The 55929-nt window shown below is 71.6% G+C and carries 57 protein-coding genes, 4 tRNA genes and 1 pseudogene (2 of these 62 cut by a window edge); 15 read left to right on the plus strand and 47 right to left on the minus strand.

Translation table 11 applies throughout. From position 1 onward, the window contains the following. The 5 genes from ASG05_RS04555 to ASG05_RS04575 all read right to left on the minus strand — a co-directional run. On the minus strand, positions 1 to 310 hold the start of the coding sequence (locus ASG05_RS04555; protein WP_056257769.1) for a carbohydrate ABC transporter permease. Its footprint begins 530 nt before the window's first position; only the first 310 of its 840 coding nucleotides appear in the window; the start codon lies at positions 308 to 310; its stop codon lies beyond the left edge, outside the window. After that, positions 303 to 1298, minus strand: a complete 996-nt coding sequence (locus ASG05_RS04560; protein ID WP_082486361.1) for a carbohydrate ABC transporter permease — start codon at positions 1296 to 1298, stop codon at positions 303 to 305. The genes ASG05_RS04555 and ASG05_RS04560 overlap by 8 nt, the downstream gene beginning before the upstream one ends. 76 nt (positions 1299 to 1374) lie before the next feature. Further along, positions 1375 to 2700, minus strand: coding sequence for an ABC transporter substrate-binding protein (locus tag ASG05_RS04565; protein WP_056257771.1), 1326 nt, complete (start codon positions 2698 to 2700; stop codon positions 1375 to 1377). A gap of 172 nt (positions 2701 to 2872) precedes the next feature. Continuing rightward, positions 2873 to 4021: a Gfo/Idh/MocA family protein gene (locus tag ASG05_RS04570; RefSeq protein ID WP_082486362.1), complete on the minus strand. Its 1149-nt coding sequence runs from the start codon at positions 4019 to 4021 to the stop codon at positions 2873 to 2875. Then, complete coding sequence (locus ASG05_RS04575; RefSeq protein ID WP_200936702.1) at positions 4018 to 4761, minus strand: sugar phosphate isomerase/epimerase; 744 nt, start codon at positions 4759 to 4761, stop codon at positions 4018 to 4020. The genes ASG05_RS04570 and ASG05_RS04575 overlap by 4 nt, the downstream gene beginning before the upstream one ends. Positions 4762 to 4978: 217 nt before the next feature. Between ASG05_RS04575 and ASG05_RS04580 the strand changes: the two genes are divergently transcribed. Both ASG05_RS04580 and ASG05_RS04585 read left to right on the plus strand, forming a co-directional pair. Then, positions 4979 to 6169 (plus strand): ROK family transcriptional regulator, encoded by a 1191-nt coding sequence (locus tag ASG05_RS04580; RefSeq protein ID WP_056257776.1) that lies wholly within the window; start codon positions 4979 to 4981, stop codon positions 6167 to 6169. Between the two features lie 86 nt (positions 6170 to 6255). Then, the gene (locus tag ASG05_RS04585; RefSeq protein ID WP_369814031.1) at positions 6256 to 6996 is read left to right on the plus strand and encodes a YqaJ viral recombinase family protein; all 741 of its coding nucleotides are present in this window, start codon (positions 6256 to 6258) and stop codon (positions 6994 to 6996) included. 14 nt (positions 6997 to 7010) lie between these two features. Here the strand turns inward: ASG05_RS04585 and ASG05_RS04590 are convergent, their stop codons facing one another. Then, positions 7011 to 7649, minus strand: coding sequence for a Pr6Pr family membrane protein (locus ASG05_RS04590; RefSeq protein ID WP_056257779.1), 639 nt, complete (start codon positions 7647 to 7649; stop codon positions 7011 to 7013). Between the two features lie 158 nt (positions 7650 to 7807). On the opposite strand from ASG05_RS04590, the gene ASG05_RS04595 reads away from it, so the two are divergent. After that, entirely contained in the window at positions 7808 to 8761 is a 954-nt protein-coding gene (locus tag ASG05_RS04595; protein ID WP_235491386.1) for an NADP-dependent oxidoreductase, read from the plus strand. A gap of 40 nt (positions 8762 to 8801) precedes the next feature. Here the strand turns inward: ASG05_RS04595 and ASG05_RS04600 are convergent, their stop codons facing one another. From ASG05_RS04600 to ASG05_RS04625, 6 genes are all read right to left on the minus strand, one after another. Then, positions 8802 to 9341 (minus strand): GNAT family N-acetyltransferase, encoded by a 540-nt coding sequence (locus ASG05_RS04600; protein WP_056257784.1) that lies wholly within the window; start codon positions 9339 to 9341, stop codon positions 8802 to 8804. A 135-nt stretch (positions 9342 to 9476) separates the two neighbouring features. Then, positions 9477 to 10166 carry a 50S ribosomal protein L1 gene (gene rplA, locus ASG05_RS04605; protein ID WP_043592944.1) on the minus strand — a complete coding sequence of 230 codons (690 nt, stop codon included), beginning with the start codon at positions 10164 to 10166 and terminating at the stop codon, positions 9477 to 9479. A gap of 100 nt (positions 10167 to 10266) precedes the next feature. Beyond that, positions 10267 to 10698, minus strand: a complete 432-nt coding sequence (gene rplK / locus ASG05_RS04610; RefSeq protein WP_043592945.1) for a 50S ribosomal protein L11 — start codon at positions 10696 to 10698, stop codon at positions 10267 to 10269. A 111-nt stretch (positions 10699 to 10809) separates the two neighbouring features. Continuing rightward, a complete protein-coding gene (nusG, locus tag ASG05_RS04615) occupies positions 10810 to 12012 on the minus strand; it encodes a transcription termination/antitermination protein NusG (protein ID WP_056257788.1) in 1203 nt (400 codons plus the stop codon). 97 nt (positions 12013 to 12109) lie between these two features. Beyond that, positions 12110 to 12391 carry a preprotein translocase subunit SecE gene (gene secE / locus ASG05_RS04620; RefSeq protein WP_056257792.1) on the minus strand — a complete coding sequence of 94 codons (282 nt, stop codon included), beginning with the start codon at positions 12389 to 12391 and terminating at the stop codon, positions 12110 to 12112. Positions 12392 to 12475: 84 nt separating this feature from the next. Continuing rightward, positions 12476 to 12548 (minus strand) — tRNA-Trp (locus ASG05_RS04625). A gap of 232 nt (positions 12549 to 12780) precedes the next feature. On the opposite strand from ASG05_RS04625, the gene ASG05_RS04630 reads away from it, so the two are divergent. The 3 genes from ASG05_RS04630 to ASG05_RS04640 all read left to right on the plus strand — a co-directional run bounded on the left by ASG05_RS04630 (position 12781) and on the right by ASG05_RS04640 (position 15829). Continuing rightward, positions 12781 to 13983, plus strand: coding sequence for a pyridoxal phosphate-dependent aminotransferase (locus tag ASG05_RS04630; RefSeq protein WP_235491387.1), 1203 nt, complete (start codon positions 12781 to 12783; stop codon positions 13981 to 13983). A gap of 119 nt (positions 13984 to 14102) precedes the next feature. Continuing rightward, complete coding sequence (locus ASG05_RS04635; protein WP_056257795.1) at positions 14103 to 15023, plus strand: ABC transporter ATP-binding protein; 921 nt, start codon at positions 14103 to 14105, stop codon at positions 15021 to 15023. Then, the gene (locus tag ASG05_RS04640; protein ID WP_056257797.1) at positions 15020 to 15829 is read left to right on the plus strand and encodes an ABC transporter permease; all 810 of its coding nucleotides are present in this window, start codon (positions 15020 to 15022) and stop codon (positions 15827 to 15829) included. Before ASG05_RS04635 ends, ASG05_RS04640 begins: the two co-directional genes overlap by 4 nt. A 31-nt stretch (positions 15830 to 15860) precedes the next feature. Here the strand turns inward: ASG05_RS04640 and ASG05_RS04645 are convergent, their stop codons facing one another. The 3 genes from ASG05_RS04645 to ASG05_RS04655 are packed head-to-tail and all read right to left on the minus strand — an operon-like array spanning position 15861 to position 17835. Further along, the gene (locus ASG05_RS04645) at positions 15861 to 16952 is read right to left on the minus strand and encodes a UDP-N-acetylmuramate dehydrogenase (RefSeq protein WP_255354540.1); all 1092 of its coding nucleotides are present in this window, start codon (positions 16950 to 16952) and stop codon (positions 15861 to 15863) included. Continuing rightward, positions 16949 to 17380, minus strand: a complete 432-nt coding sequence (locus ASG05_RS04650) for a MaoC/PaaZ C-terminal domain-containing protein (protein ID WP_056257800.1) — start codon at positions 17378 to 17380, stop codon at positions 16949 to 16951. Before ASG05_RS04650 ends, ASG05_RS04645 begins: the two co-directional genes overlap by 4 nt. Then, the gene (locus ASG05_RS04655) at positions 17377 to 17835 is read right to left on the minus strand and encodes a MaoC family dehydratase N-terminal domain-containing protein (protein ID WP_056257803.1); all 459 of its coding nucleotides are present in this window, start codon (positions 17833 to 17835) and stop codon (positions 17377 to 17379) included. The genes ASG05_RS04650 and ASG05_RS04655 overlap by 4 nt, the downstream gene beginning before the upstream one ends. 245 nt (positions 17836 to 18080) lie before the next feature. Here ASG05_RS04655 and ASG05_RS16815 point away from each other — a divergent pair. After that, positions 18081 to 18266, plus strand: a pseudogene (locus ASG05_RS16815) (DUF3072 domain-containing protein); the annotation flags it as partial. Between the two features lie 307 nt (positions 18267 to 18573). Further along, a complete protein-coding gene (locus ASG05_RS04665; RefSeq protein ID WP_082486364.1) occupies positions 18574 to 19476 on the plus strand; it encodes a UbiA family prenyltransferase in 903 nt (300 codons plus the stop codon). A 90-nt stretch (positions 19477 to 19566) separates the two neighbouring features. Here the strand turns inward: ASG05_RS04665 and ASG05_RS04670 are convergent, their stop codons facing one another. The 5 genes from ASG05_RS04670 to ASG05_RS04690 all read right to left on the minus strand — a co-directional run bounded on the left by ASG05_RS04670 (position 19567) and on the right by ASG05_RS04690 (position 23090). Beyond that, positions 19567 to 20766, minus strand: coding sequence for an NAD(P)/FAD-dependent oxidoreductase (locus tag ASG05_RS04670; protein ID WP_157490050.1), 1200 nt, complete (start codon positions 20764 to 20766; stop codon positions 19567 to 19569). Further along, positions 20753 to 21580, minus strand: a complete 828-nt coding sequence (locus ASG05_RS04675) for a methyltransferase domain-containing protein (protein WP_255354541.1) — start codon at positions 21578 to 21580, stop codon at positions 20753 to 20755. The genes ASG05_RS04670 and ASG05_RS04675 overlap by 14 nt, the downstream gene beginning before the upstream one ends. Beyond that, positions 21577 to 22752, minus strand: coding sequence for a type III polyketide synthase (locus ASG05_RS04680; protein WP_056257805.1), 1176 nt, complete (start codon positions 22750 to 22752; stop codon positions 21577 to 21579). The genes ASG05_RS04675 and ASG05_RS04680 overlap by 4 nt, the downstream gene beginning before the upstream one ends. Before the next feature lie 140 nt (positions 22753 to 22892). Then, positions 22893 to 22966, minus strand: a tRNA-Met gene (locus ASG05_RS04685). A gap of 52 nt (positions 22967 to 23018) precedes the next feature. Beyond that, a tRNA-Thr gene (locus tag ASG05_RS04690) sits at positions 23019 to 23090 on the minus strand. Between the two features lie 126 nt (positions 23091 to 23216). Here ASG05_RS04690 and ASG05_RS04695 point away from each other — a divergent pair. Further along, positions 23217 to 23753, plus strand: a complete 537-nt coding sequence (locus tag ASG05_RS04695) for a 2'-5' RNA ligase family protein (protein WP_056257808.1) — start codon at positions 23217 to 23219, stop codon at positions 23751 to 23753. Positions 23754 to 23790: 37 nt separating this feature from the next. Here ASG05_RS04695 and ASG05_RS04700 read toward each other — a convergent pair whose 3' ends face one another. After that, complete coding sequence (locus ASG05_RS04700; protein ID WP_056257812.1) at positions 23791 to 24735, minus strand: aldo/keto reductase; 945 nt, start codon at positions 24733 to 24735, stop codon at positions 23791 to 23793. Positions 24736 to 24896: 161 nt separating this feature from the next. On the opposite strand from ASG05_RS04700, the gene ASG05_RS04705 reads away from it, so the two are divergent. After that, positions 24897 to 26621, plus strand: coding sequence for a glycoside hydrolase family 13 protein (locus ASG05_RS04705; protein WP_082486365.1), 1725 nt, complete (start codon positions 24897 to 24899; stop codon positions 26619 to 26621). A gap of 101 nt (positions 26622 to 26722) precedes the next feature. Here ASG05_RS04705 and ASG05_RS04710 read toward each other — a convergent pair whose 3' ends face one another. From ASG05_RS04710 to ubiE, 8 genes are all read right to left on the minus strand, one after another. After that, a complete protein-coding gene (locus tag ASG05_RS04710; RefSeq protein WP_056257814.1) occupies positions 26723 to 27829 on the minus strand; it encodes a M23 family metallopeptidase in 1107 nt (368 codons plus the stop codon). 279 nt (positions 27830 to 28108) lie between these two features. Further along, on the minus strand, positions 28109 to 28921 hold the full coding sequence (locus ASG05_RS04715) for an inositol monophosphatase family protein (RefSeq protein ID WP_056257818.1): 813 nt from the start codon (positions 28919 to 28921) through the stop codon (positions 28109 to 28111). A 77-nt stretch (positions 28922 to 28998) separates the two neighbouring features. Then, positions 28999 to 29080: transfer RNA gene (locus ASG05_RS04720), tRNA-Tyr, on the minus strand. A 137-nt stretch (positions 29081 to 29217) separates the two neighbouring features. Further along, the gene (gene cls / locus ASG05_RS04725) at positions 29218 to 30684 is read right to left on the minus strand and encodes a cardiolipin synthase (protein WP_056257820.1); all 1467 of its coding nucleotides are present in this window, start codon (positions 30682 to 30684) and stop codon (positions 29218 to 29220) included. A 33-nt stretch (positions 30685 to 30717) separates the two neighbouring features. Then, the gene (locus ASG05_RS04730) at positions 30718 to 31206 is read right to left on the minus strand and encodes a YajQ family cyclic di-GMP-binding protein (protein WP_056258500.1); all 489 of its coding nucleotides are present in this window, start codon (positions 31204 to 31206) and stop codon (positions 30718 to 30720) included. Positions 31207 to 31320: 114 nt separating this feature from the next. Next, entirely contained in the window at positions 31321 to 32703 is a 1383-nt protein-coding gene (locus ASG05_RS04735) for an FAD-dependent oxidoreductase (RefSeq protein WP_056257824.1), read from the minus strand. A gap of 91 nt (positions 32704 to 32794) precedes the next feature. Continuing rightward, positions 32795 to 33934, minus strand: a complete 1140-nt coding sequence (locus tag ASG05_RS04740) for a polyprenyl synthetase family protein (protein WP_056257825.1) — start codon at positions 33932 to 33934, stop codon at positions 32795 to 32797. Next, positions 33931 to 34671 carry a bifunctional demethylmenaquinone methyltransferase/2-methoxy-6-polyprenyl-1,4-benzoquinol methylase UbiE gene (ubiE, locus tag ASG05_RS04745; protein WP_056257827.1) on the minus strand — a complete coding sequence of 247 codons (741 nt, stop codon included), beginning with the start codon at positions 34669 to 34671 and terminating at the stop codon, positions 33931 to 33933. Before ubiE ends, ASG05_RS04740 begins: the two co-directional genes overlap by 4 nt. A gap of 52 nt (positions 34672 to 34723) precedes the next feature. On the opposite strand from ubiE, the gene ASG05_RS04750 reads away from it, so the two are divergent. Continuing rightward, on the plus strand, positions 34724 to 35956 hold the full coding sequence (locus ASG05_RS04750; protein WP_056257829.1) for an isochorismate synthase MenF: 1233 nt from the start codon (positions 34724 to 34726) through the stop codon (positions 35954 to 35956). Continuing rightward, positions 35953 to 37356 carry an MFS transporter gene (locus tag ASG05_RS04755; RefSeq protein ID WP_056257832.1) on the plus strand — a complete coding sequence of 468 codons (1404 nt, stop codon included), beginning with the start codon at positions 35953 to 35955 and terminating at the stop codon, positions 37354 to 37356. The genes ASG05_RS04750 and ASG05_RS04755 overlap by 4 nt, the downstream gene beginning before the upstream one ends. Before the next feature lie 75 nt (positions 37357 to 37431). On the opposite strand, the gene ASG05_RS04760 is transcribed toward ASG05_RS04755, so the two are convergent. The 4 genes from ASG05_RS04760 to ASG05_RS04775 form a co-directional block, all read right to left on the minus strand. Then, entirely contained in the window at positions 37432 to 39081 is a 1650-nt protein-coding gene (locus ASG05_RS04760) for a cell wall-binding repeat-containing protein (RefSeq protein WP_056257835.1), read from the minus strand. A gap of 165 nt (positions 39082 to 39246) precedes the next feature. After that, positions 39247 to 40098 (minus strand): PPK2 family polyphosphate kinase, encoded by an 852-nt coding sequence (locus ASG05_RS04765; RefSeq protein ID WP_056257836.1) that lies wholly within the window; start codon positions 40096 to 40098, stop codon positions 39247 to 39249. A gap of 53 nt (positions 40099 to 40151) precedes the next feature. After that, the gene (gene menD / locus ASG05_RS04770; RefSeq protein WP_056257839.1) at positions 40152 to 41909 is read right to left on the minus strand and encodes a 2-succinyl-5-enolpyruvyl-6-hydroxy-3-cyclohexene-1-carboxylic-acid synthase; all 1758 of its coding nucleotides are present in this window, start codon (positions 41907 to 41909) and stop codon (positions 40152 to 40154) included. Further along, positions 41910 to 42269: a PLD nuclease N-terminal domain-containing protein gene (locus ASG05_RS04775; RefSeq protein ID WP_056257842.1), complete on the minus strand. Its 360-nt coding sequence runs from the start codon at positions 42267 to 42269 to the stop codon at positions 41910 to 41912. A gap of 177 nt (positions 42270 to 42446) precedes the next feature. Between ASG05_RS04775 and ASG05_RS04780 the strand changes: the two genes are divergently transcribed. Continuing rightward, entirely contained in the window at positions 42447 to 42740 is a 294-nt protein-coding gene (locus ASG05_RS04780; RefSeq protein ID WP_056257845.1) for a DUF4229 domain-containing protein, read from the plus strand. Between the two features lie 33 nt (positions 42741 to 42773). Here ASG05_RS04780 and ASG05_RS04785 read toward each other — a convergent pair whose 3' ends face one another. From ASG05_RS04785 to ASG05_RS04800, 4 genes are all read right to left on the minus strand, one after another. After that, a complete protein-coding gene (locus tag ASG05_RS04785) occupies positions 42774 to 43730 on the minus strand; it encodes a 1,4-dihydroxy-2-naphthoate polyprenyltransferase (RefSeq protein WP_369814032.1) in 957 nt (318 codons plus the stop codon). Positions 43731 to 43758: 28 nt separating this feature from the next. Beyond that, positions 43759 to 44931: an AMP-binding protein gene (locus ASG05_RS04790; protein ID WP_056258501.1), complete on the minus strand. Its 1173-nt coding sequence runs from the start codon at positions 44929 to 44931 to the stop codon at positions 43759 to 43761. Between the two features lie 76 nt (positions 44932 to 45007). Further along, positions 45008 to 45916: a 1,4-dihydroxy-2-naphthoyl-CoA synthase gene (locus tag ASG05_RS04795; protein WP_056257851.1), complete on the minus strand. Its 909-nt coding sequence runs from the start codon at positions 45914 to 45916 to the stop codon at positions 45008 to 45010. Positions 45917 to 45970: 54 nt separating this feature from the next. Then, positions 45971 to 46423: a hypothetical protein gene (locus ASG05_RS04800; protein ID WP_056257853.1), complete on the minus strand. Its 453-nt coding sequence runs from the start codon at positions 46421 to 46423 to the stop codon at positions 45971 to 45973. Between the two features lie 42 nt (positions 46424 to 46465). On the opposite strand from ASG05_RS04800, the gene ASG05_RS04805 reads away from it, so the two are divergent. Further along, complete coding sequence (locus tag ASG05_RS04805) at positions 46466 to 47488, plus strand: o-succinylbenzoate synthase (protein ID WP_056257856.1); 1023 nt, start codon at positions 46466 to 46468, stop codon at positions 47486 to 47488. A gap of 72 nt (positions 47489 to 47560) precedes the next feature. Here the strand turns inward: ASG05_RS04805 and ccsB are convergent, their stop codons facing one another. The 5 genes from ccsB to ASG05_RS04830 are packed head-to-tail and all read right to left on the minus strand — an operon-like array spanning position 47561 to position 52422. Further along, positions 47561 to 48571, minus strand: coding sequence for a c-type cytochrome biogenesis protein CcsB (gene ccsB / locus ASG05_RS04810; protein WP_369814033.1), 1011 nt, complete (start codon positions 48569 to 48571; stop codon positions 47561 to 47563). A 2-nt stretch (positions 48572 to 48573) separates the two neighbouring features. After that, positions 48574 to 50403, minus strand: a complete 1830-nt coding sequence (locus ASG05_RS04815; RefSeq protein WP_082486366.1) for a cytochrome c biogenesis protein ResB — start codon at positions 50401 to 50403, stop codon at positions 48574 to 48576. Continuing rightward, positions 50387 to 51151 carry a cytochrome c biogenesis CcdA family protein gene (locus ASG05_RS04820; protein ID WP_056257861.1) on the minus strand — a complete coding sequence of 255 codons (765 nt, stop codon included), beginning with the start codon at positions 51149 to 51151 and terminating at the stop codon, positions 50387 to 50389. Before ASG05_RS04820 ends, ASG05_RS04815 begins: the two co-directional genes overlap by 17 nt. Beyond that, complete coding sequence (locus ASG05_RS04825; protein WP_056257864.1) at positions 51152 to 51778, minus strand: TlpA disulfide reductase family protein; 627 nt, start codon at positions 51776 to 51778, stop codon at positions 51152 to 51154. Further along, positions 51775 to 52422 (minus strand): histidine phosphatase family protein, encoded by a 648-nt coding sequence (locus tag ASG05_RS04830; protein ID WP_056257867.1) that lies wholly within the window; start codon positions 52420 to 52422, stop codon positions 51775 to 51777. Before ASG05_RS04830 ends, ASG05_RS04825 begins: the two co-directional genes overlap by 4 nt. Before the next feature lie 118 nt (positions 52423 to 52540). On the opposite strand from ASG05_RS04830, the gene aspS reads away from it, so the two are divergent. Further along, a complete protein-coding gene (aspS, locus tag ASG05_RS04835; protein ID WP_056257870.1) occupies positions 52541 to 53875 on the plus strand; it encodes an aspartate--tRNA(Asn) ligase in 1335 nt (444 codons plus the stop codon). 65 nt (positions 53876 to 53940) lie between these two features. Here aspS and ASG05_RS04840 read toward each other — a convergent pair whose 3' ends face one another. From ASG05_RS04840 to ASG05_RS04855, 5 genes are all read right to left on the minus strand, one after another. Beyond that, the gene (locus tag ASG05_RS04840; protein ID WP_157490051.1) at positions 53941 to 54288 is read right to left on the minus strand and encodes a hypothetical protein; all 348 of its coding nucleotides are present in this window, start codon (positions 54286 to 54288) and stop codon (positions 53941 to 53943) included. 77 nt (positions 54289 to 54365) lie between these two features. Continuing rightward, positions 54366 to 55187 (minus strand): hypothetical protein, encoded by an 822-nt coding sequence (locus tag ASG05_RS04845; RefSeq protein WP_157490052.1) that lies wholly within the window; start codon positions 55185 to 55187, stop codon positions 54366 to 54368. 34 nt (positions 55188 to 55221) lie between these two features. Further along, the gene (locus ASG05_RS04850; RefSeq protein WP_056258504.1) at positions 55222 to 55488 is read right to left on the minus strand and encodes a glutaredoxin family protein; all 267 of its coding nucleotides are present in this window, start codon (positions 55486 to 55488) and stop codon (positions 55222 to 55224) included. Positions 55489 to 55578: 90 nt separating this feature from the next. Next, the gene (locus tag ASG05_RS15725; RefSeq protein WP_003792170.1) at positions 55579 to 55677 is read right to left on the minus strand and encodes a 30S ribosomal protein bS22; all 99 of its coding nucleotides are present in this window, start codon (positions 55675 to 55677) and stop codon (positions 55579 to 55581) included. 106 nt (positions 55678 to 55783) lie between these two features. Then, a protein-coding gene (locus tag ASG05_RS04855) for a helix-turn-helix domain-containing protein (RefSeq protein WP_056257878.1) crosses the window boundary here: on the minus strand, positions 55784 to 55929 show its 3' portion. The gene runs 49 nt beyond the window's last position; the window shows 146 of its 195 coding nt (coding positions 50–195); its start codon lies beyond the right edge, outside the window; the stop codon is at positions 55784 to 55786.

Here is a 55929-nt window from a genome sequence, read left to right on the forward strand (position 1 = left end):
TTCGCTGCCCCTTGAACCGCAGGCGGGCCAGCGAGTACGCGGCCAGCACGGCCATCGCGACCGACAGCACCGTCGCCGAGATCGTGACGATCAGGCTGTTCTTGAAGTACGACGCCAGCGGCACCGTCTGCCAGATCTGCACGTACGGTTCGAGCGTCACCCGGCTGGGGATCCAGGTGAAGAGCCCCTGGACGTCGGCGAGCGGCTTGATCGAGGTGGTCAGCACCACGTAGAGCGGCACCACCACCACGAGCGACAGGAAGGCCAGCCCGAAGAAGCGGAAGACCTTGAACCCGCGGGTCTCAATCATCGTGTTGTCCCTTCGGCAGAACCATGCGGATGTAGAACGCCGACGCGATCAGCAGCACGACCAGGAGCATCACGCTCATGGCACCGCCGAGGCCGAAGTTCCAGTTGTTGAACGACTGCTGGTAGATCAACGGCGAGATCAGCGTCGCCTGCTCGGGCGAGGCCGGGCCGAAGAGCACGTAGGGCACGTTGAACTGGTTGAAGATCCACAGGCTCATGATCAACAGCAGCACGGCGTTGGCCGGCTTGATCATGGGCAGGGTGATCTGCGTGAACTGCTTCCAGAGGCTCGCGCCGTCGAGGCTGGCGGCCTCGTAGACGTCGCCCGGGATGTTCTGCAGCGCGGCGAGCAGCATCAAGAAGGCGAACGGCCAGAACTGCCAGGCCGTCACGATCACGATGGCCCAGAACGAGTTGCCACCGAGCAACCAGAAGGGGCGGTCCTGCAAGATGCCGAGGTCATCCACGAGGAAGCGGTTGATCGCCCCGTCGCGCTGGTTGAACATGAAGGCCCAGGCGATCGTGCCGACGTACGAGGGCAGGGCGTAGGGCACGAGGAAGAGCGTGCGCAGGACGCCGCGGCCCTTGAACGAGCTGGTGAGCAGGACGGCCCCCAGCATGCCCATGCTCCAGGCGATGGCGACGACGATGACCGTGAAGAGCACCGTGCGACCGAGGGCGCCGTACAGCTGCGCCGCGATGGGCGAGCTGGGGTCGAGCGCGGTGACGAAGTTCCGCAGGCCGACGAAGGGCGCGTTGACCCAGTTGGCGATGCTGAGCTGGTTGAGGGTGATGAAGGCGATCCACACGCCGAGCACCATCGGGACGATGTGGACGAGCAGTTCGGCGAGCGCGGCCGGGGCCACGAGCAGGTAGGCGAGCGGCGAGCGGTGCTTCTTGCGCTTCGCGGGCTCGAGCGGGGCCAGCTGGTGCGGGTCCGGCGGCAGGTCTTTCTCGGCGGTGGCGGGGGGCAGGACGTTGACGGTCATGAGGGTCCTCTCGGGGCCTCGACGGGGGCGGCCGGTCACGTGGACCGACCGCCCCCACCGGTGGCGGTGGGACGGGCTACTGACCCGAGCTCATCTGACTGTTCGCGTCCTCGAGGGCCGACTTGACGTCGGACTCGCTGACGGAACCGCCCTGGGCTGCGGTGGCGAGGAGGTTCTTGATCGCGGTGCCGACCAAGGTCTCCATCTGTCCCTCAGAGGGGTAGAGGGGCATGGGCTGGGCGTGGTCGGCGAGCGTGACCTGCTTCAGCTTGATGGTCTCCGACTGGAACGCCGGGTCGTCGTAGGCGCTCGTGACCACGGGCAGCGAACTGAACGACTTGTTGAGGTAGACCTGCTCGGAGTCGCTCGTCAGGTGCTTGACGAAGTCGATCGCGGCGTCCTTGTTGTCGCTGTTCTCGAACACGCTGATGTTGATGCCGGCCACGTGGCTCTGGGTGCCCAGCAGCCCGGTGGCGTCGGCAGACTCCATCGGCACGGGCGCGGCGGCGTAGTCCGTGAAGTCACGGGCGGCGAGGTTCGCGTCGGGTGCCTGGTCGAAGAACATGGCGGCCTTGCCGTCGGCGAAGGTCGCGGCCATGTCGGAGCCGTTCACGCTCTCTGCGTCCGAAGGCGAGACCACCTTGTCGACGGCCATCAGGTCGACCCACTCCTTGACGCCGGTGACGACGCCGTCGTTGCCGAAGTCCGGGTTGCCGTCGGAGTCGTAGAGCGCTCCGTCGTTCTGCAGGCCACGGACGAACGCCTGGTGGGAGTTGTTCGAGATGCTCGACCCGGCCATCGTGACGCCCCACTGGTCGATGGTGCCGTCGCCGTCGGTGTCCACCGTCAGCTTCTTGGCGTCCTCGACGAACTCGTCCCACGTGGCGGGCGGGGTCGTGATGCCGGCCGCCTCGAACATCTTCGTGTTGTAGTACAGCGAGTACGAGAGCCCGTACAGCGGGATTGACGTCGGTGCCTGGCCCTCGGCGCCGCCGGTGGCGAAGCTCGACTGCACGAAACGGTCCTGACCACCGACCGCGTCGAGGGCCTCGCCCTCCCACGGCACGAACGCGCCGCTCGACTGCAGCGACACCGCCCAGGTGTTGCCGATGTTGAGGACGTCGGGGCCCTCACCGCTCGAGACGGCGGTGAGGATGCGGTTGTAGAGGTCGGACCACGGGATGACCTCGAGGTCGACCTTGACCCCGGTCTCCTCGGTGTAACGGTCGATGCTCTCTTGCAGGATCTCGGCGTCCTTCTCGACCGTCGGGGCCTGGTTGCTGGCCCAGTAGGTGATCGTGTCGGAGTCGCCGCTGCCGCCCGAGGCGCTGCAGGCGGTCATCGATCCGACCGAGAGGGCTCCGACCGCGAGGGCGGCGAGCCAACGGAACTTCGTGTTCATGACTTCTCCTGGTGTCTCTTCTTCGAGATTTCTCTTCATCGAGTGAGGGAAGGGGTGGTGCGGGGTGTGGTGCTGTGTCGTGCCGGTGGTGCTGTGTCGTGCGGGTGGTGCGCTCGGGGGTGGGTGAGGAGGCGCGGTGCCGGCGTCGAGGAGGCGCCGGCACCGCACCGGGTCAGCCGAGGGTCGGGACGGAGGGGTCCCAGCTCTCGGGCAGTTCGGGCGTCGGCTCGAGCGTCGACTCGACGCGGACGCTCTCGTCGCGCTCGGCGGACTCGGCGAGCGACACCATGACGTCGAGGACGTGGAAGGCGAGCTCGCCGGGCACGCGCTCGCGGCGGCCCTCACGGATCGCCTGGGCGAGCTCGGCGACGCCGGTGCCGCGCGTGAAGGTCGAGCCCGTCGCGGCGACGACGGCCGGTTCGTCGGTGCCGGTGTGGACGGTCGTGTCGCCCTCGAACTCGTTCGGGTCGGGGAACACCGCCGTGCCCTCGGTGCCGGCGATCTCGACGAAGCCGGCCCGGGCGAGCTTCGAGTCGAAGCTGAAGACGGCTTGGGCGCTCGCCCCGCTCTCGAACTGCAGCAGGGCGCTGACGTGCGTCGGCACCTCGACGGGGAACACCGTGCCGGCCTTCGGGCCCGAGCCGATCACGCGGCTGTCCCGCGCCTTCGAGGCCGTGGCCGTGACCTTGGCAACGGGCCCGAAGACCTGCACCAGCGTGGTCAGGTAGTACGGGCCGACGTCGAACATGGGGCCGGCGCCGTGGGCGAACAAGAACTCGGGGCTCGGGTGCCACGACTCGGGCCCGGGCACCTGGAAGAGCGCCAGTCCGGTCAGCGGGGTGCCGATGTCGCCGCGCGCGACGACGCGGAGGCCCGTCTGCAGCCCGGCGCCGAGGAAGGTGTCGGGGGCGACGGCCACCCGGACGCCGGCCTCCTTCGCCGCGGCGAGCAGGCGTGCGCCGCTCTCACGGTCGAGCGCGTAGGGCTTCTCGCCCCAGACGTGCTTGCCCGCGGCCACGGCCTTCAGGGCGACCTCGACGTGGGCCGCGGGGATCGTCAGGTTGACGACGATCTCGACGTCGTCGAGGGCGAGCAGCTCGTCGACCGTGCCGCTGCCGGGGACGCCCCACTTCTCGGCCTGGGCCGCCGCGCGGTCCTGGTCGATGTCGGCGACGAACAGCACCTTCAGGTCGGGGAACCGCGTCAGGTTGCCGAGGTACTGGTCGCTGATCACGCCGGCGCCGATGACGCCGACGCCGACCGGGCCGGTCTTGCCGTCGGAGGCGACGGCGGGCCGGGAGGCGGTGGTCACATCGCTCACGCGCGCACCCCCTGCAAGAACTCGAGGCTGTCGGCCAGCGCGGTGAACACGTCGCCCGCGTGGTCGTCGAGTTCGACGACCGGCGTGGCCTGGCGGGCGGCCTGGAGGATGTCGCGGACCGGCATCGAACCGCGCCCCACGGCGACCTGCTCGACGTCGTTCTTGTTCTTCGGGCCGTCCTTGACGTGCAGGAACTGCACCTTGTCGCCCAGGCGGGCCAGCAGTTCGGCCGCGTCGACGCCGCCGACCTCGACCCAGTAGGTGTCGATCTCGAGCACGACGTTCGCGGGCAGGGCCGCGGCGAACACCTCGAGGGCAGGGGTGCCGTCGATCAGGTTCTCGAGCTCGAAGGCGTGGTTGTGGTAGCCGATCCTCAGATCGTGGGCGGCGGCCGCGTCGGCGATCTCGCCGAGTTCCGCGGCGATCGCCTCGACGTCCTCGCGGGTGACCCAGCGGGTCTCGTCGATGTGCGGGTCGATGATCGTGCCGACGCCGAGACGGGTGGCGGCGGCGAAGATCGGTTCGAGGTCCTTGCCGATCAGGCCGACGTGCGCGCTCGGCGCGGTGAGCCCGGCGGCCGGCAGGGCCTCGGCGTACTCGTCGACGCGGTCGACGAAGGCGTAGGGCTCGACCTGGGTGTAGCCGAGGTCGGCGATGCGCTGCAGGGTGCCGGGCAGGTCGGCGGCGATGGCGTCTCTGACCGTGTAGAGCTGGACCGAGATCGGGCTTGCGGTGGTCACCAGGGGTGTCTCCTCTTCCGAGTGGATGTGCGGCGGTGACGGGCACCGTCGGGGACTCTCTGCGGTCGAGCCGTCGACCGGTCACCCCCGGAAGAGTGGCGGTCGGCGTCGACCGAGACTCACCATAGGACCGCTTCTGTCGACCCGCAAGCAAAAGTCGCCGTTTTCTCGGCGGGGTTCTCTCGGACGTCGCCGAGGCCTGTGGTTTACTGCTGCCATGTCCGACACGACGCGGTCGTCTGCCCTCGGCAGCACCGGAGCCAGCGAGATCTTCCAGCTGCTCCGCGACGGCGCACCGCGCACCCGGGCCGAGCTGGCGGCGATGACCGGCCTCGCCCGGTCGACCATCGGCCTGCGCCTCGACGTCCTCGCCGAGCTCGGTCTCGTCGGCCCCTTCGCCGACGCCGTCTCGACGGGCGGCCGACCGCCCTCGCGGGTCGCCCTCATCCCCTCGGCCCGCGTCGTCCTCGCCGCCGACTTCGGCGCCGGCCACGTCAACCTCGCCCTCACCGACCTCATGGGCGTCGAGTTGACCAGCGACCGCAGCCTGATCGACATCGCCGACGGCCCCGAGACCACGCTGGGCGGCATGGTCACCGGAGCCGACGCATTGCTCGACCGGCTGGGACGCACCCGCGACGACCTCATCGGCGTCGGCATCGGCCTGCCCGGCCCCGTCCAGTTCGGCACGGGCCGACCGGTCAACCCGCCGATCATGCCCGGCTGGGACGGCTTCGACGTGCCGGGCTGGGTGCGCCGCCACCTCGACGTGCCCGTCCTCGTCGACAACGACGTCAACATCATGGCCCTCGGCGAGCGCAGCCATGCCTGGCCGAGCACCGACCACTTCCTGTTCGTCAAGGTGGCGACCGGCATCGGTTCGGGCATCATCTCGGGCGGCCGCCTGCAGCGGGGGGCCCAGGGCATCGCGGGCGACATCGGCCACGTGCAGATCCCGCGCGGGGCCGGGGTCGTCTGCCACTGCGGCAACGTCGGCTGCCTCGAGGCCGTCGCCTCGGGCCCGGCCCTCGCCGCCTCGCTGAGGGCCCTGGGCCACGACTGCGAGGGCGGACGCCAGGTCGTCGAACTCGTCCGCACGGGCAACCTCGACGCGGTGCAGGCCGTGCGGCAGGCCGGACGCGACCTCGGCGAGGTGCTCACGGCCTGCGTCAACATGATCAACCCGTCGGTCATCGCGATCGGCGGCTCGATGGCCCAGGCCGGCGAACACCTCCTGGCGGGCGTCCGCGAGGTCGTCTACCAGCGCTCGATGCCGCTTGCGACCGAGCACCTGAGCATCGTCCCGTCGCGGGCGGGCGACCGGGCCGGCCTCATGGGCGCCAGCATGCTCGCCATCCACCACGCGCTCTCCCCCGCCGCCATCGACGAGCTCGCGGCCGCGGTCTGACCATCGGTGCCCGGCGCGCCACCCGTCCGCGACACGGGGAGGCGCGGGTGTCGTCCTCGCGCCCGTCACGAGGGACAATGGTCACCATGACCGTCGTCCAGCCCATGCTCGCCCTGTGGGACGACGACGAGCCGACGACCCCCGCCGCGCCTCCTGCGCACCTGTCCCGGGTGCTCGCGGACTCCTCCGACCGCATCGCCTGGCTGCGGGCCCGCAGCCAGGGCATCACGGCCACCGACGTCGCCCGGCTCTCGAGCCCCCGCGCCGTGCAGGCCGTCGTGCTCGACAAGCTCTACGGCAACGGCTTCGGCGGCAACGCCTACACCGACCACGGCCGGGCACGCGAGCCCGAGATCGCCCGGTGGGTGCTGCAGCGCCACGGCATCGAGGCCAGCCAGAAGCTCTTCCACGCCTCCGGCCAGCCGCGGCACCTGGCCACGCCCGACGGGGTGACCGTCCGCGCCGACGGCACCGTCGAGCTCTGCGAGATCAAGACGACGAAGAAGGCCTGGTCGTCGATCCCCCGCTCGTACCTGCGCCAGGTCGCCTGGCAGCAGTACGTGCTCGGGGCCGAACGCACGCTCGTGGTGTGGGAGCAACACGCGGACTTCGTGCCCGTCCACGGCGACCCGCAGTGCCGTTGGGTCGAACGCGACGAGGACGAGATCCACCGCCTGGTGGCCCTCGCCGACCAGGTGCTCGACACGCTCGCCCGGCAGGCCCCCGTCGACCCGTTCGCCCCGGGCGGACGGGCGTCGACGTCGGCACCGCCGCCGTTCGACGCCTACGAGGCCTACGAACCGCCTCCGTACGACCCGCTGCGCTGAGACCTGCGGCCCGGTCAGGTGCCGTGCGGGGGCGCCGGACGATCGGGGTCGAGCAGCCTCAGGCGTGAGGCCGCCACGACGAGGGCACCGATCACGCCGACCGCGACGGTGATGCCGACGCACCAGAGGGCGACGGCGCCACCGCCGAGCGTCGCCACGTCCAAGAACGGGTACGGCACGAAGTCCGCGCCCCGGGCCAGGACGACGACCACCCAGACCAGCGGGAACGCCAAGAACTGCCACACCCGGCGCCACGGCTGGCGGTCGCGGTCGGCGAACACGACCCAGTCGAGCACGACGTACAGCGGGATCACGCGGTGGAACACGTCGCTCGCCCAGCCGAGCGTGTAGGGGTCGGTGGAGGGCATGCCGGCCAGGACCAGGTTGAAGACCAGCCCGGTCAGGGCGATGTAGGTGGTCGCTCCGGCGCGCAGCGCGACGGTCCACCGGGGCGGCGGCGTCCGGCGCAGGACCGTGAAGGCCCCGACCAGCAGGGCGAGCAGCACGATCAGGTTGCTCTGGATCGTGAAGTAGCCGAAGAAGTCGACGAAGCGGTACCCGGGGTCGCGCAGGCTGTTCTCCCACTGGCTGACGACCGCCACGAGGACCGCCACGGCCGCGGCGACGCGCAGGACCGCGACCGTTGCTCTCATGTGCCCACCGTACCCATCGTTTCCCGGTCGGTGACACCCGCGAAACACGGGTGACTCATGCGTCCCGTTGACTGGCGTCACCACCGCGCCGGAGCCACGGCGCACCGAGCCGACAGGGGCCGACGATGCACACGACGACGCACACCACGATGCGTGCCATGGTGATCGAGAGGACCGGGGGGCCCGAGCAGCTCGTCGCCGCCGACGTGCCCTACCCGCAGCGGGTGAACGCCGAGGTGCTCGTGCGCGTCGTCGCCGCGGGCGTCAACCGGTTCGACCTCGAGACCCGCGCCGGGCGGGGCGACAGCGACGCCATCCCGTCGTTCCCGGCCGTGCTCGGTCACGACTTCAGCGGCGTCGTCGTCGAGACGCCGTACGCGGCCCACCCGCTGCGCCGCGGTGACGCGGTCTACGGCATGGCTCCGTGCCCGCGCTCGGGCGGCAGCTACGCCGAGTACATCAGCGTCCCGTCGCTGTCGGTGGCCCGGAAGCCCGCCGCACTGTCGCACGTCGAGGCGGCCGCCGTGCCCCTGGCGGCACTCACCGCGTGGGGCATGGTCGTCGACGTCGCCAAGGCCCACGAGGGGCAGCGCCTGCTGATCAACGCCGGGGCCGGCGGCGTGGGGCACTTCGCCGTGCAGTTCGCCTCGTACTTCGGCGCGCACGTCGTCGCGACCGGCTCGCACGCGAACTCGGCCTGGTTGCGAGAGCTCGGGGCCGCCGAGGTCGTCGACTACGGCGCCGCCGACGTCGACCGCAGCATCCGCCAGGTCGACGTCGTCATCAACCTGCTCGACGACGACGCCGAGGCCGACCGTGCGCTGCGGCTGCTGCGGCCCGGCGGGCTGGCCGTCCACGCCCCGATGGCCTCCGGTGCCGCGTTCGCCGAGAAGGCGGCCCGGGCCGGCATCCGTTCGACGGGGTTCGCGGTCTCGCCGGACGGCGCGACCCTGGCGATCATCTCGAGGCTGCTCGACTCGGGCGACGTGCGCGTCTACGTCGACGAGGTCTACGACCTGGCCGACGCGTGCGAGGCCCACACGCGCCTCGAGCGGTCGCACACCCGCGGCAAGCTCGTCCTGCGCGTCGCCGACGACACCGAGGCCGCCTGACGCGTCGGCCGCCTCACCCGCCGTGCCGACCCGGCGACGCCTACAGCCGCAGTTCGAGGACGAAGTCCTGCTGCAGGTCGTCGCCGAGGGCGAAGGTCTTCGTGCCGACGCGTTCGAGACCGTGCTTGGCGTAGAAGCGCAGCGCCCGTTCGTTTTGCTGGTTGACGCCCAGCCACACCGAGGAGGCGCCGGTCGCGCGGGCTGCCTCGACGGTCGCGGCCATCAGCGTCGAGGCCGCACCCGTGCCGTGACCCTGCGGCATGACGTAGAACTTGCTCAGCTCGACGGTGGGCCGCGACGCCACGACGGCCGAGACGTCGGCGTCGTCGGGGTCGCCGGTGACCATCATGCTGTAGCCGAGGGCGGCACCGGCGGCCGTGGGGTCGACGGCCAGCAGGACGATGCGCGACTCGTCGGCGAGGTACCGCGTGAAGGCCTCTTCCGAGAGCAGGGTCGTGACGACGCGGGCGATGTCGGCGAGGTCCGAGCCGGGCGGGCAGGCGAGGGGGAAGGTCACCGCTGCCACCTCGGCGAGCAGGGCGGCGTCGGACGGGGTGGCGGGGCGCACGGTGACGGTCATCTGCCCATGGTGCCCCACCCGCGCCTCCTCACCCGACCGGGTCGCCGCACGGTGGCACGGTGGGACGACGAAGGCCGCCCCACTCGAGAGTGGGACGGCCTACGGGCGACGCGAGGTCTTCGGGGTCGGGTGGACCTAGAAGACGTTGATGTCGAGGGGGATGCCGGGACCGAAGGTCGTCGACAGCGTGCCCTTGGTGATGTAGCGGCCCTTGGACGAGGACGGCTTCAGACGGACGACCTCTTCGAGGGCGGCGTCGAGGTTGGTGTTCAGCTGCTCTTCCGAGAAGCCGGCCTTGCCGATGACGAAGTGCACGTTGCTGTGCTTGTCGACACGGAACTCGATCTTTCCGCCCTTGATGTCGTTGACGGCCTGCGCGACGTTGGGGGTCACGGTGCCGGTCTTCGGGTTGGGCATGAGGCCACGGGGACCGAGCACCTTGCCGAGACGACCGACCTTGCCCATGAGCTCGGGGGTCGAGACGGCCGAGTCGAACGACGTGTAGCCGCCGGCGACCTTCTCGATGAGCTCGTCGCCACCGACCTCGTCGGCACCGGCCGCGATCGCGGCCTCGGCGGCGGCACCCGTCGCGAAGACGATGACGCGGGCGGTCTTGCCCGTGCCGTGCGGCAGGATGACGGTGCCGCGCACCATCTGGTCCGCCTTGCGGGGGTCGACGCCGAGCTTCAACGCGACCTCGACGGTCGAGTCGAACTTCTTCGAGCCGGTCTCGCGAGCGACGGCGACGGCCTCGCTGGTGCTGTAGAACTTGCCTGCCTCGATCTTCTCGGCAGCGGCGCGGTACGCCTTGGACTTCTGAGCCATGTTGGACCTCTTCGTACTGGGGACGTGGTTGCGAGCCTGGCCGGCTCTCCCACTGATGTCAGGGTCGTGCAGGCGGGTCGCCTGCACGGAGGAGTGCTGCTTAGGCGTCGACCGTGATGCCCATGGAGCGGGCGGTGCCGGCGATGATCTTCGCCGCGGCGTCGATGTCGTTGGCGTTCAGGTCGGCCTGCTTGGTCGTCGCGATCTCGCGCACCTGGTCCATGGTCAGCTTGCCGACCTTGGTGGTGTGCGGGGTACCCGAACCCTTGGCGACGCCGGCAGCCTTCTTGATGAGCTCGGCGGCGGGCGGGGTCTTCAGGATGAACGTGAACGAGCGGTCTTCGTAGACCGTGATCTCGACGGGGACGACGTTGCCGCGCTGCGACTCGGTCGCTGCGTTGTACGCCTTGCAGAACTCCATGATGTTCACGCCGTGCTGACCCAGGGCCGGGCCGATGGGCGGGGCGGGGTTCGCGGCGCCGGCGTTGATCTGAAGCTTGATCAGACCCGTGACCTTCTTTTTCGGTGCCATTGTTCTTTTCCTTCTTGTGGGGTTCGAGCCGATCGCGGTCGCGACCTGCTCTCCCGGTGGTCCGCGGCGCGGACTCCGGTGATCTGAAAACCTGTGGGGGGTGTCTGCCTGCTAGAGCTTCGTCACCTGGTCGAAGCTGAGCTCGACCGGCGTCTCGCGCTCGAACAGCGAGACCAGCACGGTGAGCTTGCCGCTCTCGGGCTTGATCTCGTTGATCGTACCGGGAAGTCCGGCGAACGACCCCTCTTTGATCGTGATCGTCTCGCCGATCTCGAAGTCGACCTCGGCCGGGATGACGCGCTGGGCCTGCTTGCCGCCCTTGGCGCCACCCTTGGCCGGAGCCGGGGTGGTGTCGACCTGGACGAGGCTCTTCAGCATGTTGAAGGCCTCTTCGAAACGCAGCGGCGTGGGGTTGTGGGCGTTGCCCACGAAGCCCGTGACGCCCGGAGTGTGACGGACGACCGACCAGCTGTCCTCGTTGAGGTCGAGGCGGACGAGCACGTAGCCGGGGATGCGCACGCGGGTGACGAGCTTGCGCTGACCGTTCTTGATCTCGACGACGTCCTCCATCGGGACCTCGACCTGGTAGATGTAGTCCTCCATGGTCATGGAGACCATGCGGTTCTCGATGTTCTGCTTCACGCGACGCTCGAAGCCGGCGTACGAGTGGATGACGTACCACTTGCCGGGCTTGCCGCGCAGCTCGTAGCGGAAGGCCTCGTACGGGTCGACCTCGGCGGGCTCGTCGTCCTCGACCTCGGTGGCGGACACGTCGACGTCGACGTCGTCGTGCGCGATCTCGGCGTCGGCGTCCTGGACGGACTGCTCGGCCTCGGGCAGCACGGCGTCGGCGTCGGCCGCGGTGGCGTCGCCCTCGTCGGTGGCGTCGCCCTCGTCGGTGGCGTCGCCCTCGTCGGTGGCCTGGACGGACTGCTCGGCCTCGGCGATGACTGCGTTCGCCGCAGTGGCATCACCCTCGTCGGCGGCCTGCTCGGCCTCGGAGTCGGCCTCGTCGTCGGTCGCCTCGACGGCGGCCTCGGCCTCGAACTCGTCGTCGATGTCGAGGGCGTCGTCGACGATCGCGTCGGCCTCGGGGTCGCGGGCCTCGGCGAGCGTGTCGAGCAGGCCGTCGAGGTCGCTCGTGTCGGTCGACCCGGCGTCGCCCTCGTCGACGATCGAGAGGGCCTCGGTCTCGGCGGGCTCGACGGCGTCCTCGTCGGCGGCCAGCGTGCCGCCCTCTTGGGCCTCTTCGACCTCGGAGGACTGCTCGGCAGCGGTGGCGAGGTCGATGTCGTCGCGCTCGTTGTCAGGCAATGGTTCTTCTTTCGATCGGGGTTGTCGGGTGCTCGTGCACGGTGGCACGGGCCCCGGTCGCACGTGGTGCTCGGGATGTCGCGCCGGCGGCTCGACGTCAGCTGCCGGTCGGACCGTTGCCGAAGACGTACCCGACGCCGGTGCCGAACACCAGGTCGAGCAGCGAGACGAGGGCCATCATGATGACCACGAAGACCAGCACGACGCCGGTGTAGCTGAACAGCTCTTTGCGGGTCGGGGTGACGACCTTTTTGAGCTCGGCGATCACCTGGCGGATGAACAGCGCGACGCGGGCGAAGGGGCTACGGCGCGTCGCGCTGTCGCTCTTCGCCTTGTCGACGACGTCTTCACTGGGGACGTCAACGTCTTTTCTCGCCACTGTTCCGACCTTCCGAGCTCGGCCCGTGGGCCTGTGTCCGTATCTGTGTGTGATCACCGTGTCATGAGGAACACAGCCGGGCTGCAGGGCGGACAGGACTCGAACCTGCAACCTGCGGTTTTGGAGACCGCTGCTCTACCAATTGAGCCACCGCCCTAGGGGATCGACGCCGTCCAGATGACCTCTCGGTCGACCCCGTGGGGCCTGCCTCTCGCCGCCGGTCGTTGGTGAACCGGACTGCAGAGGCGCGCTGAAGCTTGGCGCATTCGATCGCCTCGTCAAGTGTAGGCGAAGCGGCGGGCCGGTGCAAAGCCACGCGGTGACCGGTGGTCGGACGCGGTCGCTCGCCACCCGCCCGACGAGGGGACTCCCCCGCTAGGCTCGTCCCCGTGACCCCGACCGTGCGCCGTCTCTCGTCCCGTATCTCGTCGATCGCCGAATCGGCCACGCTGGCCGTCGACGCGAAGGCCAAGTCGCTGCTGGCCGAGGGCCGCCCGATCATCAGCTACGGCCCCGGCGAACCGAACTTCCCCACCCCCGACCACATCGTCGAGGCGGCGGTCGTCGCCGCCCGCGACCCGCGCAACCACCGCTACTCGGCGGCGGCCGGCCTGCTCGAGCTGCGCGAGGCGATCGTCGAGAAGACCCTGCGCGACAGCGGCACGCAGGCGTCGACCTCGCAGGTCATCGTCACGAACGGTGGCAAGCAGGCCGTCTACCAGGCGTTCCAGGCCCTGCTCGACGACGGCGACGAGGCCCTGCTGCCCGCGCCGTACTGGACGACCTACCCCGAGGCCATCGCCCTCGCCGGCGGTGTGACGGTCGAGGTCTTCGCCGGCGCCGACCAGGGCTACAAGGTCACCGTCGAGCAGCTCGAGGCCGCACGCACCGAGCGCACCAAGGTGCTGCTGTTCTGCTCGCCGTCGAACCCCACCGGCGCGGTGTACTCGCCCGACGAGGTCGAGGCGATCGGACGCTGGGCGCTCGAGGCCGGCGTCTGGGTGATCACCGACGAGATCTACCAGAACCTCACCTACGACGGCGTCACGGCGACGTCGATCACCCAGGCCGTGCCCGAGCTGGCCGACCAGGCGATCCTCGTGAACGGCGTCGCCAAGACCTACGCGATGACCGGTTGGCGCGTCGGGTGGATGGTCGGTCCGACCGACGTGATCAAGGGCGCCGCGAACCTCCAGTCGCACCTCACCTCGAACGTCTCGAACGTGTCGCAGCGCGCGGCCCTCGCCGCGCTCACCGGCCCGCAGGACGAGGTCGAGGCCATGCGCGTCGCCTTCGACGCCCGCCGCAGCACGATCGTGCGCGAGCTCAACCGCATCGACGGCGTCGTCACGCCCACCCCCGAGGGGGCCTTCTACGTCTACCCCGACGTGCAGGGCCTGCTCGGGCGCGAGTGGGGCGGCGTCACGCCCACCACCTCGCTCGAGCTCGCCGACCTGATCCTCGAGCAGGCCGACGTGGCGACCGTGCCCGGCGAGGCGTTCGGCCCGAGCGGCTACCTCCGCCTGTCGTACGCGCTGAGCGACGACGAACTGCTCGAGGGCGTGCAGCGCCTCCAGCGCCTGTTCTCGTGACCGCGACCCGTCCGCGGGTCCGCGATCGCGCCTCCTGAGGGCGGGGTCCACCGATCGGTGGACCCACCCTCGACCGGTCGGGCCTGGTGCGCGCGGCCCCGACGGCGCACGCTGGTCCCATGACACCCGAGCCCGTCGTGCGAGTGCGCGACCTCACCAAGTCCTACGGCACCACCAGGGCCCTGCACGGCCTCTCGTTCGACGTCGCCGCGGGTGAGACCCTCGGCCTGCTCGGGCCGAACGGTGCCGGAAAGTCGACCACCATCGAGATCCTCGAGGGCTACCGCGACCGGTCCGGCGGCGAGGTGTCGGTGCTCGGCGTCGACCCGCAGCACGGAGGCCTCGACTGGAAGGCGCGGCTCGGCATCGTGCTGCAGACCTCGGGCGAGCAGGGCACGGCCACGGTGCGGGAGCAGGTCGCCCACTTCGCCGGCTTCTACCCGAACCCCCGCGACGTCGACGAGGTGATCGCGGCCGTCGGCCTCGAGGCGAAGGCGGGTGCGCGCATCCGCTCGTTGTCCGGCGGGCAGCGGCGTCGCGTCGACGTGGCGCTGGGCGTCGTGGGCGGCCCCGAGCTGCTCTTCCTCGACGAGCCGACCACGGGCTTCGACCCCGAGGCCCGGCGGCAGTTCTGGCAGCTCATCCGGTCGCTCTCGGCCGACGGCACGAGCATCGTCCTCACCACGCACTACCTCGACGAGGCCGCCCAGCTGAGCGACCGCGTCGCCGTCGTCGCCCGGGGCCGTCTCGTCGCCGAGGGGCGACCCGACGAACTCGGGGACGAGGAGGCGCGCACGCCCCGCGTCACCTGGGTCGACGAGCACGGACGGCACGACGTCCGCACCTCCGAGCCGGGCGCCGTCGTCGCCCGCCTGCACGCCGAGCTCGGCGAGCCCCGCTCGCTCGAGGTGATCAGGCCGTCGCTCGAGGACGTGTACCTCGGGCTCGTCGCCGCCGCCGAGCAGGAGGCGGACGGGACCCCGGACGCGACCGGCGCCGGTGACGGGCACCGCGCCTCCTCGTCCGGGGTGACCTCGTGAGGACGCTGGCGCTCGGGCTGAGCCGGACGCGCTACGAGGTGCGGGGGTACTTCCGCGCCGGCGACACCGTCTTCTTCACGTTCTTGTTCCCCGTGGTGATGCTGGCGATCTTCTCGACGGCGTTCAGCGCGTCGGGCTCGTTCGGCACCCGGCCGGACGGCACCGAGGTGGGGGCCGCCGCGTTCTACCTGCCGGGCATGATCGCCGCGGGCATCCTCTTGTCGGGCGTGCAGAACCTCGCCGTCGACATCGCCCTCGAGCGGGGAGACGGCACCCTCAAGCGGCTCTCGGGCACCCCGCTGCCGGTCGGGTCGTACTTCGTCGGCAAGTTCGGGCAGGTGCTCGTGACGAGCCTCCTGCAGGTGGGGCTGCTCGTGCTGGTGGCCCGCGTCCTGTTCGGGGTGCCGCTGCCGACCGAGGCGGGCTCGTGGCTGACGCTCGCCTGGGTCTATCTGCTCGGCATCGCGACGTCGGCCCTGGTCGGCATCGCCCTGTCGCGCGTGCCCCGCAGCGGCAAGAGCGCCACCGCCGTCATCGTGCCGATCACGCTGGTGCTGCAGTTCATCTCGGGGGTGTACCTGCCGTTCACGCAGCTGCCCGACTGGCTGCAGACCGTGGCCTCGGTGTTCCCGCTGAAGTGGCTGGCCCAGGGCATGCGCAGCGTCTTCCTGCCCGACACCTTCTCGGCGGCCGAGGCCGGTGGCTCGTGGGACCTGCCGGGCGTGGCCCTCTGGCTGGCGGTCTGGCTCGTCGCCGGGGCCGTCGCGTCGCTGCTGACCTTCCGCTGGATCAGGAAGGACTCGTGAGCCGCCCGGGGCGCCCCTGCCGTCGGGCGGCCTAGAGCGAGAGGCCGAGGAGGACGGGCTCGGGGTGCAGCAGCACGCCGAACTCGGACTGAACCCGCTGCTGCACGTAGCGCGCGAGCTCGGCGACCTCGTCACCCGTCGCACCCCCGCGGTTGGTCAGCGCCAACGTGTGCTTGCTCGAGACGGCGGCCCGTGACCCGGGCAGTCGGAAGCCCTTCGTCACGCCGGCGTGCTCGATCAGCCAGGCCGCGCTGAGCTTGACCTCGGCCGGGGCCCGCGGGGCCGGGGCGGCGGGCTCTTCGCCCAGCGGCACGACCCGACGCTCGGGCTCGGGGCCGGTCGGCCACCGGGGGGCGTCGCGCGGCAGGGTCGACGCGTCGGCCCGCGAGACGATCGGGTTGGTGAAGAACGAGCCGCTCGAGGCGGTGTCGCGGTCGTCCGGGTCGAGGACCATGCCCTTGGCGGCGCGCAGCGCGAGGACGCTCGAGCGCACGTCGGCGACCGAGACCCGGGCCCCGAGCTCGACGCCGAGGGCCTTCGCGAGCTGCGGATACGCGACCTGCTCGCTCGCGCCTCCGTCGTCGACGAGGGCGAACTCGACCGCGGTCACGACGCCGCGACGGCCCTTCTTGAACACGCTCGTCCGGTAGCCGAGGTCGAGGTTCGCGGCCGGGATGCGGACGAACTCGCCCGAGTCGTCGTCGAGGAAGTCCACAGCGACGAGGGTCGAGGCGACCTCTTGCCCGTAGGCGCCGATGTTCTGGATCGGCGACGCCCCCGTCGACCCCGGGATGCCGCTGAGGGCCTCGAGCCCCGACCAGCCCTGCTCGACCGTGAGGGCCACGAGGTCGTCCCACGGCTCGCCGGCGGCGACCCGCAGGTGCACGCGGTCGTCGTCGGAGTCGACGCGCTCCACGCCGCGGGTGGCGACGCGCACGACGGTGCCCTCGAACGGTTCGTCGGAGGCCACGGTGTTCGACCCGCCACCCAGCACGAACCAGGGGTCGTCGCCGAGCGAGGCCTCGCGGACGGCGGCCAGCAGTTCGTCGGTCGTCGTCGCCTCGACCAGGCGGGCGGGTTCGCCACCCACCTGCATCGTCGTGAGCTCGGCGAAGGTCGTCACGCCAGCGTCACCACGACCTGCGCCTTGCCGAGCACCGTCTGGCAGGCGGACGTGACGGTCAGGTCGACGCGGGCCGTGCGGGCCTCGTCGTCGAGCTTGCCGACCTTCGCGGTGACCACGATCTCGGCGCCGTCGGCCGGGTCGACCACGACGGGACGCGTGAACCGCACCTGGTAGTCGGACACCCAGCCGAGCACGCCGGCGTCGTCGCCGGCGCCCTCGAGCCACTCGACGACCGGTTGGACGGCGGTGCCCATCGTCAGCATGCCGTGGGCGAGCACGCCCGGCAGGCCGACGTCGGCGGCGACGTCGTCGCGGTAGTGGATGGGGTTGAAGTCACCCGAGGCGCCCGCGTACCGGACCAGCGAGTCGCGCGTCAGGGGGTAGGTCTTCTCGGCCACGACCTGGCCGACCTCGAGGGCGCTCACGCGGCGACCCCCTCGTCGGCGCGGACGACGAGCGTCGACACGGCCGTCACCACGTGCCGGCCCTCGGCGTCGCGCATGTCGGAGGACGCCGTCACCATCGCGTTGCCGCCGAGCGTCTTGACGCTCGTGACGGTCAGGGTGGCCGTCAGCTCGTCACCCGCGACGATCGGACGGGTCAGCGAGAAGCGCTGTTCGCCGTGCACCACGCGAGAGAAGTCGATGCCCGCGTCGGGCTCGGCGAGCAGCTGCGCGAGCGTGGCCTCTTGGACCACGACGGCGAAGGTCGGCGGCGCCACGACGTCGGCGTGGCCGGCCGCGCGGGCCGCCTCGACGTCGAACGACAGCGGGCTCGTCGAGCCGGTCGCGCGCGCGAACTCGCGCACCTTCTCTCGACCCACCAGGTAGGGCGGGACCGGCGGGAAGACCCGCCCTTGCAGCTCAGGGTTCACGGACACGCGGTCGAGTCTAACCAGCGGGGTACGACCACCGGCCCGGTGTCGGGGGCACGGCGTACGGTCACGGCATGAGCGACGCGAACATCGACCCCGACATCACGCCCGTCGACCCGGCAGCGGCCGAGTCCGACCAGACGACCACCACCGAGCAGACCGAGACCGAGACCGACCAGGCCGCCACGGCCCGCGAAGAGAACTCGCACCCGGCACACGGCGAGACCCTCGGCGGCGCCCGCCCCGACGCCGGCAGCACGGCCTCGAAGGACCCCGACGACTGGGTGACCGGCGACGAGCCGATCACCGGTCCGCAGAAGAGCTACCTCGACACCCTGGCTCGCGAGGCCGGCGAAGAACTGCCCGCCGACATGACCAAGGCCGAGGCCAGCGAGCACATCGACCGCCTGCAGCAGAAGACGGGCCGCGGCGCCTGACGCAGCACCCACCGGGGCTCCCAGGCCGATCTGCGAAGACCGGCCCGGGAGCCCTTCCCGTACGGCCCCGACGGACGTACACTCCAGGCACGTCTGGGATGGTAACTCGACGTGGGCACCCTCATCCGGCGCGTGCCGGTACTGATCCACCTGCACCTCGAGCGCCGAGGGTGCGACGGGGTGCATCCGAGTCCTCCCCCGACTCGGGTGCACCTCTTCGCGTCGGGCGGCACATCGCGCCGGCCAGGCGTGCCGCCCTGCCGTACCGCCTCGGCCTTCCCGTGCCGACGCCCTCTAGGGTGAGCGGATGACCTCCGACGGGCACCGCGGCCGTCCTCCCGCCGCAGGCCGGCGCGACGGGGCCGTCTCGACCGCCGTGGCCCTCCTCGGGTCGACCCACCCGGGGCCGACGGTCGTGGTGACCCTCCTCGCCGTCGTGCTGGGCGCCTCCTCGGGTCTGCCGGTGGGGCGGCTGGCCCTGCTGGCCCTGGCCGTCCTGCTCGGGCAGGCGTCGATCGGCTTCGCCAACGACTGGCTCGACGCCGGACGCGACCGCGCAGTCGGTCGCACCGACAAGCCGGTCGCGCAGGGTCGCGTGAGCGTGTCGGCCGTGCGAGCCGCCGCCGTCGGGTGCGGCCTGGCGATGCTGGTGCCCTCGTTCGCCCTGGGCTCCGCGGCGGGAACGGCACACCTCGTGCTCGTGGCCTCGGGGTGGGCCTACGACCTGGGGCTCAAGCGCACGCCCGCCTCGGTGCTGCCGTTCGTCGTGAGCTTCGGGCTGCTGCCCGCCGTGGCGACCCTCGCGGCCGCCCCGCCCGCGGCACCCGCCGCCTGGGCCGTCCTGGTCGGAGCGGTCTTCGGCGTGGCGATCCACTTCACCAACGTGCTGCCCGACCTCGACGACGACGCCCGGACCGGCATCGCGGGGCTCCCCCACCGGCTGGGGCGGACGGTCTCGGGTGTCGTCGCCTTCGCGGCCCTCGCCGTCGCCGCCGTCCTGCTGCTCGGAGGGCAGGTCGGCGGCGGCTCGTCGACGCCCGGCCTCGTCGCGGCGGTCGTCGGCACCGTCGTGACGCTCGGCATCGCGGTGGTCGGCGTGCGTCTCGTCCGCGCCGGGCGCGTCGACCGCACCCTGTTCCGGCTGATCATGGCGGCGGCGATCCTGCTGGTCGTGCAGCTCGCGCTGAGCGGCGGCACGATCGTCGCCTGAGGCCGCGCCGACACGGCGCCTCGCCGACGAGGCGACAGGCGGCAGGAGACCGGCGACCGTCGTTAGGCGTCGGGCGTCAGGCGTCAGGCGTCAGGCCCAGCGCATCGCGTAGACCGAGGCGAGCACGTGTCGGACGGGGGCGCGCAGCACGGCGCCGAGCGCCAGGTCACGGGCCCGCGCGGCAGCGGCTCCGACCGGACGACCGAGGGCGGTGTTCCACTCGGCCTGACGGGCGGCGCGGAGGGCGGCCCGCGCCCGACCGGCCTCGAACCGGTCGAACGAGCCCGGGTCGAGCGCCCGACCGCCCCGCCGTCGGAGCGCCGCCGCGAGCACGGTCTCGAGGGCCGCACCGTCGAGCCAGCCGAGGTTCATGCCCTGCCCGCCGATCGGGCTGATCTCGTGGGCGGCGTCGCCGATCAGCACCACCCGGCCGACGACCGTGCGCGTCGCCAGGCGCCGCCGGACTCCGAAGGCGCTGGTCATCGTCGTGGTCGTCGGGTCGACGGCCTCCCCCGTGCGACGGGACACGAGGGCGGCGAGCTGGTCGGCGGTCGGTGCGGGCGGCGCCGGGGCAGCCGGGGTCGACGCCCGCCGCCCGTCGGCCTCGGGCATGGTGCCGACGTGGACGACGAACCGACGCCGACCACCTGGCAACGGGAACGACTCGACGACCCCGGCCCGCTCGAGGTGGATCACGGCGTCGGGCCCGTGCCCGGTCGCGTCGGCGACGTCGCCCATGACGTAGCGGTCGGGCAGGTCGCGCGCCCGGCTGTCGACGCCCAGCGCCGCGCGGACCGCACTGCGCGTGCCGTCCGCACCGACGACGAAGCGGGCGGCGGCGACCACGGGGCCGTCGACGTCGGCCCCGTGCACCACCACGTCGTCGTCCCGCTGCTCGAGCCCCGTGAACCGGATGCCGCGTCGCAGGGCGTCGGCACGGCGATCGGCGAGCCCCCGCCGCAGCACGGCCTCGGTGGCGTCCTGCGGCACCGCCGCGACGAAGGGCCAGCGAGACGACGCCCGGTCGAAGGGCACCGCTCCGATCGTGCGGGCGCCGCTTGTGGCGATGCCCCGCCGGATGCGGACGGCCCCCTCGAGCAGGTCGTCCGCCAGGCCGAGCCGGTCGAACAGGTCGATCGAGGGCGGATGCACGCCGAGGGCGCGAGAGTGCGCAGGGTCGTCGACCCGCGCCTCCCAGACGACGGCGTCGAGACCGCGGTCCGTCAGGGCCGCCGCGAGCATGACCCCGACGGGGCCGCCGCCCACGATCAGGACGTCATGAGTCCGCACGGTGACCGCCTCCGGGCACGGCTGAAGCTTCGGGGGCGGCGGCGGCTCCCCCGGCGCGGCCACGACCCGTACCGGGCTCGTGCACCAGCAGCAGCCGGTAGGGCCGCTGCCGGACGACCCGCCACCCGGCGGGTGCCACGGCGGCGAGCTCGGGCGCGGTGAAGCTGCGACGGATCGAGAGCAGCCCGTCGACGTGCACGAACGACCGCGAGCGCCACGGGCGGGTCGCGGCCCGGTAGGCGAGGTAGGCCCCGCGTCCGCGTTCGATGTCGGCGTGCACCGCGAGCCGGGTGGCCAGGTGGGTGCTGTCGTCCAGGACGGCGGCCCGTGCCGCGTCGTCCAGGTGGTGCAGCACGTGGTTCGACACGACGACGTCGAAGGTCTCGCCCGCGGCGACGAGCTCGCTGCTCGACGCCCGCCGGAACTCGACGCCGGGCGGCGTCGGGCGCGAGGCCGAGAACGCGTGCGCCCGCGCGTCGGGGTCGACGGCGACGACGTCGAGCGCGAGACCGTCGCGACGGGCCCAGCCGGCCAGGGCTCGTGCGAGGTCGCCGCCCCCTGATCCGAGGTCGAGCAGGCGGGTCGTCCGGCTGGTCGACAACAGCGGACGCAGGCGGCGTCGGTAGACCCGCCGCCACCCCGCGACGAGCCCGTTGACGACCGGGAACGCCCGGTAGGTCGCGTTCAACAGCGTCAGGTCGCAGTCGGGGTCGTCCATCAGCTCGACGAGGTCGGTGCCGCGCCGAGACAGGTCGGGCCACCGGGGCGGCCGGTGGCCGGATGACCGGACCGAGGAGGCGCGGGTCGGGCTCACGAGACGACGCGTCGCGTCATCAGTGCGGTCTCGACGGTCAGCCCGGGGCCGAACGCCATGGCGCCGATCCGCTGGGCCGTGGGTGACGGCCCGGCGACGGCCTCGGCCCCCACCTCGGGCTCGCGGGTCGCGTCCGCGCCCGTCGGCCCCGCCAGGAGGTCACGCAGGATGAACAGCACGGTGGCGCTCGACATGTTGCCGTAGTCGCGCAGCACGGCCCGCGACGGCGCCAGCTGGTCGTCGCTGAGGCCGAGCTGCTGCTGCACGCGGTCGAGGATGCTGCGCCCGCCCGGGTGCACCGCCCAGAGGTCGACGTCGCCGACACCGACGCCCCCGGCGGTGAACAGCGGCGCGAGGGCGGAGTCGATGTGCAGCTCGATGATCTGCGGCACGTAGCTGCTCAGCACCATGTCGAACCCGAGGTCGCCGATCGTCCACGCCATGTCGGTCTCGCCGACGGGGGTCAGCACCGTCTCGAGCACGTCGAGGTCGAGGACGACGGCGCCCGCCGGTGCGGGACGCGCGGTGACGAGGGCCGCGGCGGCCCCGTCGGCGAACACGGACGACGCGACGATCGAGTCCGGGTCGTCCGAGCTGCGCAGGTGCAACGTGCAGAGTTCGGCGCAGACGACGAGCACGACCGCGTCGGGGTCGGCCAGGCAGAAGTCCCGGGCCGCGGCGAGGGCCGGGAAGGCTCCGTAGCAGCCCATGAAGCCCAGGTGGTGGCGACGCGTCGACGGCGAGAGCCCGAGGCCCCGCACCAGGAGGTAGTCGGGGCCGGGCGCGAAGAACCCGGTGCACGAGACGCTGACCACGTGCGTGACGTCGTCGGGGCCGAGGTCGGGGGCACCGGCCAGCGCGGCACGGGCTGCACCGAGGAAGAGGTCGGGCGACCGGTCGACGTAGACCTGGTTGCGCGTGCCCGTGCCGGGACGCAGGATCTCGTTCGTCGCCGCGTCGTAGAACGTGGCCTCGCCGTCACGGGGCTGCTGGTCGAGCTCGTCGACGACGGTGTGCCGCGTCTCGATGGCCGAGGCCCCGAAGGCCGCACCGACGATCCGCTGCCCGAGGCGGCTGAGGCCCGGCTGCGTCGCGAAGATCTCGCGGACGGCGTCTTGTCGGATGGTCGTCGGGGGCACGGCGGTACCGATGCTGCGGATGCTCACGGCCATGCCTCATCGTAGGCCCGGCGGCCTGACGGTGTGGACGCCTTCGGCCCGGACGACGAGACCCGGGCCGACGCGACCGGAGCCGACGCGACCGGGGCCACCGACGACGAAGGCCCGAACTCGTGAGAGATCCGGGCCTGCGGTAGCGAGGGCGGGACTTGAACCCGCGACACCACGATTATGAGCCGTGTGCTCTAACCAACTGAGCTACCCCGCCGCAGGCTGCGGGCCCTGCCGGCATCACACCGGGACGGGACCGAGACAGCCAGAGCCCCGAGTCAGGATTGAACTGACGACCCCTTCCTTACCATGGAAGTGCTCTACCACTGAGCTATCGGGGCGTGACCACTGAGCGAGCGACCGAGGTCGCTGCCGATTGGCACCAGACAAGGGTAGCAGAGCCGAGGGGGTGCTGACGCCACGTGACGCCCCGGTCCGCCGAGCCCGGTCCGGGCCAGGATCGACGGGTGCACAGCATCGAACTCCTGCTCGACCCGGCCTCGGACGCGGCCGTCCGCGACGAGTGGCGCCTCCTGACGGAGGCGGGTCTGCCGTCGCAGGGCGACCACGCCGGCACGTCGAATGCGCCGCACGTCACGCTGGTGGCGCGACCCGGCCTCGACCCGGCCGCCGACCCGCGCCTCCTGACCCTCTCGGCGGCCCTGCCGCTGTCGGCCGAGCTCGGCGCGCTGCTGCTGTTCGGGGCTCCCCCGCGCGGACTCGTGCTGGTGAGGCCGCTCGTGGTGACGCGCGAGCTGCTCGCGCTGCACGCCGACGTGCACGAGAGCCTGGGAGGCGCGGGTGACGTCCCGCACACGACCCCCGGTCGGTGGACCCCCCACGTCACGCTCGCCTCGCGCCTGACGCCCGACCAGGTGGCGCGGGCCGTCGTCGCCCTCGCCGCCGGGGACGCCCGGCCGACCCGTGCCGTGACCCTGTCGGCCCTGAGGCGGTGGGACCCCGGCACGAAGACCGTCGTGTTGCTCGGGCCGCCGGCCGGGTAGTCGGTCGCGACAGGCCGCGTCGGCCACCGACCCGGCGTCAGGCGACGGGACGCGAGACGGCCTCGAGCGACGCCAGGTCGCCCTCGGTCAGCTCGACCCGGGCCGCCTCGAGCAGGCCCTCGAGCTGGCGAGGGGTGCGGGCGCTGCCGAGCGCGCCGACGACGTTGTCGCGCGAGGCCAGCCAGGCCACGGCCACGGCCCCGGGCTCGACGTCGAGCCGCTCGGCGATCTCGACGACGACCTCGAGGGTGCCCTGGTTCTGCGGGGTGACGTAGCTGAGGGCCCTGCTGCCCCGAGGGGAGTCCCCGCGGCCCGCCTCGTGACGGTACTTGCCCGTCAAGAACCCGCTGGCGAGCGACGAGTGCGGCAGCACGGCGAGGTCGTAGTGGTCGACGATGGCCGCGACGTCGCCCTCGTACTCGCCACGGCGCACGAGGTTGTAGGCGACCTGGACGACGCGGAACGGGTGCAACCCGTCACGGGCCGCGATCTCGAGGGCCTGCCGGAGGCGCGCCCCGGTGTAGTTGGACGCCCCGGCACAGAGGATCTTGCCTTCGTCGACCAGCTCGCTGAGGGCGCCGACGGTCTCGTCGAGCGGGGTCCGGTCGTCGTCGAAGTGCGTGAAGTAGAAGTCGACGTGGTCGGTGCGCAGGCGCCGGAGCGAGGCCTCGACCGCGGTGCGGATGCTGGCGCGCGAGAGACCGGGGGCCTCGGGGTGCTGGCCGCACTTGGTGCTGAGCACGACCCGGTCGCGGTTGCCCGGACGGGCGAGCCAGCGACCGATGATCGCCTCGGACTCGCCCCCCGAGTTGCCCGGCAGCCAGGCCGAGTAGACGTCGGCCGTGTCGACGACCCGCCCGCCGTCGTCCGCGAACAGGTCCAACACCTCGAGGGCGGTGGGCGCCCCGACCGTCCAGCCGAAGACGTTCGTCCCGAGCGCGAGCGGGAACGGCCGCGTGCCGGCAGGCAGGTCGGCCGTCACGAGGTCGGTCGCAGGGTTCAGGGTCGTGCCAATCGTGTCGCAGGTGCTCGCGTGTCCGGTGCTCGCGTGCCTGGTGCTCGCGTGACTGGTGCTCGCTTCTCTGGTGCTCTGAGCAGAACCGTAGCGGATGCCGCGTCGAGGGCCTGCCGTATCGTGGCCGCATGTCCACACGAGAACCGGCCGAGACCGACACCCTGACCCCGACCGCCCCGCTCGAGGGCACCGCGACGACCTCCGGCGAGCGTGCCGAGTGGTGGCGCACGGCCGTCATCTACCAGGTCTACCCCCGGTCGTTCGCCGACCACGACGGCGACGGCGTCGGCGACCTCCCCGGCATCACCTCGCGTCTCGACGCCCTCTCCGACCTCGGCGTCGACGCCGTCTGGCTGTCGCCCTTCTACACGTCGCCCCAGCGCGACGCAGGCTACGACGTGGCCGACTACCGCGACGTCGACCCGCTGTTCGGCACGCTGGCCGACTTCGACGCGCTGCGGGCCCGGGCCACCGAGCTGGGGCTCCGGGTCATCGTCGACGTCGTGCCGAACCACACCTCGAGCGACCACGCCTGGTTCCGCGAGGCCCTGGCCGCCGAGCCCGGCTCGACCGCCCGCGCCCGCTACCTGTTCCGCGACGGCCGCGGCGCGGACGGCGAGCTGCCCCCGAACAACTGGCAGTCGATCTTCGGCGGGCCGGCCTGGTCACGCGTCACCGAGGCCGACGGCCGACCGGGCCAGTGGTACCTGCACCTGTTCGACTCGTCGCAGCCCGACCTCGACTGGACGAACCGCCGCGTCCGCGACGAGTTCGTCGACGTCCTCCGCTTCTGGCTCGACCGCGGCGTCGACGGGTTCCGGGTCGACGTCGCCCACGGCATGATCAAGGCCGAGGGGCTGCCCGACTACACGCCTCCCGCGGACTCGGGCAGCATGGGCGGCGGCCAGGGCGACACCGCCCCGCCGCCGTACTGGGGCCAAGAGGGGGTGCACGAGATCTACCGCGAGTGGAACACGGTGCTCGCCGAGTACCCGGGCGACCGGGTGCTCGTCGCCGAGGCCTGGGTCGAGCCCCTCTCGCGCCTCGCCGACTGGGTCCGCCCCGACGAGATGCAGCAGGCCTTCAACTTCGCCTACCTCGAGACGGGCTGGTCGGCTCCGGCGGTCCGAGAGGTCGTCGACGCGTCGATCGCCACGTTCTCGAGCGTCGGCGCGCCCAGCACGTGGGTGCTGAGCAACCACGACGTCGTGCGTCACGCCAGTCGGCTCGCGCTCACCGCCGACAACCCGCAGGGGCACGGCATCGGGCCGAAGAGCGAGGGGCTGCCCGTGCCCGAACTCGGGCTGGCCCGTGCGCGCGCCGCCTCGGCCCTCATGCTGGCCCTGCCGGGCAGCGCCTACCTGTACCAGGGCGAAGAACTCGGACTGCCCGAGGCCGTCGACCTGCCCGACGAGTCCCGGCAGGACCCGACCTGGTTCCGCACCGCGGGCGAGCGCTACGGTCGCGACGGCTGCCGCGTGCCGCTGCCCTGGTCGGCGGACGAGCCGGCCTTCGGGTTCAACGCGACCGGCGCCTCCTGGTTGCCGCAGCCCGCCGACTGGTCGACCTACGCCCGCGACGAGCAGCGCGGAGTCGCCGGGTCGACGCTCGAGCTCTACACGCGGGCACTGCGCCTGCGGGCCGACCACGACCTCGGCGCCGGGTCGGTGACCTGGCTCGACGGCTTCGGCCCCGACGTCGTGGCGTTCCGCAGCCAGGGCGTGACCGTCGTGGCGAACATGGGCGACGTCGCGGTCGAGCTGCCCGTCGCCGACGTGCTGCTGGCGACCATGGTGGTCGAGGGCCCGGCCCTGCCGCCCAACGCCACGGTCTGGCTCGCGACGTCGTCGTAGCGCCCGGTCGACGGCCCCGCACCGCGCCTGACGAGAAGAGCCCCACCGGTTGCACCGGTGGGGCTCTTCTCACGAGGCGGCGCCGGGCGCCGACGCCGTGGTCAGTTCGTGTTGGCCTGCAGCCAGGGGTAGGGGTCGACGGGCACGCCGCCGATGACGATCTCGAAGTGCAGGTGCGCCCCGGTGCTGTTGCCCGTGCTGCCGACCTTGCCGATGATGGTGCCGACCGTGACGGTCTGGCCCTCGGTCACCTCGACCGAGCCGGTCTGCATGTGGGCGTAGACGCTGGTGACCTTCTGGCCGTTGACGACGTGGTCGATCCAGACGTTGTTGCCGAGGGCACCCGAGGGGCCGTCGACCTTGCTGACGACGCCGTCGGCGATCGACTGGATCGGCGAGCCGGCACCCGGCACGAAGTCGAGCCCCTGGTGGAAGGTCGAGCAGAACCCGCAGTTCGCGACCTGTCGGGCGCCGAAGCCGCTGCTGATCGGCACGCCGGTCTCGAAGGGCCACTGGACGGTGCCGTCGACGTCGTTCGAGAAGGTGCTGGCACTCGTCGACGCGTACTCGGTGACGGCCTTCATCTCGGTGACCGAGTAGCCGTCGCGTGAGACGCCCGCGTCCGTGCCGTCGGTCGTGGCGGCGGCCGCGGTGTAGCTCTGCGAGTCGGTGGCCTTCTTGGCGGCGGTCTGGGTCGGGGTGTCGACGAAGAACGCGTTGGCGGGCACCGACGTGGCCACCAGCATCGACCCCGCGAAGAGCATGGCGCCGACGACGGTGACGCGCTTGGTCGTCCGGCGGAAGGTCGCGCCGGCGCTGCGAGGCGTGCGGGTGTTCGACTCGCGACCCGTGGCGGGTCGCGGTGCCCTGGCGGCACGAAGTCGACGGGCGGCGGTCGGACGGGCGGCGGACTCGGCGGCCTGGCGAGCGGCACGACGCGGGGAGAGGGGCTCGGAGGCGGCGGCGGGCGACGAGGCGAGGGCCTCGACGACGACCGGGACGGCAGGAGCCGCGGTGGTCTCGGTGCGGGCTGCAGCGCGGCGCTCGGCCTCGCGGGCCTCACGGCGGGTCAGGTAGACGGGAGCGTCGGCCACGGTGGGCTCGGTCTGGACGACACGCGTCGAACCGGTGGCCACGAGGTCGTCGGTGGCGCGACGCGACGGGGTTCCGTCGCCGTCGGGCTCGGCGATCTGTTGGTACTTCGTCACGGGTGATGGGTCCTCGGGGTGCTCGGGATCAGACGGTGGGTGCACCGTCGTCTTCACGGCCGTTGCTGGTGATCTGTGGCAGCCGCGCCAGGCCCGTCACAGGGAGGACGGACGCCGACAGGCTCATCACGCGATGATCACGGATCAGTAACGACCTCACCAGGGTAGCCGGTCGGTGAACGGATGGCTACCCGCGTTCGGGTGCCACCATGCGTTCGCGCAGGTGGAACACAGGATTTCACCCGGGTCGTCGTCGTGATCGATCACCGCCCGCAGACGTCAGATGCCGGCCTCGACGACCAGGGCGGCGAGCTCGTCGGCGATGGCCGGGGCAGCGACGAAGGTCATCGATTCGCTCGGCGCTTGGCCGACCTCGCCCCGGACGACCGCCCCCGCCTCGGCCGCCACGAGGGCGCCGGCGGCGTGGTCCCAAGGCTTGAGGCCCCGTTCGACGTAGGCGTCGACCCGCCCCGCGGCGACGGCGCAGAGGTCGAGCGAGGCCGCACCGAGGCGCCTCAGGTCGCGGACTCGTCCGACCACCCGGACCAGCGCCTCCGCGTGCTCGACGCGTCGGGCCGCGTCGTACGAGAAACCGGTGGCGAGCATCGACTGTTCGAGCGAGGCCGGTTCGTTCACGGCGAGCCGCCTGCCGTCGAGCCACGCGCCTCCGCCGAGCGACGCCGTGTAGGTCTCGCCCGACGTCGGGTTGGCGACCACCGCGGCGAGCGCCTGCCAGGTGAGCGGGTCGGGGCCGCCGTCGACGACCGCGATGCTCACGGCCCACTGCGGGATGCCGTAGACGAAGTTGACGGTGCCGTCGATCGGGTCGACGACCCAGGTCAGCCCGGTGGTCGAGGCGTCGGGTGCGCCTTCTTCGCCGAAGAAGCCGTCTCCGGGCCGCAGGGCGGCGAGGCGGTCGCGGACGAACGACTCGACCTCGCGGTCGGTGTGGGTGACGACGTCGACCGTGCTGCTCTTGGTCTCGGCGACCTCGACGCCCTCGGCTCGGCGGCGTGCCGCGAGGTCGGCGGCGTCACGGGCGACGGAGATCGCGATCTCGAGCAGCTCGGCGGGGGTCGGGGCGACGGACACGGGGCCTCCTGATGGGTCGGGTGCCCGGAAACGCAAGAACGGACTCGACGAGCGAGTCCGTTCTTGAGGGGCAACCGTGGCAAGTGAGGGATTCGAACCCCCGAAGGCTACGCCGGCTGATTTACAGTCAGATCCCTTTGGCCGCTTGGGTAACTTGCCATGCACGCCCAGCCCGTGTGATCACCGACCGGAGGCGCCAGACAAATATACAGCCTCTCGGACCCCCTCTCGACCACACCCACCCGCGGCCCCGCAGCGCCGCGCCTCCGCGACGCGGATCAAGAGGAGACGGGCGGCTACTGCACGGCCGAGGTGAGGCGGGCGACGTTGTCGAGCACCTTGGAGCGGAACGGGCGGGCGAGCCAGTCGTCGAGGAAGAGCTCACGGCTCGACTCGCGGTAGGACTGCTCGACCTCGCGCAGCCGCTCGACGAACTCGCGCCCGCGCACCATGATCGAGATCTCGAGGTTGAGGCTGAACGAGCGCATGTCCATGTTGCTCGAGCCGATGACGGCCACCTCGTCGTCGATCGAGAAGTGCTTGGCGTGCAGCACCGTCGGCGACCGGTAGAGGAAGATGCGCACGCCCGCACGCAGCAGGGCCTCGTAGTACGAGCGCTGAGCGTGGTAGACCACGGGCTGGTCGCCGATCTCGCTGACGAAGAGCTGGACCTCGAGCCCGCGCTGGGCCGCCGTGGTGATCGCGTAGAGCATCGACTCGTCGGGGACGAAGTAGGGGCTCGTGACGATGATGCGTTCTTGGGCGCTGTAGAGCAGCGAGTTGAACAGCCGCAGGTTGTTCTCGCCGTCGAAGCCCGGCCCGCTCGGCACCACCTGGCAGTCGATCGTGTCGAGCTGGTCGGCGGTGTGGACGGGGTCGGTCTCGCGGAGCAGGAGTTCGTCGGTCTCGCTGTACCAGTCCGTCACGAAGAGGGCGTTGATGCCCGCGACGATCGGCCCCTCGAAGCGCACCATGAAGTCTTTCCACTCGAGGCCGCGTCGCTTGTTCTTGCGCTTCTGGTAGCTCTTGTCGACCATGTTCTGCGACCCCGTGAAGGCGACGCGACCGTCGATCACGAGCAGCTTGCGGTGGTTGCGCAGGTCGGGCCGCTGGTACTTGCCCTGCAACGGCAGCACGGGCAGCATCAGCTGCCACTGCACGCCCATCGCGTCCAGCCTCCGTCGGGCCTTGCGGTAGCCCGGGTACCCCCGGCTGGCGATGTGGTCCATCAGCACGCGCACCGTCACGCCCCGCCGCCGGGCGTTCTCGAGCGCCACGAAGAACGGCTCGGTCGTGCGGTCGAGGCTCGTGATGTAGAACTCGGCGTGCACGTAGCGGTGCGCCCCGTCGACCGCCTCGACCATGGCCGCCATCGACTCGTCGTAGTCGGTGTGCATCCGGCCGGTGTTGCCGCCGACGAGCGGCATGGCCCCGAGGGTGCGGTTCAGCTCGACCACCGAGTCGAGCCAGGCCGGCCACGGGTGGTCACGCTTGACGCGCTCCATGCCCTCGGTGGTCTCGATGATGTACTTGTTGATCTCGCTCTGCTTCTCGCGCCGCCTGGCGGGCAGCTTCGAACTGCCGATCAGCAGGAAGAGCACGAACCCGACGTAGGGCAGCAAGAAGATGGCGAGCAGCCACGCGGTGGCCGTCTGGGGTCGCCGGTTGATCGGCACGTAGACGATCGCGAACACGCGGATCGCGATGTCGAGGACGATGCCGAGCACGGCGATCGTCGGCGCCACCCAGGCTGGTTCGACCATCGATCTGAACTCGGTGCCGTCGCCGGTCTGCCGCTAGCGGAAGTTGACGAACTGCAGGTCGACGTCGAGGTCGGCCTTCTTCAGCAACGCCATGGTCGCCTGCAGGTCGTCGCGGCTCTTCGACTGGACGCGCAGCTCGTCGCCCTGGATCTGGCTCTTGACGCCCTTGGGTGCCTCGTCACGGATGATCTTGCCGATCTTCTTCGCGGCGTCCTGCTCGATGCCCTGCTTGAGCGAGGCCTCGATGCGGTACTCCTTGCCGCTGGCGAAGGGCTCGCCCACGTCGAGGTGCTTCAGGCTGATGCTGCGCTTGATGAACTTCGACTCGAGCACGTCGAGCACGGCCTTGACCCGCTCTTCAGAGCTCGCCTTCAGCAGCAGCTTCTCGCCGCTCCAGTCGACCGAGGCGCCCACGCCCTTGAAGTCGTAGCGCTGCTCGATCTCTTTCTGGGCCTGGTGGAGGGCGTTGTCGGCCTCCATCTTGTCGACCTTGCTCACCACGTCGAAGGAACTGTCTGCCATGCCGACCAGCTTACCGACGACCACCGAGGTCGGTGACGGCAGCGCGCCTCCTCGGCTCGGTCGCCGAGGCGATCACGGGCAGCCGAGGAGGCGCGGTGACGGTGGCCGAGGCGGTCAGGCCGGCGTCGACTCCGACTCGACGGCACGCGAGACGCGGACCATCTCGTCGCGCTCGACGACCTTGACGCGGGCACGCTCGTGCTCGTGCGAGCCGCCGAGGGCGATCTCGTGCTCGTCGAGCCGGTGCCAGCCCTCGAGGTCGGTGTACTCGACGCCCCGTGACTCGAGCAGGGCGGGGATGGCCTCGTCGGACGGGTCGGCGGGCTGCCACCAGCTGGCCTGGTCGTTGATGAGGTGCTTGACGGTCTCCATCGCGTCGCTCTTCGTGTGACCGATGAGGCCGACCGGCCCACGCTTGATCCACCCGGTGGCGTAGACGCCGGGGACGATCTGGTTGTCGTCGTCCATCACCTGGCCTTCGTGGTTCGGGATAACGCCGCGACGCTCGTCGAACGGGATGCCGTCGAGCGGCGAGCCGAAGTAGCCGACCGCCCGGTAGATCGCCTGGATCGGCACGTCGCGCAGCTCGCCCGTGCCCTCGACGCCGCCCTGGCCGTCGGGGCGGGTGCGCTCGTACCGGAAGGCCGCCACACGGCCCTCGGCGTCGCCGACGACCTCGACGGGCTTGGCGTAGAAGTGCAGGTGCAGGCGGCGCGAGGCCGTGCCGACCTCGCGCTGACGCCACTGGTTCAGCACCTTGTCGATGACGAAGACCTGCTTGTTGGTCGCGATGGCCGTCTTCGAGGCCTCGTCGTGGTCGAAGTCCTCGTCGTAGACGATCATGTCGACGTCGCGCACCTCGCCGAGCTCGCGCAGTTCGAGCGGGGTGAACTTCACCTGGGCCGGACCGCGGCGACCGAAGACGTGGACGTCGGTGATCGAGGACTGCTTGAGCCCCTCGTAGACGTTGTCGGGGATCTCGGTGGGCAGCAGGTCGTCCGCGTGCTTGGCCAGGATGCGCGAGACGTCGAGGGCCACGTTGCCGACGCCGACGACCGCGACCGAGGTGGCGTCGAGCGGCCAGGTCCGCGGGAAGTCGGGGTGGCCGTCGAACCAGCTGACGAAGTCGGCGGCGCCGTAGCTGCCCTCGAGCTCGATGCCGGGGATGTCGAGGTCGGCGTCCTTGATGGCGCCGGTCGAGAAGATCACCGCGTTGTAGTGCTTGCGCAGGTCGTCCAGGCCGATGTCGACGCCGTAGCGGACGTTGCCGAAGACGCGGATGTCGCCGCTGTCGAGCACGTCGCGCAGGGCGTTGACGATGCCCTTGATGCGCGGGTGGTCGGGAGCCACGCCGTACCGCACGAGACCGTAGGGGGCGGGCAGCTGCTCGAAGAGGTCGATCGAGACGTCGAAGGCCTTCTCGGCCTTCGCGAGGATGTCGGCGGCGTAGATGCCGGCCGGGCCGGCGCCGACGATGGCCAGTCGCAAGGTGGTCACGGATGCTCCCTAGTTCTGGGGTGGCTCGGCGAGGCCGGCCGGTTGGACGATGGTGCTCGAGGTCGTGCGGGACGAGGAGGCGCGGCGCCGGTCAGGCGGACCGCTCGACCACGCGGTCGGCGAAGCGGGTGAGCGCCTTCTTGACCGGGCCGTCGGGCAGCGGCGACAACGCGTCGAGGGCCTCGCGGGCCCACCGGTGCGCCTCGACGCGGGTGCGTTCGGTGACGTCGTGCTCGCGGACGCGACGCACGAGGTCGGCGAACTCGGCGTCGAGGTGGGAGGTCGCGTCGGCGATCGGAGCCACGGGACCGCCCTCGGCGGCCGGGTCGAGCCCCGACCGCTGAGCCGCGGCACGCGTGGCGTCGACGATCCGGTCGATCTCGGACAACAACGACGACGCCTCGAGGTCGGTCCGGGCCAGCTGGCGCAGGTAGAGCACCGGCAGCGTCACGACGCCCGCCCGCAGGTCGGTGCCGGCCTTCTTGCCGGTCTCGGCGGGCTGGTCGGACAGGTCGATGACGTCGTCGATCAGCTGGAACGCGATGCCGATCTTCTCGCCGAACTCGGCGACGGGGGCGAGGTACTCGCGCGGCGCCCCGCTGAACATCACGCCGGCGCGGGCCGCGGTCGAGATGAGCGACCCGGTCTTGTCGGCGAGGACGTCGAGGTAGTGCGCGATCGGGTCGTCGCCCTCGCGGGGGCCGACGGTCTCGTGCAGCTGACCGAGGCAGAGCCGCTCGAAGGTCTCGGCCTGCAGCAGGATCGCCTCTTGGCCGAGTCCCGACACGATCGTGCTGGCCCGGGCGAACAGCAGGTCGCCCGCCAGGATGGCGACGTTGTTGCCCCACACGGTCTGGGCGCTGGGGACGCCGCGACGCATCTGCGCCTCGTCCATGACGTCGTCGTGGTAGAGCGACGCGAGGTGCGTGATCTCGGTGGCCTGGGCCGAGGCCACGATGCCGGGCGTCGCCCCGTCGCCCAGCTGGGCGATCAAGAGCGTCAGCGTCGGGCGGACGCGCTTGCCGCCCGCGGCGAGCAGGTACCGCGTCGTGGCGTCGGCGATGTCGTCGGCGAAGGCGATCTCGCGCAGGAGCCCCGCCTCGACGAGTTCGAGCCCGTCGTCGACGGCCGCCACGAACCGACGCTCGGTCGGCGTCGCGAAGAGCTTCTCGCCGAGACCGAGCGACCGGCCCAGCGAGTTGCGCTGCGTGGGAGGCGCCCCGGCGTTCACGAGGTCGTCCGCTTCGACCGCGAGGAGGCGCGCGCGGCCCCCGGCGCCGGCTTGCGCCCGCGGTGCAGGGCGACGATGCCCAGGCTGAGGTTGCGGTGGGCGACCCGGGTGAACCCGGCGCCGCGGATCCACTGGCTGAGGACCTGCTGCTCGGGCCACTGCTCGATCGACTCGGCGAGGTAGGAGTACGCCGGGCCGTTGCTGCTGGTGAGCTTGGCGATGAGGGGCATGCCGTACCGGAGGTAGGCCCGGTAGGCGGCGCGCAGCAGACCGAACGGAGGCGTCGAGAACTCGCAGACCACGAGCCGGCCGCCGGGCTTGAGCACGCGGTTCATCTCGGCGAGGGCCACCTTCGGCCGGTTGACGTTGCGCAGGCCGAACGAGATCGTGACGGCGTCGAACGTGTCGTCGTCGAAGGGCAGCGACTCGGCGTTGCCCTCGACGAACTCGAGCTCGGGGTGGCGTTCGCGACCGACTTCGACCATGCCCTTCGAGAAGTCGAGTGCGATCACCTCGGCACCCCGCTGGGCGATGGCCGCCGAGCTCGTGCCGGTGCCCGCCGCGATGTCGAGCACCTTGTCGGCCGGGCCCGCGCCGACGGCCTTGACGGTGGCGATGCGCCACAGCACGGCGTTGCCCGCCGAGAGCACGTCGTTCGTGCGGTCGTAACGGCGCGCGACGCCGTCGAACATCGAGGCGACCTCGTCGGGTTGCTTGTTCATGTCGGCCTTGGTCACGATGGTCGATCCTACCGTCAAGCACTGGGGGTGTCCCGAGTAGGGTCGACGGGTGAACTCCCCCGCGTTCAGCGCTCCGTCCCTCGCCGTCCGCACCACCCGCATCGACCACATCAGCCCCCTCCTCGACGTCGTCGACCGGGCCCGTCCGTTGGTCTTCGTCCGCGGCGGGGCGGGCATGGCGGGCGTCGGCGAAGCCTTGCGACTCGAGTTCTCGGGCCCCGACCGGATGACCGAGGCGGCCGACGCCTGGCGTGCCGTCGCGGCGGCGGCCACCGTCGACGACGAGGTCGGCGTCCCGGGCTCCGGGCTGGTCGCCTTCGGCTCGTTCGCCTTCGACGACGAGTCGGCCGAGAAGAGCGTCCTGATCGTCCCGAGCATCGTGATCGGGCGGCGTGACGGCGTCGCCTGGATCACGCGGGTCGACGGGGCCGAGCTGCCCGCCGGGAAGCCGGTGGGCGCCTCCGTCCGTCTCTCGCTGGTCGACGGAGCCCTCGGCGCCGACGACTACGCGGAGGCCGTGGCCGGGGCGGTGCGCGCCATCGGCGACGGTCGCGTCAGCAAGGTCGTCCTCGCGCGCGACCTCGTCGGCACGCTCCCGGCCGAGGCCGACCTCCGCCTCGTCGCGGCCACCCTGCTGACCGCCTACCCCGACTGCTACGCCTTCGCGGTCGACGGGTTGATCGGGGCCAGCCCCGAGACGCTCGTCAAGTCCGAACGCGGCGTGGTGTCGGCGCGCGTGCTCGCCGGCAGCGCCGCCCGGGGCGTCGACGCCGTGACCGACGAGCAGGCCGCGCTGGCCCTCGCGACGTCCCCGAAAGACCTCGACGAGCACGCGTTCGCCCTGCGCAGCCTGCTGTTGTCGCTCGGGCCGCACGCCCGCGACGTCGTGACCGGCGAACAGCCCTTCACCCTGCGCCTGCCCAACCTCTGGCACCTCGCCAGCGACGTGCGCGGACGCCTCACCGACGGCTCGAGCTCGCTCGACCTCATCGCGTCGCTGCACCCGACGGCGGCCGTGGCCGGCACCCCGACGACGGAGGCGCTGGCCCTGATCCGTGAACTCGAACCGTTCGACCGTGGTCGCTACGCCGGGCCGGTCGGCTGGGTCGGTGCCGACGGCGACGGCGAGTGGGCGATCGCGCTCCGATGCGCGCAGGTCGACCCGGACGGCTCGGTGCGGGCCTTCGCCGGCGCGGGCGTGGTCGCCGAGTCGGTGCCCGAGCGCGAGGTGGCCGAGACGGCGATGAAGTTCCGCCCCGTGGTCGACGCCTTCAGCCGATGACTGCCCCGGCGACGTCGTGGTCGCGCCCGGTCGCACTCGTCGTGGCGGCCGCGTTCTTCATGGAGAACCTCGACGCGACCATCTTGTCGACGGCCACCGCGACGATCGCGGACGACTTCGGGGTGCAGCCCGCGCAGCTCGGGCTGGCCGTGACGGGCTACCTCGTCGCCGTCGCCGCGTTCATCCCGTTGGGCGCCTGGCTCGCCGAGCGGTGGGGTGCCCGCCGGGTGTTCCTGGCCGCGGTCGTGCTCTTCACCCTGGCCTCGGTGGCCTGTGCGGCGAGCACCGACCTCGTCACGTTGACGTCGTCGCGCGTCGTGCAGGGCTTCGCGGGCAGCATGATGGTGCCCATCGGCCGGTTGATCGTGCTGCGCAGCACCGAGAAGTCCGAGCTGATCCGGGCCATCGCCTACCTCACCTGGCCCGCCCTCGTCGCCCCGGTGGTCGCCCCGCTGCTCGGCGGGCTGCTCACCGAACACCTCGGCTGGCAGTGGGTGTTCCTCGCGAACGTGCCGGTCGGCGCCGCGCTGCTCGTCGCGGCCTGGCGGGTCGTGCCCTCGCCCGGGGTCGGCGACCGACAGCCGCTCGACCTGGTCGGCCTGACGCTCGTGGCCGCGTCGATCGTGTCGCTCGTGCTCGCCTTCGAATTGCTCGGCGAACCCAGGACGCTCGCGCCGGGGGCGCTGCTGGCCGTCGCTGCGGTCGTGCTCGGGTTCGTCGCGGTGCGGTGGTTCCGTCGGGCGCCGCACCCCCTGCTCGACCTGGCGGCGTTCCGCATCGGGTCGTTCCGCGTGACGAACCTCAGCGGCTCGCTCTACCGCGCCGTGGTCAACGGCATCCCCTTCGTCGTGCCCCTGTTGCTGCAGGACGGCTTCGGCTGGTCGCCGGTCGAGGCCGGCCTGATGCTCATGTGGGTCTTCGTCGGCAACCTGGCGGTGAAGCCGTTCACCACGCCGTTGCTGCACCGCTTCCGCATCGTCCCGATCATCGTCGTCGCGACGGTCGCCCTCGCGGCGACCTTCGTGGCGGCCGCGCTCGTCCGGCCCGACACGTCCCCGGTGGTCGTCGCGGTCGTGCTGCTGCTGAGCGGCGTCTTCCGGTCGGTGGGCTTCACGGCCTACAACACGTTGCAGTTCGCCGACGTGCCGGCACCGATGATCGGCCCGGCCAACGCCATCGCGTCGATCACGAGCCAACTCGCCGTCGGGCTCGGCGTCGCCGCCACCGCCCTGGCCGTCCGCGTCGCCGACGTCGTCGCCTCGGCCGACGGACAGGCGTCCGCGGCGACCGGGTACCAGGCGGCGCTGATCGTGCTGGCCGTGCTGGCCCTGCTCAGCGTCGTCGAGGGGCTCCGGCTGCCCAAGGGGACGGGCGACGCGTTGCGGACCCGCGCCTCCTAGGGTCCGCCTCGGCGCCGGCGGCCGGAGGACGGCCGCTCGAGGCACCGGACGGCGGACGGGGCCACCGCCGGGTCGTCACCCGCATCGGGTCGAGAGGCCCTCCACTCCGGCGCCCAGGGAGGCAGTGCCGCCCACGAGCACGACGTCGAACGCCGCACCGTCGAGCACGGCGCGGCGGACCCCCTCGGGGACGCAGGACTGCTCGCTGAGGTACAGCGGAGCCCCGGCGCGGGCCGCCGCCGCGCCGGCCACGAGGGCGTCCGCGAAGCCCAGTCCGCTGGTCACGAAGGCCGTCTCGCCCGGGCCGAAGCTCGCGTTGACGGCGACGGCGGTCGCGAAACGGTCCGGGCCTGCGTAGCGCTCGTTCCACGAGAGGGACAGGAGCGAGTACTGGAACTTCTGGCTGACGGCCTCGTACCCGCCCACGATCGCCACGGGAGGTGCGCCGAGCGTCGTGACGAGGTCTCGGGTCGGCGCGTCGACGTCGGGGGCCGTCCCGCGGACGAGCACCACCGGGCCACCGTCCCGGACGGCTGCAGGGCCCGCGGACAACGCATCGGCGAAGTTCGACCCGGTGGCGACGAAGATGCGCTCCGCTCCGTCGGAGAACGCCGAGCGTGCCACCAGACGGGACGTCTCGTATCGGTCGGCACCCGCGATCCGTTCGACGGACGGCTGGAGGGAGGCGAGATCGCGGAAGACGGACGCCGAGATGGCGGCCTCGCCACCGACCACGACGATGTGATCGGGCGACAGCCGAAGGATCTCGTCGCGGACGGCGGTCGGGATCGTGTCTCGGTCGACCAGGAGCAGGGCACCCTCCTGACGTGCGGCTGCGGGCCCGGCGCTGAGGGCGTCCGGGAAGTCCCTGCCGCTCGCGACGTACAGGACCGGCACCTCGGGGGTCGTGCCGCCGACGTCGGGGAAGCCCCACGTCGACGACGACATGGCGGCGCTCGTGGCGTACCGGTCGGCGCCCGCGATCCGCCGAGAGGCGACCGCGCGCTCCGGCAGCACGACGTCGAGGTTCGACACGGTCCCGCCAGGAGTGAGGATCACGTCGCGAGCCTCGCCGAAGCGTCGACCCGACGGCCAATAGACCGTCTCGTTCGTCCGCGTCGTGTCGTACGCCCCGAACGACAGGCGATAGGTGCCGGCCGGGAGGTACCCGAAGCGCCACGCCCCGGTCTCCGACGGATAGGCGACTTCGTAGTGGCGGAACGTGCCCGTCAGTGGTTCGAGGTAGAAGATCTCGACCCGGGATCCCGAGGCCCTGGTCTCGACGCCGTTCACGATGGCGCGGAACGTCCCCGAGAACGTGCCGGACAGGGCGAGCACGAGATCCGACGCCACGGCGGCGGAGCCGGCGGCCGGCACGACGACGGCCGTCTGCACGGACCGCACGTAGATCGAGGGGAAGGACAGGTTGAGGCGGACGGTGTACGTGCCGGGCACGAGGCCCGAGAAGGTGTAGGTGCCGTCCGGACGGCGGTCGAGCGGTGCGGTCACCGCGGCCCCCGTCGGCCTGAGGGAGAGCACGAGCGTGCCACCCGTCATGGGGATCGTCCCGCCGTCCGCGGTCTGACCCAGCACTCGGCCCGAGATGGAGGAGGTCGCGGGCACGTCGGCCCGGGCGCTGGCGGGAACGACCGCGACGAACGCGACCAGAGCAAGGACGATCATCGCCACGACGATCAGGAGGAACGGGCGGCGCGTCAAGAGCATGAGGCATTGTCATGGATCGGCGCCTCCAGGGACAACCACACGTACCCCGTACTGACTGGTTCGGAACCCTTCCGTGTCCCTCGGAACGGAACCGAGGAGCCTTCTGAGCCGCGAGATCGTCCCCCGAGGCCCGTCAGCGGTGACGTCGGCGCGGGCTGCGCAGCCCTACGACGTCGCGAGCTTCGTCTTCTCGAGGTCGACGTCGAACTGCGCGGCGGGCCAGTCGAGGCCCCGCGACGCGAGGGCGTCGATCAGCAGCTTCTGGACGGCCACCCGGGCGTACCACTTGCGGTCGGCGGGGACGACGAACCACGGGGCGGTCTCGGTCGAGGTGCGACGGATCGCGGTCTCGTAGGCCTCTTGGTAGTCGTCCCAGACGAGGCGCTCCTCGAGGTCGCCCGGGTTGTACTTCCAGTGCTTCTCGGGGCGATCGAGACGGTCGGCGAGGCGCTCCTTCTGCTCGTCCGACGAGATGTGCAGCATCACCTTGACGAGCGTGGTGCCGTTCGCGACGAGCTCGTCCTCGAAGGCCACGATGTCGGCGTACCGCTGCTCGATCTCTTCGGGCGGGGCGAGGCGTCGCACCTTGCCGATCAGGACGTCCTCGTAGTGCGACCGGTCGAAGACGCCGATCATGCCGGGGCCGGGCAGCTCACGACGCACCCGCCACAGGAAGTCGTGGGCGAGCTCGTCGGGGGTCGGCGCCTTGAACGCGTGGTGGGCCACGCCCTGCGGGTCGACGGCCCCGACGACGTGACGCACGATGCCGCCCTTGCCCGCGGTGTCGGTCGCCTGGAGCACGAGCAGCACGTTGCCCGTGCTGCCGCCGCTGCGGCTCTGGGCGAACAGCTTCTCCTGCAGCTCGCCGAGCGTCTCGCGCCCCGACTCGAGCACCTGCTGCGAGTACGACTTGTCGCCCTCGAATCCGGGTGTCGACGAGGTGTCCACGTCGGCGAGGACGAAGCCCTCGCCGGCTCGGAGGGACTGGGAGGGCGGGGTCGTCCACGTCTTGGCCATGCCCCCGACCCTACGACCGGTCGCGCTGCCGCGCCGCGTCGTGGGGCGGACGGTCAGCGAGCGAGCGGCACCTCGATCAGCACCGGGCCGTCGTACCGGGCCACGAGGGCCCGGTCGAGCTCGGCCCGGGTGGCCGCCTCGACGTGCTGCCAGCCGTAGGCGCGGGCGAGCGAGGCCAGGTCGACGTCGTGCGGCGTGAACTGCACGCGGGTCATCGCCTCGGCCGACGCCGTCGCCGCCACCTCGAGCCCGTCGAAGATGGTGCCGCCGCCGTCGTTGCCGACGACGACCTGCAGTCGCGGACGCGTCTCGCCGAGGCCCAGCAGCAGCGACCCGACGTCGTGCAGCAGGGTCAGGTCGCCCACCAGGACGCGGGTCGTGCCCGCGGCGGGGTCGTCTCGCTGGCTGGCCAGCGCGATGCCGGTGGCGGTCGCGACGGTGCCGTCGATGCCCGCGAGGCCCCGGTTGGCGTGGACCGGGATCTTCTTGCCCGGCACGACCTGGTCGAGCTCTCGGATCAGCCGGGACGCCCCGAGCACGAGCCGGTCGTGCGGCCAGCTCACGCGCCAGAGGGCGTCGGCCAGGGCACGGCGCGTGACCGGCCGCCGCAGCAGCTGCACCTCGCGTCGCAAGAACTCGGCGCGCTCGGCGGCCTCGCTCCGGTCACCCGCCGCGTCGTCGTCTGCGCCGGTCTCGGCCGGCCCGTCGACCCCGCCCTCGGCCTCGGCCTCGACTCCGGCCTCGAGCAGTCGGCGGCCCGTGTGCACCCAGCGTCCGACCCAGGCCCGGTGAGCCGGGTCGTGGGGCGAACCTGCCCCCGAGGAGGCGCGGGTCGCCTCGACGGCCTCGACGACGCGGGCCGAGCGGCTCGGGTCGTACGCCTCGGCCCCGGCTGCCCGGACGACGACGACCTCGACACCCTCTCGCGTCAGCACGGCGGGGACCTGACGGCTGAGCGTCGGGTGCCCGAACACGACCACGCGGCGGACCCGACCGCCGAAGTCGGCGTCGTCGAGCAGGGCGCGGTAGGACGACACGAGGTGCGGGCCGAAGCGTGCGCCGCTGGACACCTCGGCCACGAGAGGCGCACCGAGCGCCCTCGCCAGCGCCTCGGCCTCGGGGCCGGCGGCGTGGCCGGCGACGACCAGGGTCGCGGGCTCCGAGTCGACCTCGAGAGGGGTCGGCGCCACCGCGGGCGGCGGCCGGACGGCCTCGGGCTGGGCGGGGGGCAGCGTCTGCTCGCCCGACGAGAGGGGCTCTCGGAACGCCACGTTCACCTGGACCGGCCCCCGCGACCGGGCGAGCGGACCGTGCGAGTCGCCGCCCAGGGCCTCGGCCACGGCGTCACGGGCCAGGGACCGGACGGCCTCGTGGTCGACCGGCCCGCGGCGGGGTGCCTCGACGTCGCGCACCCAGCCCACGGCCGTGGCGAAGAGCCCTGGCTGGACGGTGGTCTGGTTCGACCCGATGCCCCGCATCTCGACCGGACGGTCGGCGCTGAGCACGATCATCGGCACGCCGGAGTGGTGGGCCTCGAGGACGGCGGGGTGGAGGTTCGCCACGGCGGTGCCCGACGTGGTGACGACGACGGTCGGCACGCCGGTCTCGGCCGACAGGCCGAGGGCGAGGAAGCCCCCGGACCGCTCGTCGATGCGGACGTGCAACGTCAGCCGCCCGGCACCCTCGAACTCGGCCGCCGCCAGGGCCAGCGCCTGGCTGCGTGACCCGGGGCTGAGGACGACGTCGCGGACCCCCGCGTCGACCAGGGCCCCGAGCAGCGACAGGGCGTACTCGGTCGAGGGGCTGGCCACTTACTGCTTGCCGGTCTTGTCGTCGTTGTCGAGGTCGAGCAGTTCTTGCTCGAGCCGACGGATGCGCTCGTCGGTCGTCTCGCGGTCGAGGTCGCTCGTCGTGCGCCAGGACGACCCCGAGAACTCGGGATCGTCGTCGGGCGCGATGGTGCGCGGCGCCGCCGGACGGCCGTTCTTGCGGGCCCGGCCGAGGACGAACCAGAGCACCGCGCCGATGACGGGCAGGAGGACGATGATGAGGGCCCAGAGGGGCTTGTTCAACGCGCGGAACCGCGAGGCGTCTGCGAACAGGCAGTCGATGAGCGCGAAGATGACGAACGCTGCCGCGGCGACGATGCCCACGATGAAGAGCCTGACCATGAGCCGATCCTAGGTCTCGATCCGGTGCAACGCCTGATGGTGGCGCGGGCGTTGCCGAGCTGTGACGTGCCGCACGGGACGGCGCCTCACCGCGCCTCCCGGGCGGGGCCCGCCCGGCCCGTGCCGGGTGCCCACCGCGCGGCGGACGCACACCCGACGGACCGTAGACTCCACGTCGTGAAACCCTGGCTCAAGTACTCGATCGTCCGCCTCGGCCTGTTCGCGGTCGTGCTGGGCGTCCTGCTCGTGCTGCGGTTCGACCCCCTGTGGGCGACGCTGATCGCCGCGGTGGTCGGCTTCTGCGTCTCGTACCTCTTCTTCGCGCCGTTGCGCCGCCGCGTCGCGATCGACCTCGCCGAGCGCCGGTCGCGTCCGGCCCGCCTCGACGACGACTCGGCCGCAGAGGACGAGGCCCTCGCCGACGACGAGGCCGACGCGCAGCGCGAACGGCGACCCGGCGACCAGGTCTGAAGCGCTCGGGTCGCGTGCTCTGCGCGGTTCTCGCTAGAAGAAGAGCGCGGCCGACAGGGCGAGCGCCCAGACCAGGGCCGAGAGCGACGACAGCTGCAGGGCCAGGATCAACTCGCGGGGAGTCTTGCCCGTGACGCCGATGACCGCCGCGGGCACCGCCACGATCAGGGCGAAGTAGACGTACGGCGCGTGCAGGTAGAGGAACGCGAAGTAGACCAGGATGAAGAACGGCAGCAGCAGGAAGAGCGCGTAGAGCGCGCGGGCCACCGGGTCGCCCACGACGACCGCGAGGGTGCGCTTGCCGGCCGCGGTGTCTTGCGGGATGTCGCGCACGTTGTTGATCATCAGCACGGCGCAAGCGAACAGGCCGGCGGCGATGCCCGCGACCCAGGCGTCGAACGGGAACTCGCGCAGCTGCACGAACGTCGTGCCCACCGTGGCGACCAGCCCGAAGAACACGAAGACGAACAGCTCGCCGAGTGCGTTGTAGCCGTAGGGCCGCTTGCCGCCGGTGTAGAACCAGGCGGCGACGACGGCCGCGGCGCCGACGGCGAGCAGCCACCAGATCTGGGTGATGACGACGATGACGACGCCGGCCACGGCCGCGAGCGCGAAGAACGCCAGGGCCACCCGCAGTACGGTCGTCGGTCGGACGCTGCCCGAGCCGGTCAGGCGCGACGGCCCGACGCGGAAGTCGTCGGTGCCCCGGATGCCGTCGGAGTAGTCGTTCGAGTAGTTGACGCCGATCTGCAAGAACACGGCGACCCCGAGGCAGAGCAGCGCGAGGGTGAGGTCCCACCCGCCGTTCGCCCGGGCGACGCCGGTGCCGAGGGCGACCGGCGCGATGCCGAGCGGCAGGGTGCGCAGGCGGGCGCCGCCGATCCAGTCGCGGGGGGTCACCCGACGCACCGGCTGCTTTCCGGGTCGTCCGCCGGGTCGGCCGCCGGGGCGGCCCCTGCGCTGGGGGGTCGAGGTCTTCGTCTTCGCCACGACCCCGAGTCTAGTTCGCAGCGGGCTATCAGCTTGCCGCGAGACCGGCCACGAGCCGCGTCAGCCCGACGCGGTCCGGTTTGCCGCTGGCCAGCAAGGGCAGCGTCTCGACGCGCACGATGCGGTCGGGTGCCGCGGCGCGACCCGCCAGGGTGGCCACGGCCGTGCGCAGCGCCGACAACTCGTCGACCGCCGACGGCCCGAGGGACGACACAGGAGGCGCGGTGGCGGTCACCACGACGGGCACCTCGCCCCACCGGGCGTGCGTCGCACGGACGACGACGGCGTCGCCGAAGCCCGGCTGCTCGCGCACGACCCGCTCGACCACGCCCAGCGACACCTTCTCGCCGCCCGAGACGATCACGTCGTCCAGCCGCCCGGTCACGGCGAGGACTCCGTCGGGCGAGACCGTGCCGGCGTCGCCCGTGCGGTACCAGCGGTGCCCGTCGCGCGTGGTGAAGGCGGCCTCGGTCCGCTCGGGATCGTCGAGGTACCCCTCGGCGAGCGACGGTCCGCTCAGCTCGACCTGCCCGTCGACGACCTCGACGCGCGTGCGCCCGACCGGCACGCCGTCGTAGACGCACCCCCCGCTCGTCTCGCTCGACCCGTAGGTGCGCACGAGCGTCACCCCGAGCCGACGCGCCCGCTCGACGAGGACGCCCGGCGTGGCCTGTCCACCGACCAGCAGGGCGTCGAACCGGCGCAGCACGTCGGCCACCCCCGGGTCGGCCTCGGCCGCGTCGAGCGCGACCGAGAGCTGCGCGGGCACGAGGGACGAGTACCGCACGGGGTGTTCGAGACCGGCGGCGGCCTCGACGAACGCCCGGACGTCGAAGTGCCCGGGGGCGAGAAGCACGGGGTCGGTGCCCGCGGTGATCGACCGCACCAGCACGTTGAGGCCGGCGACGTAGTGCGCCGGCAGGGCCAGCACCCACCGGCCCGGGCCGGCCAGGGCCCCGTCCGCCGCGGCGGCCCCCGCGAGCACCGCGTCGGACGACAGGGCCACGCGCTTCGGGCGACCGCTCGACCCGCTGGTCTCGACGACGAGCGACACGGCCTGCGGCACCACGGGCGGCAGGTCGGCGGGCACGCGGTCGTCGGTCCGGGGCGCGACGGCGGGACCACCCCCGAGCGCGACCCGGAGCGCGTCGAGCACGGCACCGGCGTCGCGGGCGTCGACGGCGACCAGGGGGCGGGTCATGCGCGGCGCCTCCTGCGGGCCGTTCGGGGGCACCCCGCCGCGGGGTGCGACCTCGACGAGGTCGCGGACGACGGCATCAGTACTGCCAGGGGTACGGCGACCAGTCGGGCGCGCGCTTCTCGAGGAACGAGTCGCGCCCCTCGACGGCCTCGTCGGTGCCGTACGCCAGACGGGTCGCCTCGCCGGCGAACACCTGCTGGCCGACGATGCCGTCGTCGGTGGCGTTGAAGGCGAACTTGAGCATGCGGATGGCCGTCGGTGACTTCGTGAGGACTGTTCGCGCCATGGCGAGAGCCTCGCGCTCGAGGTCGGCGTGGGGCACCACGCGGTTGACGGCGCCCATCTCGTAGGCGCGGTCCGCGCTGTACTCCTCGGCGAGGAAGAATACCTCGCGCGCGAACTTCTGACCGATCTGCTTGGCGAAGTAGGCGCTGCCGTAGCCCGCGTCGAACGAGCCGACGTCGGCGTCGGTCTGCTTGAAGCGACCGTGCTCGCGGCTGGCGATCGTCAGGTCGCAGACGACGTGCAGCGAGTGCCCTCCGCCGGCCGCCCACCCGGGCACCACGGCGATGACGACCTTGGGCATGAACCGGATCAACCGCTGCACCTCGAGGACGTGCAGGCGACCCGCCGACGCCGGGTCGGGCACGTTCGCCTGGTCGCCCTCGGCCTTGTAGCCGTCACGACCGCGGATGCGCTGGTCGCCGCCGCTGCAGAACGCCCACCCCCCGTCTTTCGCACTGGGCCCGTTGCCGGTCACCAGGACGACCCCGATGCGACTGTTCATCCGGGCGTCGTCGAGCACGCGGTACAGCTCGTCGACCGTGCGCGGCCGGAAGGCGTTGCGGACCTCGGGCCGGTCGAAGGCCACCCGGGCCACCCGACCGTCGACGCTGTGGTGGTAGGTGACGTCGGTCAGGGCGTCGAAGCCGTCGACGCTGCGCCACTCGGTCGGATCGAACAGGTCGGACACCTCGGAAGCCATGTCGCCAGCCTACCGACGGGGTCCGACCTCGCCCCGACCGCGGTCGGACCGCGGTCAGACCGTCGAGACGAACTGCCCGATCAGCCGGACGAGCACGAACGGGTTGGCCAGCACGCTGAGCAGCAACGCCGCCACGCCCCACCACCGACCCCGGCGCATGGCGACGGCGATCAGGGCCACGACCCCGACGACGATCGAGGCCAGCAGCGTGACCAGGGCGAGCACGGCCGCCGGCCCGACGACGTCGGCGGCGAGCAGGCCCAGCGCGAGCCCGTCGAGGGCGAGCAGCGCGACCGCGAGCACGAAGGTCACGACGCCCAGGCGACGGCTGCGGGGCGCCGGCGTCGACTCGTCGTGACCGGGCCCGTCGAACACCTCGAGACCGTCGGGCCCGTCGCGGCGGGCGGCACCGGCCCCGTCGGCGACGGCGACGTCGTCGTCGCCGTAGTCGTCGTCGTCGTCGGGGCCCACGGGCTCTCGGGCGGGCACGGGTTCGCGGTCGACCATGACGCACGACCCTACCGGGGCCACCGGTGCGACACTGAGCGGATGCCGACCGCCGACCGCTCCCCCGTCGCCGCCCCCACACCCGCCCTGCCTCCCCTGGCCGAACTGCTCGACGGGGCCCACGTCGTGCGCCTCCCCCTCCGCACACGGTTCCGAGGCCTCGACGAGCGCGAGGCCCTGCTGGTCGAGGGGCCGTCGGGCTGGACCGAGTTCAGCCCGTTCGTCGAGTACGGTCCCGCCGAGGCCGCCGCCTGGCTCGCGGCCACGATCGACTTCGGCTGGGGCCGGCTGCCCCCGGTCGGCACCCGCCGGGTGGCCGTCAACGCGACCCTGCCCGCCGTCGCCGCCGAGCGGGTGCCCGAGGTGCTCTCGCGGTACCGGAGCTGCCGCACCGTGAAGGTCAAGGTGGCCGAGCGCGGTCAGACGCTCGCCGACGACGTCGCCCGTGTCGCCGCGGCGCGCGAGTGGGTCGGGCCCGAGGGCCGCGTGCGCGTCGACGCCAACGGCGGCTGGAGCGTCCGAGAGGCCGAGGAGGCGCTGGTCGGCCTGGCCCCGTTCGGCCTGGAGTACGCGGAACAGCCCTGCGCCACGGTGCCCGAGCTGGCGGAGCTGCGACGTCGCGTCGCCGGCCTCGGCATCCCGGTCGCCGCGGACGAGAGCGTCCGGAAGGCCGCCGACCCGCTGGCCGTCGCCCGCGCCGGCGCCGCCGACCTGCTCGTGATCAAGGCCCAGCCGCTCGGCGGCATCCCGGCCGCCCTCGCGATCGTCGCCGCGGCAGGACTGCCGGTGGTCGTCTCGAGCGCCATCGACACGTCGGTGGGGCTCAGCATGGGCGCACACCTCGCCGCCGCCGTGCCCGACCTCCGCCACGACTGCGGCCTCGGCACAGCCGCGCTGCTCGGGGCCGACGTCACCCGCGAACCGCTGCTGCCGGTGGACGGTGCCGTCGAGGTGCGCAGGGTCGACGTCGACGTCGACCTGCTACGACGGCACGCCGTGGACGACGACCGGCGCGAGGTGTGGCTGGGGCGGCTGAGCGCCTCCTACGCCGTCCTCGCCGGCTGAAGCCGGGTCGCGGGCCGAGGCCGGGTCGCAGGCTGTCGTTCGGTCAGAGCGCCAGTCCGGTGCGTCGGTCGATCACAGCCCCGAGTAGGCGTGCAGACCCTTGAAGAAGACGTTGACGACCGAGAAGTTGAACATGACCGCGGCGAAGCCGATGATCGACAGCCACGACGACCGCGCGCCGCGCCAGCCGCGGGTCGCCCGAGCGTGGATGTACCCGGCGTAGAGCACCCAGATGATGAAGGTCCAGACCTCTTTGGTGTCCCAGCCCCAGTAACGACCCCAGGCCCGCTCGGCCCAGATGGCGCCGGCGATGAGGGTGAAGGTCCAGAGGACGAAGCCGACCAGTGCGATGCGGTACGCGAGGTCTTCGAGGCGCTCGGCCCCGGGCAGGGTGTCCATGAAGCGCAGGCCGGCGAGCTTCGCCTGTTCGCGCTTCGTCTGGACGAGCTGGGCGGCCGACAGCCCGGCGGCGATGGCGAAGAACGCCGTGCCGAGGATGGCCACGAAGACGTGGATGACCAGCCACGCCGACTGCAGTGCCGGGGGCAGGGGCGAGACGGCCACGTAGTAGTTCACGGTGCCGATCGCCAGGAGCACGAGGTTGAGGCCCATGACGTAGGCGCCGAGGAACCTCAGGTTGACCACGAACTGCACGGCCAGGTAGACCCCGACGATGATGGCCGTCCCGGTCAACGAGAACTCGAACATGTTGGCCCACGGCACCCGGCCGGCGGCGAGTCCGCGCAGGACGACCGAGGCGACGTGCACGACGAACCCGAGCAGCATCATGGCGATGGCGACGCGTTCGAAGCTCGAGGCCTTGGCCGGGGCACCCGTCACCGCGGCGGTCGACGGGCCAGAGCCGCCGGTCGGACGGTCGAGGACGACCGTGCTGCCCCCGGCGGCCGAACGCGAGACGGTCGCGGTGGCGACGGCCTCGGCCTTGGCGGCCCGGGCCGCGGCCTGCTGGGCGTCACCGGACCGCTTCGCCAGGTCGAGGGCGAAGGCCACGAACGAGATCGTGTAGATGGCCATCGCCGAGTACACGGCGACGAGCGAGTAGTAGGCGAGGTCGGCGGTCACGATCAGATCTTACGTCCGCGGTCGCCCGCACCGGGGCCGGGTTTCTCGACGTCGTGACGGGCCGGGTCGTCCGCGACCTCGCGGGCGACGTCGGTCGGGACGCCGAGGCCGCCGAGGTGCGCCTTCGCGATCTCGCCGACCGCCCGGCCGAGGGTCGGGTCCTCGCCGCGGGCGAGGCCGGCGTACTCGAGTCGGACTCCCCCGTCGGTCTCGGTCGCCTTGACCCAGACCCGACGGCGGGGCACGAAGAGCGCCGTCAGCAGGCCCGCGAACGACAGCCCGGCGAAGAGCAGCACCCAGACCTGCGAGGGATCGTGGTGGATGTCGAACGAGGCGAAGCGCTTGACGCCGTCGAACGTGATGGTGCCCAGGCCGTCGGGGATCGTCGCGGTCTCGCCCGGCGTGAGCTGGATCGCTTTCTCCTGCGCGTCGTCGTCGGTGCCGGCCAGGGGGGTCAGCCCGTCGGTGGTCAGCGTGTAGACCGAGGTCGGCACGCCCTGGTCGAGGCCGAGGTCGCCCGAGTAGACGTTGAGGCTGAGCACGGGGTTCGTCGTGTCGGGGTCGTCGGACGACAGCGCGCCCGTGCCGAGGTCGACGGCCGAGGGGTAGAAGAACCCGATCATGCCGAGCTGCTCGGGCAGGGCGTCGGGCACCTTGATGACGCCCAGCGACGTGAGGTTGGTGTCTTGCGGCAGGAAGGGCACGGTGTCGCGGAAAGCGACGTTGCCCTCGCCGTCGCGGACGGTCACGTCGACCGCGTAGCCGTTGCCCAGCAGGTAGACGTTCGAGCCGCCGATCGAGAGCGGCGAGTTGACCTTGATCTGCGTCTTCTCGGCGTCGCCGCCTCGCGCCGTGGCGGTGACGTCGGCCGTGAAGTCGGTGGCCATGCCGGCCGCACCGTCGGTGTCGGGCGCGTACCGGGTCGAGAACTTGTCGAGCGCGATCGAGAAGGGCGACAACTGCGACTCGTCGAACCAGCGCCCCGGGTTGAACGAGTCGTACGAGCCGAGCACGTTCGAGAAGGTCTGGCCCTCGACGACGACGCGTTGGCCCGAGTACCCGAAGCCGCCGCCGACGCCGACGGTGAGCAGCACGCCGACCAGAGCCGAGTGGAACACCAGGTTGCCGGTCTCGCGCAGGTACCCGCGCTCGGCGCTGACCGAGTCGCCGAAGACCTGGGTGCGGTAGCCGGAGCGCCTCAGCTGCGCACGGGCCGCCTCGACGGCACGGGCGGCCGTGATCGAGGCGTCACCCGCGCTCGTCGCGCCTCGCGCGGTCTCGAGCGTGATCGACCGGTAGCCGGCCAGGCGCGACAGGCGCGCCGGGGTCTTCGGCGGACGCGCCCGCAGCGCCTCGAAGTGGTGCCGCGTGCGCGGGATGATGCAGCCGATCAGCGAGATGAACAGCAGCAGGTAGACGGCCGAGAACCACGGCGACGAGTAGGTGTCGAAGACCCCGAGCTTGTCGAGCACCGGGAACAGGTCGGGGTGGTCGGTGCGGTACTGCACGACGCCGTTGGGGTCGGAGGTGCGCTGGGGCACGAGCGACCCGGGGATGGCCGCGACGGCCAGCAGCATGAGCAGGAACAGCGCCGTCTTCATGCTGGTCAGCTGACGCCAGAAGAAGCGGAGGTAACCGACCGGGCCGAGTCGGGGCTGCGTGATGCCCGACCCCTCGTCCGATGCGGGCCGGACCGAGTCGATGTGGTCGCTCGGACGCAGCGGGTCGCCGCCGACGTCGGTCGTGTCGACGTCGCCCAGGTCGGCGTCGGTCGCGGTGGACGAGGAGGCGCGGGTCGCGTCGACCCCGTCGCGGTCAGACGATCGTGCCATAGCTCGCGATCACCGCCCCGACGTGCGACATGAGGCTGGACCAGAGGCCCGTGACCATGAGCAGACCGATGAGCACGAGCAGTGACCCTCCGACGATGTTGACGACGCGGATGTGCCGCTTGACGAACGAGATGGAACGTGAGGCCCAGCCGAAGCCGAGCGCGACGAGCAGGAACGGCACCCCGAGGCCGATGCAGTAGAACGCACCCAGCAGGACGCCCTGCCACGCCGAACCCGAGCCGAGCGCCAGCACCTGCACGGCCGCGAGGGTCGGGCCGATGCACGGCGTCCAGCCGATGCCGAAGACGATGCCGAGCAGCGGCGCCCCGGCCAGGCCCGTCTTCGGCAGGAAGCCCGGCTTGAGGGTTCGCTGCAGGAACGTGAACTGCCCGATGAAGACGAGGCCGAGCAGGATCACCACGACGCCCATGACCCGCGTGACGACCTCGCGCCACTGGATCAGCCAGAACCCCGCCGAGGCGAAGGCGAGCGACGTGCCCACGAAGACGACCGAGAAGCCGAGGATGAACAGGACGACCCCGAGCACCAGACGTCGACGGTCCCGCCGCTTGGCGCCGATCTCGGTCGCCCCCGTCGTCAGGCCGCCGACGTAGCCGAGGTAACCGGGCACGAGCGGCAGCACGCAGGGCGACAGGAACGAGATGAGGCCCGCCAACAGGGCGACGGGCAGGCCGACCGCGAGCTGTCCGCCCACGACCGCGTCGAAGAAGGGATTGCCCTGGTACACCTAGGACGTCTCGGCGAGGGTGTCGGAGATCAGGGTGTCGAGGATGCCCGGGCCGTCGAGACCGCCGAGGATGCGGGCCGCGATGCGCCCCTGCTCGTCGAGGACGATCGTCGTCGGCACGGCGTTGGGCGCGATGGTGCCGGCCAGCGCCAGCTGCACGGCACCGTCGTTGGCGTCGACGACGGACGGGTAGGTGACGTCGAAGGTGCGGGCGAAGGCGAGGGAGGTGTCGGCCTGGTCGCGGACGTTGACGCCGAGGAACTCCACGCCCTTGCCGGCGTAGGCCTGGTTGAGCTTCTCGAGCTCGGGTGCCTCGAGGCGGCAGGGCGGGCACGCGGCGTACCAGAAGTTGAGGACGACGACCTCGCCGTCGTGGTCGGACCGCGACACGGTCTCGCCGGCGTCGGTCTCGGCGGTGAACTCGACCGGGTCGGTGCGGTCTTCGGGGGCGATCTCGGTGACGGTGCCGTTGCCCGAGATGTAGTTCTCGGTCGTGCCGTTGCCGTACTGCTGCGCGAGGTCGTCGGCCGTGCTCGAGCACCCCGTGGCCACGAGGGCGACGACGGCGGCCAGGGCCAGGCCGCGGACGACGGATCGGGCTCGGATCGGGCGGATGGTCTGGCTCACACTGCTCCCAGGTCGACGGCGGACTGGTTCAAGTGTGCAGCGGGTTCCTGGTAGCCGACCTCGACGAAGCCCCCCTCGCGGCGCTCGAGCGTGGTGATGCTCGACAGCGTGCACCGGCGGCGGCGCGGGTCGTGGAACAGCCGCGCGCCGGTGACGCTGCGGTGGACCATCCAGATCGGCAGCTGGTGGCTGACGAGGACGACGTCGCCGTCGTCGACGCTCGACCAGGCCTCGTCGACGGCCGACAGCATGCGGGCGGCGATGCTGACGTAGGCCTCGCCCCAACTGGGCTTCAGCGGGTTGACGATCCACGGCCACTCGGCGGGCACCTTGAGCTGCTTGGCGACGCTGAAGTCCGACCGGCGCCCCTCGTACTTGTTCGTCGGCTCGATCAGGCGCTCGTCGACCTGGGTCTCGAGGCCGAACGCCGACGCCCACGGTGCCGCGCTCTCGCGGGTGCGTTGCAGCGGAGAGGCGAAGAGGGCCCGGACGGGGACGCCCTGCTCACGGAAGGCCTCGGCCGACGCCGCCGCCATGCGGTGGCCGAGGTCGCTGAGCCCGAACCCGTCGAGGCGGCCGTAGAGCACGTGCTCGGGGTTCTGCACCTCACCGTGCCGGACGAGGTGGATCTGCTGCGCGGGCATGCAGACGAGTCTAGGTCGGGGCCGCCTCCACACCTCCCACACGGAAACCGCCAAGCTCGGCGGCGCCCTGCACGACCCCGCGCGGGGCGGTGGGGCGGTGACTGTAAACTCGGGCCTCGTGATCGAACGCACCCTCATCAAAGACCTGTCCGCGTCGCCCGACGGACCCGTGACCGTGACCGGCTGGGTCGAGACGGTGCGTGACCAGAAGAAGGTGCAGTTCGTCGTCCTGCGCGACGAGACCGGCGCGCTGCAGCTGGTCCGCCCCCGCACCGCCGCCGACGTGCTCGAGGCGGCCGGCGAGACCGACGACGTCGCCGACGCCATCTCGTCCCTCTCGCAGGGCAGCTTCGTCACGGTCACGGGCGAGCTCAAGCACGACGAGCGCGTCAAGCTCGGGGGCATCGAGGTCAAGGTCGAGACCCTGGTCATCGACTCGCTGGCCGACCCCGAGACCCCGATCGCCGCCGACAGCGGCATCGACAAGCGCCTGGACTACCGCTTCCTCGACCTGCGCGTGCCGCGCAACTCGCTGATATTCCGCGTGCAGACCACGTTCGAGCACGCCCTGCGCACCTGGTGGATCGAGCGCGACTTCGTCGAGATCCACACCCCCAAGCTGATGGCGACGGCGAGCGAGTCGAACGCCGAGCTGTTCAAGGTCGACTACTTCGAGGGCGCCGCCTACCTCGCGCAGAGCCCGCAGTTCTTCAAGCAGATGGCCCAGACGGCCGGCTTCGGCAAGATCTTCGAGATCGCGCCGGTGTTCCGGGCCGACCCGTCGTTCACCTCGCGTCACGCCACCGAGTTCACGAGCGTCGACGCCGAGATCAGCTACGTCGACAGCCACGAGGACGTCATGCGCATGCACGAAGAGCTGCTGGTGGCGGCCTTCTCTGCCGTGAAGGAGAAGCACGGCGACGAGATCCAGGCGCTCTTCGACGTCGAGGTGACCGTCCCGTCGACGCCCTTCCCGCGCATCCCGCTGGCCGAGGCCAAGCGCATCGTCGCCGAGCGCGGCTACGAGGTGCCCCGCGCCGACGCCGACATGGACCCCGAGGGCGAGCGTCGCATCTCGGAGTACGTGCGCGAGGAGTTCGGCCACGAGTTCGTCTTCTTGACCGACTACGACATCTCGATCCGGCCCTTCTACCACATGCGTCACGACGACGACCCGCAGCTGACGAAGAGCTACGACCTGATCTTCAACGGCACCGAGATCTCGACCGGCGCCCAGCGCGAGCACCGCATCGACGTGCTCGAGCAGCAGATCCGTGAGAAGGGCCTCAAGCCCGAAGAGCTCGGGGGCTACCTCGACTTCTTCCGCTACGGCGCCCCGTCGCACGGTGGCTTCGGCATGGGCCTCGCCCGGGTGCTGATGCTCATGCTGCACCAGGCGAACCTGCGCGAAGTGACCTTCCTCTTCCGCGGCCCCACGCGCCTCCAGCCGTAGGCGCGCCGCACGAATCGGTTGATGGGCGGTCCGGTCTCGAATGAGACCGGACCGCCCCCCTTTCGTCAGCCCTGCTTTGTGCGGTGAATGGGACCGACGGCGACGGCCCTCGAACAAGCGACAAGGGCGAAGAGACCCAGCACCATTAGAGCCGCGATGGTCGGCACGGGCGACGACGTCCGTTCGCTCAAGGAGACGGCTGTGATCGTGACGAGAAGGCCCAGACCGAAAACGACCGCCGCCGGGACTTCCTTCGCTCGCGTCCGCCACCACCCGCTGCCACTGGCGACTACTCGCGGCAAGCCGCCGACCAGCACCAAGAACACGAGTAGCACCACCGTTTGATCGAACCGCCCCAGCACGCCCGTGGCGTGCAACTCAAGCCCCCCGGCCATCATGACGATGGCGAGCAACAGCCCTCCACGAGTCGGAGGGGCATAGCTAACTGTCACTGACCGACGAGGAACAACACGGTCAGTTCCTCGTTGATTCATTGTCGGCAATTCTCGATGACGGGCCAAGTGACCAGGCTTGGCAACGTCGTGCGCCTGATACCCACGCACCGCCCCTGGGCCACCGCCGAATTCGCCGTCTGCACCATCGCCGCCGTCGCGATTCCGCAGGCCCATCCGACAGGCCCACACGCTGCGGCGATCAGTGCTGCCACAAGACCTGAATTGGTCAGCTGCCGCGTCTCGTTACGGCTGTACATCACGGTACAGAACTGAAAATTGCACTCGAGTCGCGCCATGATCGTCACGGGGAACGTCGTTGGCACATCGTCCAAGCGCTGCCGGACAGTGTTGCCGACTATCTCGTAAGACGAACGAAGATCCTGTCCCTCCGCGTCGATGGCCACGGGTGGCGCGAGCGAGTTGATGGCAGATCCGTTGTCGTCCAAGATCCGCACGCCTCCCCGTTCGTCGAGTTCGAGACGAGCCGGACGCCCGTCGATCAGGACCTCGAAACCAAAGTCGACTAGCTCTCGCTCGCTCAGAACACGGATGTACTGCCCGTCCGCGCCTGCCTCCGCGTTGCTCCCACCTTGACGCGTTCGGGGCGAAGACGACAACCCTCGCGGGTTTCCGCCCGACACGAAAGAAACCACGTGCCCCTCGCTCTCAACGGACATGACGGCCTCCGCGTCGTCGGGCTGATCAGCAGCAAATGCCCCACTCCCTGTTCCGGCGATCAACATCATCACCAGCATGAGCACTACAGCAATCGACGGCCAGGTCGTGCTGTTCTTCCAGATCATGTTCTCTTCCAATCTGTGCATCTTTGCACTCAGAAAGAGCGTGCCATCTGACACGGTTAATTGGAAGAAGAAATATTGGGCGTGTGAATCAAGCGAAAGAAGCGCGGAGCGCCGTCCGCAGGCGCTCGGGCTCGACGCGCCAGATCGTGTGCACCCGGCCGTCGAGCAGGACGACGGGGATCTCTTCGGCGTACTCGGCGGTGAGCGCGGCGTCGTCGAGGATGTTCTTCTCGTCGACGGCCAGCTCGGCAGCGGAGAACTCGGGCTCGGCCAGCACCTCGTGCAGGGCCGACCGGGCGTCGTCGCAGAGGTGGCAGCCCGGCTTGGTCAACAGGGTGATTCGCGGTTCGGCCATGCCCACAAGGGTAGCGACGGCCGCGGCTGCCCCTGGCACGACGAAGGCCCCCGGCGACCGGTGGTCGGCGGGGGCCTTCGCGTACAACGACTACTTCTTGTTGCGACGCTGGTGACGAGTCTTGCGAAGCAGCTTGCGGTGCTTCTTCTTCGCCATGCGCTTGCGACGCTTCTTGATGACAGAACCCATAGAGGACCTCACTGATTTCTGGATTGGACCGACCGGGTCCGAAACAGAACCGCGGAAAAATGCCTCGGGTCAGTCTACTAGGACGGCTCGAGAAAGTCGAAGTGGCTCAGCCGACGTCGGCGACGCCGGTCCGCAGCACGGCCGCGACGGCCGACTCGGGCACGCGGAACGAGCGCCCGAAGCGGATCGCCGGCAGCTCGCCCGAGTGCACCATGCGGTAGACGGTCATCTTCGACACGCGCATCATGTCGG

The organism is Frigoribacterium sp. Leaf186 (assembly GCF_001423905.1).
GTDB lineage: Bacteria > Actinomycetota > Actinomycetes > Actinomycetales > Microbacteriaceae > Frigoribacterium.

Coding starts and splice junctions, on each gene's coding strand:
- ASG05_RS04560 (WP_082486361.1), bottom strand. CDS start 1,298: ATGACCGTCAACGTCCTGCCCCCCGCCACCGCCGAGAAAGACCTGCCG.
- ASG05_RS04565 (WP_056257771.1), bottom strand. CDS start 2,700: ATGAACACGAAGTTCCGTTGGCTCGCCGCCCTCGCGGTCGGAGCCCTC.
- ASG05_RS04580 (WP_056257776.1), top strand. CDS start 4,979: ATGTCCGACACGACGCGGTCGTCTGCCCTCGGCAGCACCGGAGCCAGC.
- ASG05_RS04585 (WP_369814031.1), top strand. CDS start 6,256: ATGACCGTCGTCCAGCCCATGCTCGCCCTGTGGGACGACGACGAGCCG.
- ASG05_RS04590 (WP_056257779.1), bottom strand. CDS start 7,649: ATGAGAGCAACGGTCGCGGTCCTGCGCGTCGCCGCGGCCGTGGCGGTC.
- ASG05_RS04595 (WP_235491386.1), top strand. CDS start 7,808: ATGGTGATCGAGAGGACCGGGGGGCCCGAGCAGCTCGTCGCCGCCGAC.
- ASG05_RS04600 (WP_056257784.1), bottom strand. CDS start 9,341: ATGACCGTCACCGTGCGCCCCGCCACCCCGTCCGACGCCGCCCTGCTC.
- rplA (WP_043592944.1), bottom strand. CDS start 10,166: ATGGCTCAGAAGTCCAAGGCGTACCGCGCCGCTGCCGAGAAGATCGAG.
- rplK (WP_043592945.1), bottom strand. CDS start 10,698: ATGGCACCGAAAAAGAAGGTCACGGGTCTGATCAAGCTTCAGATCAAC.
- ASG05_RS04635 (WP_056257795.1), top strand. CDS start 14,103: ATGACACCCGAGCCCGTCGTGCGAGTGCGCGACCTCACCAAGTCCTAC.
- ASG05_RS04665 (WP_082486364.1), top strand. CDS start 18,574: ATGACCTCCGACGGGCACCGCGGCCGTCCTCCCGCCGCAGGCCGGCGC.
- ASG05_RS04680 (WP_056257805.1), bottom strand. CDS start 22,752: ATGGCCGTGAGCATCCGCAGCATCGGTACCGCCGTGCCCCCGACGACC.
- ASG05_RS04705 (WP_082486365.1), top strand. CDS start 24,897: ATGTCCACACGAGAACCGGCCGAGACCGACACCCTGACCCCGACCGCC.
- cls (WP_056257820.1), bottom strand. CDS start 30,684: ATGGTCGAACCAGCCTGGGTGGCGCCGACGATCGCCGTGCTCGGCATC.
- ASG05_RS04730 (WP_056258500.1), bottom strand. CDS start 31,206: ATGGCAGACAGTTCCTTCGACGTGGTGAGCAAGGTCGACAAGATGGAG.
- ASG05_RS04755 (WP_056257832.1), top strand. CDS start 35,953: ATGACTGCCCCGGCGACGTCGTGGTCGCGCCCGGTCGCACTCGTCGTG.
- ASG05_RS04760 (WP_056257835.1), bottom strand. CDS start 39,081: ATGCTCTTGACGCGCCGCCCGTTCCTCCTGATCGTCGTGGCGATGATC.
- ASG05_RS04765 (WP_056257836.1), bottom strand. CDS start 40,098: ATGGCCAAGACGTGGACGACCCCGCCCTCCCAGTCCCTCCGAGCCGGC.
- ASG05_RS04775 (WP_056257842.1), bottom strand. CDS start 42,269: ATGGTCAGGCTCTTCATCGTGGGCATCGTCGCCGCGGCAGCGTTCGTC.
- ASG05_RS04790 (WP_056258501.1), bottom strand. CDS start 44,931: ATGACCCGCCCCCTGGTCGCCGTCGACGCCCGCGACGCCGGTGCCGTG.
- ASG05_RS04795 (WP_056257851.1), bottom strand. CDS start 45,916: ATGGCTTCCGAGGTGTCCGACCTGTTCGATCCGACCGAGTGGCGCAGC.
- ASG05_RS04800 (WP_056257853.1), bottom strand. CDS start 46,423: ATGGTCGACCGCGAACCCGTGCCCGCCCGAGAGCCCGTGGGCCCCGAC.
- ASG05_RS04805 (WP_056257856.1), top strand. CDS start 46,466: ATGCCGACCGCCGACCGCTCCCCCGTCGCCGCCCCCACACCCGCCCTG.
- ASG05_RS04815 (WP_082486366.1), bottom strand. CDS start 50,403: ATGGCACGATCGTCTGACCGCGACGGGGTCGACGCGACCCGCGCCTCC.
- ASG05_RS04830 (WP_056257867.1), bottom strand. CDS start 52,422: ATGCCCGCGCAGCAGATCCACCTCGTCCGGCACGGTGAGGTGCAGAAC.
- ASG05_RS04850 (WP_056258504.1), bottom strand. CDS start 55,488: ATGGCCGAACCGCGAATCACCCTGTTGACCAAGCCGGGCTGCCACCTC.
- ASG05_RS15725 (WP_003792170.1), bottom strand. CDS start 55,677: ATGGGTTCTGTCATCAAGAAGCGTCGCAAGCGCATGGCGAAGAAGAAG.